The organism is Candidatus Omnitrophota bacterium (assembly GCA_041650805.1).
Lineage (GTDB): Bacteria > Omnitrophota > Gorgyraeia > 2-01-FULL-45-10 > 2-01-FULL-45-10 > JBAZKM01.
Map to the genome: position 1 here is coordinate 115,344 of JBAZKM010000005.1, position 56,525 is coordinate 171,868.

Consider the following 56,525-nt stretch of genomic DNA (forward strand, 5'->3'; position numbering starts at 1 on the left):
ATGGTCCCGGTATATAAGAGAGCATCTTTTCAGGACACCGCCGGATATGTTAGGCAGGACCGGAGCGGCCGCACCGGATGATCTGAATACAAAAAACGCCGCCGAAGAGATATCCTGGGTAACATTCCTCTTATCAGACCTTATCTATGCGCAGCTCAATGAGGACCGGATCTACGAAATAAGATATGATACCTCGCGGCTTACGCCTTCACAGGCGGACACGATAGAGACCTATATAGAATTGCTGAAACGCAGGGCTTCCAGGCCCGATAATATAAGATCAAGGCCTTTTTCGAGCGCGCAAGGCTCAGAAGAGTCGCTTATCGCGGTATACTGTTCGGGTGAAGATTTTAAAGGAGAAGGGCATGTAGACGTATCTATACCGGAAGGTGGGATAGACAAATATCTTTTAAAAATCACCGACATGATAAATATCGCCCTCGCATCAGCCAGCATACCGGACGACCTTTCGAGGGAAGATGTCGATATATACAGGCCTATATTAAGCTATATCAGCGACAGGCATAAGGCGATACTTGAGGAAGCGCTCGCTATCCCGGAAGATCCCGGAGATATACTGAAAGCGATAAGAAGGATAGTCCTTAAGCTGCCTGTCTCTATGCGCGCGGATCCGGACAGGATCGAAGAGTACAACAGGCTCACCAGAGAGGCCCTTACAGCGGCATAATCCCGGTAAATTCACCCGTCACTTGATTACAGACCTGTAAAGAAGTATAATATCGCAGATGTCAAAGACCGTCTCCGCAAAAGAGAAGTACATGATGAGGGCTGCAAGTATCAGCCTCTGGTTCAATGTCGCGCTCTTCATCTTTAAGCTCGCGGCGCTCATCGTAGTCCGTTCACTGGCCATCGCAACGGATTTCTCGATAACGGTGGTAGGGCTTACGGTCTCCATAATCCTTTATAATTCGCTGAAGTTATCGGTGAGGCCCGCCGACCTCCTGCATAATTACGGCTACGGGAAGGTCGAACACGTATGCGAGGCCATGGAGGGAATAGTCCTCATCGGGATAGCCGCCATCATGTCCTTCCAGGCGTTCGCGACGTTCTTCCATCCGAGCCACGTCACCTTTCCATGGATAGGATTTGCCTCAAGCTCGCTCAGCCTGACGCTGAATTTTGTAGGGGCCTTTTTCATATTCAAGCTGGCACGCAAGAGTTCATCTCCGGCAGTCAGGGCGGAAGGGGTCCACTATATGCTGGAGGGGTTCATATCGACGGCGATCGCGTGCGCTTTTATAGTCACCATACTGTTGACGACGGGCCCATATGCGCATATAGGGCCGTACATCGACCCTGCCGTTACCATACTCGTAGGCATCGCGATCTCGTTGCCCTCACTCAAGCTTACGAGGCAGGCCTTCGTGAATTTACTGGATGTCTCTATCGAGGAGCCGGGCAAGATGGAGGCCGTGGTGCGCCTCGCCCGGCACGCGGACCTATACTGCAATTTCAAAGACCTGAAGACGCGCACCGCGGGCCATAAGAAGTTCATAGAGGTGAAGATAATCCTGCCAAAGGACATGCCGTTTTCCATGGCCCACGATATCGTATCGAAGATCGAGAGCGATATCGCCTCCGGGGTCCCCGACAGCGAAGTTACGGTTACCATGGTGCCCTGCTCGAAAAACTGCGGGTTATTGCAGGACCACAAACCCTGCCCTTATATCGAAGGCGTCGTTTAAGGCCGGACTTGTCGAAAGGAAGATTTGACGCCCGGAAGAATATATGCTAAATTTATAGTATAATGAGAAATAAAAGGAGCCATCATATTTAAAAATAGAGTATTGATAATAGGGTACGGATCAGTCGCAAGGTGTGTTTTCCCCATCCTCCTCAAGCATATCTCCATCCCGTATAAGAATATCACGATAATAGATTTTGTCGACAAGAGAAGAGAGCTTTTACCCTGGATAAGGCGCGGCGTAAAGTATTTCCAGGAGAAGGTCACCCCGTTCAGTATAACCCGGATACTTTCAAAACATGTCTCTCCCGGCGGCATGATAATAGACCTGTCGTGGAATATCGACTGCGTCGAGATGCTCAACTGGTGCCAGGAGAACAAGGTCCTTTATATAAATACCTCGGTAGAGGAGTGGGACCCGTATGCCAATATCCACCAGAAGACGCCCTTTCAGAAGTCGCTCTATTACCGCCAGAAGGAGATACGTAAGATAGCGTCCCGATGGAAGAGGCCGGTGACTACGGCCGTGCTGGACCACGGCGCCAATCCGGGTCTCATATCCCATTTCACAAAGAAAGGTATAGCAGATATAGCGCAGCGGTCATTGCGCAATAATCATCTCCACAAGAGGATCAGGAGAAAGATAGCGCAGTGCCTTAAGGCAAAGATGTTCGGTTGCCTGGCGAGGGAGCTGAACATCAAGACCATACATATAAGCGAGCACGATACTCAGACCACTAACGTGCCGAAAAGGAATAATGAATTCGTAGGGACATGGAGCATCGAAGGCCTGAGGGAAGAGGGTGTATCGCCGGCGGAGATGGGATGGGGGAGCCACGAAAAAGATATCCCGTTATTTTCGACCTTCCCCCCCGAGCGGAGCAAAAACAAGATCTTCCTGTCCCAGATGGGGATGAATACATGGGTCCGTTCGTGGGTCCCCTCCGAAGAGATAGTGGGCATGGTGATACGGCACGCCGAAGCGATAAGCATATCAGACCAGCTCACCGTGAAGGAGAAGGGCAAGGTCGTCTATTGTCCCACGGTCCATTATGCTTACCTGCCGTGCAATGAGACGATAGTCTCCCTCCATGAGCTGAGATGCAGGAATTACGATATCCAGAAGGGCCTGAGGATCATGAACGACGAGATCGTCGACGGAAGCGACATACTCGGCGCCCTGATCATGGGCCACAGGTATAATTCATGGTGGACCGGGAGCGTGCTCAGCATCGAGGAGTCCCGGCGGCTTGTGCCTCATCAGAATGCGACTACGGTCCAGGTCGCTATCGGGGTGGTGTCGGCGGTCATGTGGATGCTGGAGAACCCTCAAAAAGGGCTCTGTATGCCGGATGACCTCCCGTACGAGCACATCCTCAATATAGCGCGCCCGTACCTCGGGCAATTCGTGTCGATGCCGTCCGACTGGACCCCGCTTAAAAATTACCAGGTATTCTTTAAAGAAAACCCCAAGATGTATCTGGACAGGAAGAATGTCTGGGCCTTTAAGAATTTCTTATTCCGCGATTAGGGCCGGAGATCGTGTATCGGCCCTGCCCGTCAGGGCAAAGAGAGACCCCAGGTCTTTTCACTTGGGGTTTGTCATTTTTGGCGGTATAATCTGAAGCTGGGGGGTAATTATCATGACTAAAAAGAAGAAGATACTGGTAGTGGATGACGAGGTCGATTTCGTCGACATGATAAAGATGCGGCTCGAGGCCAACGGATACGAGGTCGCTACAGCCAATAACGGTAAGGATGCCATAAGCATGGTTAAGAAGGACAGGCCCGACGCGGTACTCCTGGACATCATGATGCCGGAGATGGACGGCCTGAGCGTTCTAAAAGAGATACGGTCGGAAGACACGGGCCTGCCGGTCTTTATCATAACCGCGTTCTCAAACGAGACGCGTTTCAAGGCGGCCGGTAAATTGAACGCCTCCGGCTTCATAGTCAAGACGCGGGACCTGGCCGAAGAGATCAGGAACATGACCAGTGTCATAGAGATAGCCGATAAGGTCAAAGGTAAAAGTGGCTAGATCTTTTTTTGCGGCTGGATTTATATTATTAACGGTCTCTTTGATAATGCTTCCGATATGCGCCTACCCGGCCGAGCGGGCGGAAACGGAACGGCTTATAAGAGAGATCACCCCGCCCCTTCAACTCGTGGAAGACCGCGCAGAGAAGAAGGACGAATGGTATGTCGACTCTTTCTATGAGCCGAGCGATATAATCCAGGGGAATAGGACCGGCCACTGGAATGAGCTCGATACCACGTTCGGATATGTGCACGGGAACGTCCACGGCTACATGTCGGTATCTCAGCTGGAGCGGTTCGACTCAAAAGATTATACCGCGAACTTCGGTTCATATTTCAGCCTCAGGGACTCATATGTTCACATCGAGGCGGGTTTCGGATGGGATGTAGATTACATATATAAATTCCAGTCGATCGCGGAATACGGCCACAAGCTTTACAGCTCTCTCTTCTGGCAGATAGGATATAACTATCGCGCCTACGGGACAGACGATACCCACATGATCTATCCCGGGCTCATATATTATTTCGGCGACAGTTATATAAGCGCGGACTACGGCGCATCCTGCATGGAAGGCCACGATACGGCGAACTTTGGGACCGTAAAGGGCGACTTTGCCTTAACTGATTTCTTGCACTGGTACTGCGGGATCGCGTTTGGTGAAAGGCTATATGATATATACGGCCTCGAGGCGCACGATGAGTACGGGTATATCATGTTCACCGGGTTGAAGTTCACGGTCTACAAGGGGATACAGATAAAGGCCGGTTATTCCTACGGCACCGAGAAACCCAAATTCATAAAGCGGGCCATTAACTTCGCCGCATCGGTAAAATTTTAAATGTACGATTACCACGCGGATATCGTCTGGACCGTCAACGGCGCGCTGTTCGCGGCGCTGATATTGACAGGCGCAGCCATATTCCTCTCCGCGCTCATCAAAGACCGCCTCTGGGCCGCGCGCCGGAAGCGGCTCCTGGATATAAAGCATGATATCTATGAGATGGTGCTTTCCGGAAGGTCCGCTTCGCCCGTCTCGCCCCCGCCGTTCATATCGAAGGTCACGCCGCAGGAATTCATAGATGTGGAGACGAACAGGGCCAGGGACGCCGTTTTTTTCAACGATGCCGAGAAACAATTTTTAAAAAGCTGTTTCATGGCCCCGGAAGTCATCGCCAAGTTCGAGAGGATCGCCATGCGGCGCGGTAACCTCTGGCGCAGGATCGAAGCCATAATCTCTCTCGGCTATACCCGGACGCGACCGGCCGAGGATACCCTGGGCGGACTGCTGTACAGTAAAGACGCGTATGTGGCCTACTTTGCGATGATATCTCTCGGCCAGATAAAGACGGTCCGATCCGGGCGGATGCTCCTTGAGTTTTTGCGAAAAGGGACATCGAACGATAAGAAGATATTTTCCATCCTCGACGGTTTTCCCCCGCAGATAGCGGATGATATCGTCAGGCTGACCTATGACGGCGATCCGCGCGTCCGTTTCTGGGCCGCCAAATTATTATCCCGGTTTGACGCAAAAAAATATGCCGATACACTGGAAAGGCTTTCTCGTGACGGCACGGACGAGGTCCGGGCGGCTGCCTGTGAATCGCTTGGCAATGCCGGCCTGAGGGAGAGTGCCCGCGCGCTCATCGAGTCCCTTAAGGACCCCAGCTGGCTCGTTAAGAGGAATGCGGTAATGGCCCTGGAAAAGGTCATGGGCGGCGAAGCCGTACCCGAGGTCATAGGGCTTATCGACGACGCCTCGTGGTCTGTGAGCGGCGCTGTTAAGGATATAATGACAACCCATGTAGAGAGCGCCCTACCTTATATAGAAAAATTTCTCGCCGGAAAAGATGAGATAGCCATGAGATATTCCGTCCTTGCGCTCGAGGACTCCGGCTACCTGGCAAGATTATTACGCGATGCCGCCTCAGGCAAGGCCGGGCCCCGGGTTATGCATCTATTGGAAGGCATAATGAAGTCGGGGATGCATTCAGGCCTTGAGGCAGTCCTCGGCACTTTTGATATGGATACGCGCTCCGGGGCTATCAAGGTACTGTCCGGGATAGACGCCGGGCTTGCCGATCACATTGATAAGAAGATAAAAGGTCTTATCGGAGAGCCGTAATATATGTTCATGGCCGGGTTCATCTACGCCGTATTTCTTATATCGCTGGGGTATTTTCTCATCCTCACCGTCTATTACGCATTTCTGGTGCTGGTCGGTTCTCTTGAAGGGAAGAAGCGGGCATTCGAAAGCGAGGAGGAGGATTATTCGCTCCTCTATTTTTCCGCCGTCAGGGCACCGGTCACTTTTATCCTGCCGGCCCGCAACGAAGAGGAATGGATAGCCGACTCGGTGAAGTCGCTCCTCGGCCAGAACTATCCGGAATTCGAGATCATAATAGTGAACGACGGTTCCACCGACAGGACGCTCGAGATACTGAACGGCCTGCTTAAACTCAAGCCGTCAGATGCCATATATATAAAGCATTACCGCGACGGCCATGTCCGGGAGATATTGAAGAGCGAATCATATCCGAACGTTACCGTTATAGACAAGCATGCCGGTTTGAAGAAAGCGGGCGCCGCCAACGCCGGGCTCAACATGGCAAAATACAATTATGTATGTGTTATGGATTCCGACACCATACTCGAGCCGGATACCTTACTCAAGGTCATGGCGCATGTCGACAAGGACCCTGACAGGATAATAGGCATCGGCAGTTACTTCGGGCTCGTCAACGGTTTCAAGATAAAAGACGGCAGGATCGACGAACGCAGCTTTTCTTACAACCCGATAGTCGCCTGTCAGAATATTGAATATATCCGTTCATTCATCGGTAACCGGCTTGCCTGGAGCAGGTATAATTCCACACCGAACATCGCAGGCGGCTTTGGCATATGGCGGAAGGACATATTGTACGAGATAGGGGGATATTCCGCCGAATTCACCTGCGAGGACATAGAGCTGACTTTCCGGGCCCACGACTATGCGGCGAAGAACAGGGAAAAAGGTTATAAGATAGTGATGCTGCCGTATTACGTGGGGTGGACAGAAGGGCCGGCCAATATCGCCTCTCTCATCCTCCAGCGCAGCCGGTGGCAGAGGGTGACCAACGAGACGGTATGGAGATACAAATATATGCTCTTCAACCCGCGATACGGCGGTTTTGCTTTTATGGTAATGCCGTATTTTGTCTTTTATGAGGTGCTGGGCGTCTTTGCCGAAATATTCGGCACAGTGATGGTGGCCGCCGGGTGGGCGGCCGGCGTCCTGGATCTGAACGTCTTCCTGGCCTTCTTCTTCTTTATGCTCTTATCGCAGGCCTTTACCTCTCTCCTTTCCATACTGGCTTTTGTGGACGCCCAGCGCCTTTTTAGGATAAAATATATCGTCTATATGGTCGGGTTGACCTTTGTGGAGTTTTTCTGGTACAGGTGGATAATCTCGGCAGCCAAGCTGGTGGGGACATACGGGTTCTTCAGAAGAGTAAGATCATTTGACCAGTATGCGCGGTCGAAACAGCTGAAAGCCCCGGCAAATGTGCGGTGAAATGGACGCCATACAATAAGGAGCGCAGATGGATATATTACAGGCGATAATAATGGGGATAGCGGAAGGGATCACGGAGTTCCTTCCCATATCTTCGACCGGGCATCTCATACTGGCCTCGCGTCTTATGGAGATTCCCCAGACGGAATTCCTGAAGAGCTTTGAGATCGCCATCCAGCTCGGTGCGATACTGGCGGTCGTCTGCCTCTACTGGAGGCGCCTCCTGGCAGATATCGAAGTGATGAAGAGGGTCGTGGTGGCGTTCGTACCGACCGCGGTCATAGGATTGGCGCTTTATAAACTTATAAAGAGGTTCTTATTGGGTAATAGCGGCGTGGTCCTATGGGCTCTCTTCCTGGGCGGCATCTTCCTGATCATATTTGAATTGGTCCACAGGGAGAAGGAAGGGGATAAGGATGATATATCCTCGATATCATACGGGCAATCGTTCATTATCGGCATATTCCAGTCGATGGCTATGATACCGGGTGTCTCCCGTGCGGCGGCGACAATAATCGGCGGGCTTATGCTGGGTGTCAGGAGGAGGGCTATAGTCGAATTTTCGTTCCTACTGGCCGTTCCGACGATGCTTGCGGCAACGGCGCTGGACCTTTTAAAGAGCGCACCGTCATTTTCGGGCATGGAATTCGTCCTGCTGGGGACAGGGTTCGCGGTATCCTTTGCGGTGGCCCTTATGAGCATCAAGTTCCTCTTATTTTTCATAAAACGCCACAGCTTCATCTCTTTCGGCGTCTACAGGATCGTCCTGGCCCTCCTCTTCTGGTTCGTCATACCATAATGGGCCCCTCACGGGCGCGCTTCCTGTGCCGTAACCTGCGCATTGCTTAAGGACATCTTTTGTGGTAAAATCCAATCATATGGAGCGTTACGAACAATTCCCGCATACGGCGGACATCGGAGTGCGCGTCTACGGTAAAGACATGAAAGAGCTCTTCGAGAACGCCGCCTTCGCGATGTTCGATATAATAGCGGACCTTCAGGGCATCGATGCGCCCATCACCAAGAATTTCACTTTGGACGCCCCGGACCATGAACAGCTTCTGGTCGTCTGGCTCGACGAGCTTCTCTACAATTTTTATACGAAGTCGATCATATTTTCGCGATTTGAGGTCAAAGAACTGACAGACGGCTGCATAAAGGCCACGGCATCCGGACGGCCGGTCGGCGAGAACAGGAACCGCCTCAAGACAGAGATAAAGGCCGCGACATATCACGGCCTTAAGATAGAGAAGACGGACTCGGGGTATAAGGTCGAGATCGTATTTGACATATAAGGGCATCGGGATGAGCATGTGGCAGGGCGAACTGGAGAGGATCGACGCCTTCAGGTGGCGCATTCCCAAAGGCTACAAGGCCGGCATGCGCGTTGACGGCGTCATCTACGCCGACGAAGAGATGGTGAAGGATATACGCTCGGACCGTGCCCCGGAGCAGGTGGCTAACGTGGCCTTCCTCCCCGGTATCGTCAAACATTCGCTGGCGATGCCGGATATACACTGGGGCTACGGCTTTCCTATAGGCGGCGTCGCGGCTACGGATATCGACTCCGGCGGTGTGGTCTCGCCCGGGGGTGTCGGCTTCGACATCAACTGCGGCGTACGGCTTATAAAGACGAACTTAAAAGAGGGCGATGTCAGACCGAAGCTTAAGGACCTCGTCTATGCCCTGTACAACGATATCCCCGCGGGCGTAGGATCGAAGGGTGATATCAGGATAAGCGGCGCCGAAGAGCGGAAGCTTCTCGTCGACGGGGCAAGGTGGGTGGTCGATCACGGGTACGGGCGCCAGGAGGACCTGGAGTATACCGAGGACCACGGGGCGATAAAGGGCGCCGACCCCGACGCGGTATCCGCCCGCGCGTATGAACGCGGCAAGAACCAGTCCGGCACACTCGGCTCCGGCAACCACTTTATCGAAGTCCAGGCCATAGATGAGATATATGAAAAAGAGACCGCGGATATCTTCGGCCTTGAGGCAGGGCAGGTCACGATAATGATACACTCCGGATCCCGCGGCCTCGGATACCAGATATGCGACGAGTATTCGAAAGATATGATACAGTGCCTTTCTAAATACGGTATCAACGTCCCCGACAGGCAGCTGGCCTCGGCCCCTGTAAATTCCCCGGAGGGAAAGGCATACCTCGGCGCGATGAAGTGCGCCGCGAATTACGCGTGGGCCAACAGGCAATGCCTGATGCACCTTACAAGGTCGGCATTCGAGAAGGTATTCAACATGGGGCCGAAAGACCTGGGTATGGACCTCGTCTATGACGTCGCACACAATATAGCGAAGGTCGAAAGGCACACCGTAGACGGTAAGGAAAAGACGCTCTGTGTCCACAGGAAAGGGGCTACTAGGGCATTCCCGCCGGGACACCCGGAGCTCCCCGCAAGATACAGGAAGACGGGGCAGCCGGTGATAATCCCGGGGGACATGGGCAGGAATTCGTATCTCCTGACCGGGACCGAAGGGGCGAAAGAGACCTTCTACTCTACGTGCCACGGAGCGGGCCGGCTTATGTCGCGCTCGGCTGCGATCAGCGCATGCCGCGGCAGATCTATATCGCGCGAACTCGAAACAAAGGGTATAATGGTCATGTCGAGCTCCAGGGATACGCTTGCCGAAGAGGCGCCGGAGGCGTATAAGGATGTCAATGAAGTCGTAGGCGTGGTGGATGGCGCGGGAATATCTAAACGGGTATGCCGCATGCGTCCGCTCGGGGTCATAAAAGGATAGGGGTCTATATATGCTGGATATAAAATTCATAAGAGAGAATAGGGACGCGGTCAAGGAGGCCCTGAAGAACAGGAACCTCAGGATCGACGTGGATGAATTGCTGAGATCGGACGAAGAACGCAGGAAGGTCCTGGTAGAGGCCGAAGGGCTCAAGGCGGAGAGGAATAAGGCAAATGATGAAATAACGGCCCTAATGAAGGCAAAAAAGAACCCTAAAGAGATAATAGCTAAAATGAAGGGTGTTTCCCAAAAAATAGCAGAATTTGATAAAAAAGTGGAGGAAATAGACCAAAAAATAGCCAATTTTATATATACAATCCCAAATATACCCGATAAATCGGTGCCAATAGGTGGACCTGAAGCCAATAAGATAGTCCGTTCTTGGGGTAAAAACCCCGTTTTTGACTTCAATCCGCGAAATCACGTTGAGATCGCGGAGCTATTGGGTATAATAAGCTTCGGGACCGCCTCAAAGATCACCGCTTCGAATTTTGTCCTATTTATGGGTTTGGGCGCCCGGCTTGAGAGGGCCCTGATAAATTTCATGCTCGACCTCCATACAAAGAAACACGGATATAAGGAGGTCTTTCCTCCGTTCCTTGTCAACCGCAGGAGCATGACCGGCACCGGCCAGCTCCCGAAACTCGAAGAAGATATGTACCGCCTCAAGGATGACGACCTCTTCCTCATACCGACAGCGGAGGTGCCCGTTACCAATATCCACTCAAGCGAGGTACTTGACGAGGGCCGCCTTCCGATATGTTATACGGCATACACCGCCTGTTTCAGGCGCGAGGCCGGTTCCTACGGCAAGGAGACGAAAGGGCTCATAAGGGTCCACCAGTTCGATAAGGTCGAGCTTGTGAAGTTCGTAAAACCGGAGACCTCATTCGACGAACTGGAGAAGCTCTTAAAGGACGCCGAGGATGTCCTGCAGCTGCTGGAACTCCCCTACAGGGTTGTCCTGCTGGCCACCGGCGATATATCGTTCGCCGCCGCCAAGTGTTACGATATCGAGCTGTATGCCCCGGGGACCGATGCGTATCTGGAGGTATCGAGCTGTTCCTGCTTCACCGATTTCCAGGCGCGCCGCGCGAATATAAGGTTCAGCCCAAAGCTCAAGGCCCAAAGCTCAAAGCCCGTATACGTCCACACGCTGAACGGTTCCGGCGTTGCGCTTGCGCGGCTCGTGGTCGCGATACTGGAGAATTACCAGAATAAGGACGGGAGCGTAAGGATACCTAAGGCGCTCATCCCGTACATGGACGGACTCGAAGAGATAAGACCGTAAGATATGGTAAAGATCCTTATAAAATTCGTCATCGGGGTGCTTATAGTGCCGGCCGCCGTCGGTGTCACTATGGCGTTCTATAATAATATCCTGCTCATAAAAGAGCTTGCAAGGTCCCTGAACTATTTTTTATACGGGATATCGGCATACGTCGTACTCCACATATTGTTCTATAAGCCCACCTATCTCTATGTGCTGGGCCACGAGGCCGTTCATGCCGGAGTGGCGTGGCTTTTCGGGGGGAAGATAAAGTCGTTCAAGGTATCCGATGAAGGGGGAAGCGTAACTACGGATAAATCGAATATCATAATAGAGCTCAGCCCCTACTTCGTCCCCGTATACGCCATCCTCTTCACGGTGGTATATTTCCTGATAGTTTCATCGTATAATATCAACGGCTCGACGTTCGTCTTCCTGATAGGGTTTGCGCTGGCTTTCCATATAGTGCTGACGATAGAGGTCATGAAGATACGCCAGCCCGATATAATAAAATCCGGATATTTCTTCTCCATAGTGCTCGTTTATATACTGAATGTAATAGTGATATCGGTCATATTCAGTATGGTATTTCCGTCATTCGGCATAAAGAAATTTTTTCTGGACACCTGGGTCGTTTCGAAGTATATATATGCTGCGGTCGTGAAACAGCTGTTCTTTTAGGGTTTTACGGAGGAGTGGCAGAGCGGTTGAATGCGGCGGTCTTGAAAACCGTTGTCCACGTAAGTGGACCGTGGGTTCGAATCCTACCTCCTCCGCCATTCTTCTTCGCTCGAGAATTTTCATTCTCGAGCTTCGAAGGAATTGGCGAAGAAGAATGGTTTCGTGGTAGGTCCTACGAAGCACTGGGTAGTGATCAAGTTGATTGCGAAGTAGACCTACCTCCTCCGCCAGTGTTGCGAAGTAAACTACAGAGAGGAGTGTTGTGATGGGAATTTACAAGGATTGGTGCGGATTCAGCAAGAGGAAGACCAGCGTAACGGAACAGAAGAAGATCAAGCGGAAGATGGTACAGGTTATGGTCAGAAATCTTAAGGCCGCAGGTAAGCCGGTCGACCGGGAGGCGATCAATAAAGAAGTCTTCGATAAGGTCCGGAGGAAACATCAATCCCAGCGGAAGAGGCATAAATAAGATCGGCAGAAGCGGTTGATCACAACGGAAAAGGAGGGGGTTATGGTAAAAAAGTTACTGTTCCTGGTCCTGTTAGGTTCGATAATGATGGGGCAGTCCGCCGGAGCTGAGGAGACGAAGCCCGTTCAGCTGGCGGTGTTCGCTCCTGTCCAGCTCGTCCCGGAGGAAGATTCCGTCGGAGGTCTCCGCCTCAGCCTGTTTTACACCGTCAATAAAGACGTCACCGGTCTGAGTATCGTTTGGCTCGGTCTCAACAGGGCTACCGGGGATGTCCGGGGCGTAGAGCTGGGCCTAGGGAACTGGGCCGAGGGTTCTGCCTACGGCGGACAGTTCGGTATCGTCAACCATGCGGGCCCGCGCTTTGTCGGCCTGCAATACGGCATGGCGAATATCACCGAAGGAGACCTTACCGGTCTGCAGTGGGGCCTTGTTAACTGGACGGAGGGTTTTATGCACGGTGTACAGGCCGGCCTTCTGAACGTCTCCAAGGGCGGGTCCGCCGGGATAGACCTGGGCATAGTGAATTACAACGCGGGGTCGTTCCGCGGTTTCCAGGGAGGGTTCGTCAATTACGCCGAAGAGATGCACGGGTTCCAGCTCGGGCTCGTTAACTACACGAGATCACTGGACGGTCTTCAGATAGGTCTCGGTAACTACAACGGCAATAAAGAGCCGATGGAGTTCATGGTCCTTGTAAATTGGGCTTTTTGAGCCAACGCGGAGGATGGTATGAATAAAATATATATCCCGTTGATCGCCGCTGCATTGATCTTCATCGCCTCTTATGCCTACTGCGAGGAGAGCGGCCCGCCCGACAGCGACTACGGCAGATACCGGCTCCAGGAGATCAAGGTCGGCAACGAGATGGTGCCGTTCCTTATCGATACCGCTACCGGTAAGATATGGATGTACCAGTCCGATATCAGCACGAAGAAGAGGTTTGTGGGGATGAGCGTCGAAGGGATAGCGTACAGCGGTGACGAGAAGGACCAGGAACGCCTCAATAAACAGATAGAGCAATGGCATTTCAATAACTTCATAGATAAGGCCACCAAGGGAGTGAGAGAGAAGATATTCAGCGACTTCAGTTACGACCCCGACGTCGAGAAGGCCGAGAGGATATATTATAAACTGAAGAACAAAAAATGATCTTCTCTCCCGGCGGATAAGAATGGCATTCCATAAAGCCCCTAGGAGGAAGAGATTTCTCCCTTTCTATAAACCCGCCCTGGGTAAAGACGAAGAAAAAGAGATCATCGCGGTGCTGCGCTCGGGATGGCTCGGGAGAGGCCCGCGCACCGAAGAGTTCGAGGACGCCTTCAGGCGGTACGTCAGGAGCCGCCATGCGGTGGGTGTCAACTCCTGTACGGCAGGACTCCACCTTTCACTCGCCGCCCTCGGGATCGGAGAAGGTGATGAGGTCATCACGACACCGATGACCTTCCCGGCGACCGCGAACGCGATAATACACCAGGGCGCTACGCCCGTATTCGCAGATGTGGAAAAGGACACTTTTAATATCGACCCGGAGCGCATAGAGCCGACGATAACCAAAAGGACGAAGGCGGTGATAGTGGTCCATTTTGCCGGCCATCCGTGTGAAATGGATAAGATAACGGCCATAGCTAGGAGGCGCGGCCTATTTGTGATAGAAGACGCGTCACATGCGCTCGGTTCCAGCTATCGCGGCAAAAAGATCGGCAGCATGGGCGACCTCGCGTGTTTCAGTTTTTATGCGACAAAGAATATAACCACCGGCGAAGGCGGGATGGTTACTACAGATGACGGGCAGCTGGCCGCGAAGATAAGGTTATTGAGCAGGCACGGTATAAGTATGGACGCGGGGGAAAGGAAGACGAAGAGGGGATATGAGCACTGGGAGGCCATTCTACCCGGCTATAAATATAATATGTGCGACCTTCAGGCGGCCTTAGGTCTGGCCCAGCTCCGGAAGATAAAAAAGTTGCTCGCCCTCCGGAAAAAGTATTTCCGGATTTACAATGAAATGTTAAGCACGGTCCCGGAGATCATTACGCCTGTCACGAGAGAAGGGGTGGAGCATTCTCACCACCTTTATGCGGTAATAACGAGATCCGAAGACCTCTCGATAGGCCGCGACGGCATATTGAATATCCTCTTCAGGAGAAAGATAGGCGCAGGGGTCCATTACCGCGCTTTGCACCTGCAGCGTCTTTACAGAGACCGGTATAAATTCAGCCGGAACGCCTTTCCGGTAGCCGAATATATCTCAGATAGGACGCTGTCGCTTCCCCTTTATCCGGCAATGACGGAAGATGACGTCTCCTGCGTAGCCGAAAATATAAAAGAGATCATCGGTATCCACCGGAAAAGGGGTTCCCGCCCGGGGACACATGAAAATAGAGCATCTTGACAAAAAAGACATATCCGTTATAGAGCCGCTTCTGCTCAACTATCCTTTTAACGACTACCGGCGCTACCGGTCATTCAAAAAGGAATGGAGGGACAGGTGCTTTGCGGACCGGATTCGGCGCATGGCGGCGGAAGACGCGGTCCGCACGCTGGTCGCCTTTGACAGAGGAAAGGCGGTGGGCATCGTCTCTCTGGCAGGACTGCCGCTTGATTCGGAATGTTTCGGCTTCAAGATGGCGAAGATAGGATGCCTGATCGCCATCGGTGACCGCGACTCCGAGTTCAGGATCAAAGACGGTCTCATATCCGGCCTCAGCGGTGTATGCGAAGACGAAGGCATATGCCACATCTCCTGCAGGGTCGATACGTCGGATTTTTCGACTATACATGTGCTGGAAAAGAACAAATTTTACATAACGGACACTCTCGTTACATATATCTTTGACAAAAAGAGGGACCGTTTTCCGGCCCTGAAAACACTTTACAGCATAAGGCCCTGCGAAGAGAAGGATATTGAAACCCTGGAAAGATTGATCGAGAATAGTTTTCTGGATACCAGATATTATCAGGATAAGCATCTGTCCGAAGAAGGTGCCCATAAACTGTACAAAAAATGGGTCAGAAATAATTATGCCGACAAGGAACGGTGCGGTACCCTTGTGGCGGAATCGGGCAAAAGAATAGTGGGTTTCGGGACGGGGAGAAAGAATGAAGAACTGGAGAAACTCTGCGGGATAAAGATATTCGGGAGCGCGCTTTCCGCGGTCGTCCCTTCGGCGAAAGGGGCGTATCTCGCCCTGATCCAGAGATCGATCGAAAACAGCGTCATATCCCAATGGTATGACATATTTGAGTTCGATACCCAGATAAATAATTATGAGCCGGTAAGAATATGGCAAAAACTCGGTCTCTCTCCCGTCAGGTCAAGACATACGTTCCACAAATGGCGCAAAGAGGCATGAAGCACAGGTATATCATTATACTTGTTTTGCTGGGGGTCTCCTTCAGCATATATGCTTATTATCCGCAGCCCGCTTCGTCCCGTCTTCCGGTGAGCCCGGACGAGGCCCGTCATCTCATAAGCGCTTTAAAGTGTTGCTCCATCCTGAGGACCCCTTCCGCGGACATCCTGGAACGGATCGTGGATTCGAGTGACAATTATCCGCCGCTCTTCCCGCTCACCGGGGCCGTATTGCATGCATTCCTGGGCCTGTCGAAACGCGTAGCCGTATCCGCGAATATCCCGTATATCTTCATAATGCTATTTTCCGTCTATTTTACAGGCAAAAAGATGCGGGACGCGAAGACGGGACTCCTGGCCGCTTTTATCATGACGGCCTTTCCCATGACCCTTGCCATGTCGAGATATTTTATGCTGGAATTTTCTCTTACTGCCATGGTCTCTATGAGCGTCTGTTTACTTGTCTATTCCGATCTTTTTGACCGGAGGGCGTTCTCGCTTTTATTAGGGGTATCACTCGGCCTCGGGATGCTCACCAAACAGACGTTCGCGATCTTTGCCGCAGGGCCGGCCCTTGCAGTATTGTTATCAAAAAAAAAGAAGAACGTCCGGAACGTGATCCATACGCTGGTGATCTCAGCGGTCGTATCCTCACCGGTTTACATTCCCCACATCCATAGGGCCATGAGCCGGTTTTGGGAGGCGGGCCTGAGCATGAATACGATAGCATTCCCATGGAACTCGGCGGAGGGCCTGTTTTTTTATTTAAGAAGCATAATTTACCAGGTCTCCCCATTTTTATTTTTTGTATTTTTAGCGGCCCTGCCGTTTTTTGCAGTTAAAGGGAGGTACCGAGGCGTAATGGCGGCATGGATCCTGTTCCCGTATGTCATCCTCACCCTGATAGAGACCAAGTGGACCCATTACATGATGCCGGCCTTGCCGGCACTGGCGCTCGTAACGGCATCCGGCATAGCGGCCATACCCTCAAAAGCGTTCCGGTACTTTCTGGTCTGCGCGGTGTGCGCGGGGGGTATATTCCAGTTTTTCTATATCGACAGGGTAGGATACGGAAGCACAGAAAAGATATTAGACCGCATACCGGTTAGCCATCCCATCATGGCCCAGAATATGTGGAAATACATAGGGGATGATCCGGATAATGTTTATGTGAGGATGGGGGAGGCGATAGAAAAGGATTTTGTGCCTTACCTGGAGAAGATGTTTCTTGAAAAGAAGGAGTTATCTCTCGGGGTGATAGACCCTCAACCCCCTATCTATAACCTTGTGTGTTATCTTTTATTAAAGGGCGGCATGGTCCCGGAGGCCGGGATAACCGCATTGTCTGCGGACCCGGAGGACTTCTTCTGGGCCGCCCCGGGATTCGACGCCCTTGTGATAAATTACAGCGGTAAGGTGTGGCCGGGTAAAGAAGGCCTGGATGAGATATTCAGGAGACAGAGACTCGACCGGACAAAAGGGATAGGCGCCAACGACTCAAAGGTATATATGCACGTCCTGCGGTCTCTCAGGGCGTCATTCGAAACGAAGAAGACGGTGCGTATAGAGAACCCGGACTCGCCTTTCTCTTATATATACTTATTGACCAGGCGCGAGAGCCCGGAAGGGGCTCCGCGGGACGGTACGTACGACGGGGCCATGACCCTGCTTGCGGAAAGGTGGGGTCCCGACAACGGATCTCTGAGTGTGTTTCTCTTTAACGGGAGAATGAAGGTCTATTATAATAATATTGAGCTGACCTCTTCCGGCGGCGCATACAGCATGCTGGAAGCGGCCGGACGGTATTATGTGTCGACGCAGGCGGCCTGGCAGGCGCCGATCATAAGTGATAAAAAGATATCGGCAAGGTGCGCGTGGCCGGGTATTGATTTTATCGAAACCTGGGAGATCGAACTTTTGCCGGATGAGGGCGAGGTGCTATGGACGGTGCGCGTAGAAGGGGCTGATGATCCGCCGGTCAAAAGGTGGCACGTAGTCATCCCTTTATCGATAAGATACGACAGATGGTTCAGCGCAGATGAAGAGGGAGGATTTGAATATAAAGGAGGGCAGGAGGATGCCCTGCTGCGGGTCTCTGCCAGCGGCTGTATCGGCGCAAAGATGTCGGCCGGCAAAGACCTGCCGGCCATCCTGGCATATGGGAAAAAAGGCGATACCAACAGCGTTTCGGCGATAAATTACAGCAATTGGGTCAAGAATATCTGTTTTTACGGCACCCCTGCCGCCGGAGATACGCAGGCCCCGCGCGGATCCTTCAATATATTTACCGGGGAGATAATGATCGCCGATGAAGAGAGCATAGAAGGCCGCCTGATCGAGGCTAAGGCCGTTATGGAAGAGAGGAGAAGAGGCCTTACGATACGCAGGGATGGCATTGAGCTCTCCTTCGACCAGGGCCAGGGGAGGATATTTTACAGCGGTAAAGAGGTGACGAGCGGGTTCGGGTTATATACTTCTATCTTCCTGAACGGCGCCTGGCAGGATTCCCAAAAGGCCGTGTGGGATATCAGGAGGACCGGCGAGTATAAGCTGGCAGGCCGCGGCGAATGGATTGACGCTCCCATTTCGCAGGATTGGGAGATAGAGTTGTTGCCGGGCCGCGCCATCGGCTGGAAGGTCGGTATGGAGTTGAGCGAAGAGGCGGATATAGAGCGTGAAGAGGCAAATATCATGTTATCGCCGGGGTATAAGGAATGGAGAGCCGGGGATAAGAGGCGCGGGAGATTTTCCGATCTCTTCAGGAGAAGAGGGGAGGAGTGGGAGTCCTTTTATAAAGGTGATCCGCCGGGGCATAAGATAACTGCCGTAAGGCCCGGCAGCGCCGGCCATCCTCTTCCTGCTGTCACTTTAGATTATTCTTCCGGGCAGGGCGGCAGTTTCGGCGCCATCCATAATACGGACGAGGTGTTCGGGGCCAGGACATTGGGGTGCCACAGGGACGTGAAGGGAAAGACGCCGCCCGGGAGATATGAATATTTCAGCGGCAGGATAGAGCTTGGCGCCGATTGAACCGTCCCGGGTATATATAACAATTCTTGAGATAAATATAGGGAAATTTGGTATAATACGTTAGCTGCTTTGCCGGAGAGATGGCTGAGTGGTTGAAAGCGCACGCCTCGAAAGCGTGTTACCCCTTGCGGGGTACCTGGGTTCGAATCCCAGTCTCTCCGCCAGTTTTGAAAACCTTTGGTTCCGACGCCGCCACAGATTTTCAAGCGTTTAGGCGAGGGACATAAAACGGAGGATGCGGGAGTGATTTTGCCTGCCGTATACTATTGCAAAATCAAAAAAAGGAGAAGTATGAAAAAGCGTTCTAAAGATAAGGGCCTTTCGGAGCCGCCGCGCATCGATCCCGACATGGCAGGTTTGATCAACAGGGTATTACAGCAACTGGTCGTCCTCGACAGGAAGATAGATACCCTGATCAGCAGGTCTTCACAGGGCCAGGGCGAGACGAAGCCTTTCCCGAAACCTTTCCAGCAACCCGGCCAGACGTACGGCCACGGCGAAAGAAGGCAGGATAATAATTACAGGGAAAGGGTGATGCATAAGGCGATCTGCGCCGACTGTAAAAAAGAATGTGAAGTCCCTTTCAGGCCCAGCGGCGAACGCCCGGTATATTGCAAGGAATGTTTTTCGAAGCGTAAGGCCGGCGGCCCGTTCAAAGGGAGGCCCGACGTCAGGCCCTCGGGGCCGGCCGTTCCGCAAGCGGCACATTTCGATAAACCGCATGGTGCTGCAAAGAGGAGGCCCGCCGAGAAGAAGAGGCCGGCCGCCAGGCGGCGGAAGGCGCGGTAGGATATTCCGGAGAAGAGGTCAGCATAAAAAGGAGGATATATGGTCAGGACTTTTGTAGCCGCAGCAGTCGTATCAGCAGCGCTCTTTTGTACCGCCTTGCCGGCGTCCGCCGCCACGGCGGAGTTCCAGGATTTTCTTAAGGAGAACCCGACAGTTAAGATATGTGTCGAGATAAAGAACTCCTCGGGTGACGAGAAGGTCGACGCGAATATGCTGAAGAAACTGATCGAAGAAGCGTTCGCATCGCGAAAATCTCATAATTTCATAGTGGTCCCTGCGGCCTCCGAGGCCGACCTTATCCTGAGAGGCGACGTGACGGAATACGTGTGGACGGAAAACGACCCCATAGACCAGGTATGGGGGGCAGGGGCCGCGGCGATGGATGCGGCGATGGTCGAGGACTATGCCCGTATACACGTACAGTCGGAGCTCATCTCGACGAAACACAACAGGGTCCTGTGGAGTGACAGGGTAAAGGCGACCCAGACGCAGAAGTCGATGCCCAAAGAGGCCAGCTACGAGATCGTATATCAACGGTTCGTAAAGGCGATAATGATCGAGATATTCAGGAAACGCACTACGGACAGGATATAAAACGCGTGAAGAAAAAATATCTGGTCTTGATGGCAGCCCTCTTGTCGGTCACCCTGACGTCCTCCGGGTTTGCCTTCCGTATGAGGCGTCCGGAATACCGCCTGAAGACCGGCATCCCGCTCGTACCCATCAAGGAGCTTAAAGGCGCATCCGCCCAGGGCTCGATATCGCCGTACGGCGCCGGGAATTATGTCAGGCGCCTAAAGGCCGGAGGCCTTGACCGTTTTTACGAGGTCCATGTGCCGCGCAGTTATTCCAGGGACCGCGCCACGCCGGTCGTCCTCGTCTTCCACGGCGGCGGGGGGAACCCCACCGCGATCAGGTGGCAGACGGATATGGACCGGGTCGCCGACAGGAATGACTTCATAGTCGTATATCCGGCGGGCACGGGCCTTCTCAAGAAGTTCGCCCTGACCTTCAACGCTTCGGGGTGCTGCGGTTGGGCCTGGCAGAACAATGTGGATGATGTTGCGTTCGTTCGGGCCCTGCTCGATGACGTCTCGACCTTTTTCAATGTCGACCCTAAGCGCGTCTTCGCGACCGGCTATTCTAACGGCTCGCAGCTCACATATCTCATCGCCTGTAAGCTCTCGGACCGCATCGCCGCCATAGCGCCCAACGCCGCGCCGATGACGCTGCGGAACGACCGCACGCCCGGCAGGCCGGTCTCTGTCATGCATTTCCACGGCCTGAAGGACCGCAATGTGCCTTTCGGGGGAGGGAAGGGCGCCCAGGACGTTGCAACGACCCAGTATGACCACATGCCGGTGCAGGAGTGCATAGATTTCTGGGTCTCCAATAACGGGTGCCCGGCCGCGCCGGCCAAAGAATGGCGTAAAGGGCGGGCCACCTTCACGGAATACGGCCCGGGCAGGGAGGGGACAGAGGTGGTGTTGGTCAAGATTGAAGACGGGGGGCACAGCTGGCCGGGCGGGGATTATTCCAGCGAAAAGGAAGAGACGACGCTCGGGCCCATAAACAGGGATATAAACGCGTCGGAACTGATGTGGCAATTTTTCGAGAAGCACCCGATGCGATGAGCGGAGGGAGGGAAGGAGATCATGCCGCGTAAGATGCCGTTCTTGAAAGTGGACGGGCGCTGTATAGTCGATGAGTCGGGGAAGCCGGTCATCCTGAAGGGCGTAGCCCTCGGCGGGTGGCTCATGATGGAAGGGTATATGTTATGCGGCAGGGGTATACCCGAAAGGGCATTCAAGAGGGAACTGGCCAGGGCGCTTGGCAAAGAGGCGATGGAGGATTTCACCCGCTCATTCAGGGATATCTTCGTCCGCGAAGATGATATAAGCGCCATAAAGAGCTGGGGCGCGAACTGCATCAGGGTCCCGTTCAATTACAGGGTCGTTGAGTTCGAGGACAGGGCATACAGCCTGGACGAAGAAGGGCTCCGTTACCTCGACAGGGTGGTGGAGTGGTGCGGGGAGAATTCCATATACTGCATACTTGATATGCACGCCGCCCCCGGCGCCCAGAACCCCGATTGGCACGCCGACCCGGGTGATAAGCCGGAGTTCTTCACCAGCGATATCAATAAGGACCGCTACTACCGGCTCTGGCACTTCCTGGCAGACCGCTATAAGGACGAGAGCGCCGTGGCCGGATACGACGTATTGAACGAGCCGGTCGTCGGCTTTCACGAAGAGCACCTCGTAAAGGACGTCTACGAGAAGGTGACGAAGGAGATAAGGGACGCGGACAGGAGGCATATCATATTCCTCGAGGGGAATTTCTGGGGGCAGCGGATCGGTTTTTTAGGAAGGCCGAAAGACGCGAATACCGCGTACAGCATCCATGCCTACCCGCCTCCCGAATATACATTCAACTGGGAGACGGACCTGCAATATCCGGGGCGCGTCCATAAGCTCATGTGGAATAAGGGTAAGTTCGAATTCCTGGCCAAACAGTACGCGGACTTCATCGAAGACGCCTGTGTCCCGCTGTATGTGGGAGAGTTCGGCATCAACTGGCGCGGCGGATCTTTCGGCGAACTGGACTGGTTGAAAGATATCCTCGATGTCTTCAGGAAATACAAGCTGCACTGGACGTACTGGACATATAAGACGGTCGCGAATCCCGTATTCCCGGACGGTATCTACCGGTATACGCAGAACCCTGACTGGGTCAATCGCAAGGGGCCGGTGACCGGCTGGGAGAACTTCTATTCTCTCTGGTGCAGGGAGAAGGGCAGGATAATGTCATCCTGGCATACGGAGAACTTCGCGCTTAACAATAAGTTACTGTCGGTCTTAAAAGATTATTTTTAAAGTTTTCAGCGGAAAGGTGCCGGAGCGGTTGAACGGGCACGCCTGGAGAGCGTGTGACCGCCAAAAGCGGTCCCAGGGTTCGAATCCCTGCCTTTCCGCCATATTAAGCGGCGAATCCAAGGTGTGTTATATGGCATCGGTAGGGGATTCGAAGCCAATTTTGGTAAGGAGCGGTCTCTATGGCAAGAATATTCAGAATAATATCTCTCTTTACGGTGCTCTTCCTTGCGCCGGCGTCTCTCCTCGAGGCCTGCACCAGTATCAGGGTGAAGACGGCTGACGGATACGTCTTTTATGCGCGGACCATGGAGGGCGAGGTATCGTTCAGGTCCAACGTCTGTATCATACCTAAAGGGACCGCCTACCAGGGAACGCTCCCGGACGGCTCCCAGAATGGCCTTCTATGGACGGCCAAGTACGGGATCGTCGGGATGAACACATTTGGCCTGCCCGTGATAAGCGACGGCATGAACGAGGCGGGCCTGGCCGCAGGGAACCTGCTCTTTCCCGGGTTTGTCCAATACCAGGCGTTCGACCCGGCGAAGTCGGCAGAGACGATAGCGCAGTATGAAGTCGTGACATGGATATTGTCGAACTTCGCCACGGTCGATGAGGTGAAGGAAGCGGTAAAGGACATCCGTATATGCTCCGGGCCCGAGGCTAAGACCGGCACGCTGGAACTCCATTATGCGGTGCATGACGCCGCCGGCGGATCCATAGTTATAGAGCATGTGAAGGGCGAGCTCAGGGTGTATGATAATCCGCTGGGCGTCATGACCAACTCCCCGCCGTTCGATTGGCACATGATAAATTTAAGGAACTATGTCAATATCTCAGCGACGAACGTGCGCCCGTTCACGATCGCCGGGCTGAAGGAATCGGGGCTCGGACAGGGGACCGGCATGCTGGGCCTGCCCGGGGACTACACGCCGCCCTCCCGCTTCGTCCGTATGGTCGCGCTCGTCCATTCGGCCCTGCCGGTTGACGGCCCCGACGCCGGGTTGAACCAGGCGATGACGATAATCAACAACGTCGATATCCCCGTCGGCTCCGTCCGCGACCCGGGCGGTAAAGAAGTCGCCTACGACCGTACCCAGTGGGTGGTAGTCTCTGACCTGGGCAGGAAGAGGTTCTATTTTCATACGTATGCCAATAAGGACTGGCGGATGGTGGACCTTGCGGCAGCGCTCGCTAAGGCCAAAGGCATCATGACGATACAGTTGGAGGTGCCGCCCAAATACTCGGACGTGACATCCGATGCCAGGGATTATGGCGCTATCCCGCCGGATTATTTCCCGGCAGGCAAGCCTTAACGTTATCCGCGGGGCCGGCGGACCCACATAACGGCTGAACAGGAGAAATGCATTATGGACCAATTATTGAAGACGATAATCGAAGCCGCGGGTATATCCGGTTATGAGAAAGAGATCGCGGACATCATGTACAAAGAGCTTAAGAAGTCGTGCGATGAGGTGAAGCTGGATAACTTCGGCAACGTCATCGCCAAGAAGGGGAAAGGCAGGAAGAAGATCATGATCGCCGCGCACATGGACGAGATCGGCCTCATGGTGAAGCATATAACGAAGGAGGGGTATCTCCACTTCATCAAAGTCGGCGGCATCGATGACAGGGTCCTCCCGGCCCAGAGGGTCGTGATAAAGTCAAAAAAAGGCGATCGTCTCGGTATCATAGGGACGAAGCCGCCCCATCTGCTCAAGGAAGAAGAGAAGAAGAGCGCGATGAAATACGAAGAGATGTTCATAGATATCGGCTGTAAGAGCAGGGAAGAGGCAAAGAAGACGGTCGAGGTGGGCGACATCGCGGTCTTCGAGCCGAATTCCGGCGTCCTGAACGGCAAACTCTATTACGGGAAGGCGATAGACGACAGGATCGGATGCTATGCGCTCATCAAGATAATGGAGAAGCTAAAGGTGGATGCCGAGATATATGCGGTGGCCACCGGCCAGGAAGAGGTAGGTTTGAAGGGCGCGCGCACCGCTGCATTCAACGTGAGCCCGGACTACGCCATCGTCATAGATACGACCATGACCGGCGATACGCCCCAGATAACCGAGCGCGAATCTTCGATGAAACTGGGCGAAGGCGTCGCGATCACGATCATAGAAGCGTCGGGGAGAGGCGTGATAGTCAACGAAAAGATGAAAGACCTCCTGACGGATACAGCCGGGAAGAATAAGATCAAGTACCAGGTCGGTATCACCGAAGGCGGCATGACAGACGGCGCGATCATCTACATGAACAAAGAAGGGGTGCCGACGGGCGTATTGAGCATACCCACGCGTTATATCCATTCACCTACAGGCGTCTTCAATATCGATGATGTGGACGCCGCCGCAAAGTTGGCCATAAAGGCGATAGAACGCCTGGCCGGGTCCCCCTCGTGATCTACTTGACAAATCTTCGGTCGTAGTGTATTATTGGCATATGCCAATAATAGAGGATATCAGCCATGCCAAGACCGTGCAGGTGCAGGCGTATACGTTGTAAGCCGGATGCCGATTATTTTAAACCTCGGGGCATCCCATTGGATGCGCTGGAAGAGGTGAATCTCACTCTTGATGAATTGGAGGCGATGAGACTTGCCGATCTCGCGGGGTTATATCAGGAGGATGCCGCCAGGAAGATGAACATATCCAGGCAGACGTTCGGCAATATTATCAATTCTGCGCATAAAAAAATCGCCGATGTCTTGCTTAACGCCAAGGCGCTGAAAATAGAAGGCGGGATCGTTGAAAGGGTGGGTTGAATGGATCCTGTGATAAAGCAAGACCGTGATAGATTAAGATCATTCAAGAAATACGGTTATGATATACCAAAGGCCAGGAGTTACGTTATTGCGAAAGCCGGGCTTAACAAATGCGGCAGCATGCTAGAGGTCGGCACAGGCCGCGGTCATATGGCGGTGGCATTAGCACAAAAGGGTTTTAAGCTCATTTCCATTGACCTGGATAGAAAGGCCAGTGAAGCCGCAAAGATACATCTCAAAGCGATCAAGCGCGGCAAATCCGTGATCCTGAAGATAATGGATGCAGAAAGGCTGCGATATGACGATAATCATTTCGACCAGGTGATCTCCGTTAATTTTATTCATCATGCCAGGGACCCTATAAAGTGTATAAAAGAGATGATAAGGGTTACCCGGAAGAGACTTGTCATAGCCGATATAAATAAGAGAGGAGAGCGGATCATGGAGAAGGTGCACAGATCGGACGGCCATAGCCATGCGCCCTCCAAAATATCACAGGAAGGAACGGAGGCATTATTGAAGAACGCGGGTATGAAAGTTGTTGTTCACAGAGATATCTGCCAGACCGTTTTAGTAGCTACGAAAGGAGTGTCAAGATGAGAATTTGTGTACCGACAGAGGATAAAGAGGGGCTGGATGGCAAAGTTCACGGCCATTTCGGAAGCGCTAAATATTTTACCATTTACGATACCGAGAAGAAGACGCTGAACGTTATCGATAATACGAATGCTCACCATTCTCACGGCACATGCCATCCCATCGGAGTTTTGGGGACCGCTTCGATAGATGCGGTCGTCTGCCAGGGGATGGGCGCGAGGGCCGTCCAGAAGCTGAATGAATCCAATATCAAGGCATATCAGGCGTCCGGAGATACGGTGGCTGATGTAGTCAAAAAATACGAGCGCAAGGAATTGGCGGAGATAACCCCCCAGAACGCCTGCGCGCAGCATGGTTGTCATTGACCGATCGAACCGGCCCTTCCCACCGAAAGGCGTCATCGTGGCAAAGAAAAGACCAGAGATACAACCCGGAACCATCAGAATAACGGCCTCCCGCCTGAAGGTCTGCGAAAGGACGAAGACGTCTTGGAAGAGGTCTTCAAGGATCTTTCCCGAAGCAATGCTTGTGATAAAATTATTCAGGAAAAACAAGCGGTTCCCTTATCTTGTAGACAAAAATGATCCGCGGTTCCTTAAAGGCCAGCTGGCGCCTGACGGGATGTGCCGGGGTGCCAGGATCGACATACTGCCGAACGGTAAAAAATTGAGCAAGGCATTTTCGCTTTTTGCGCCCAATTTGATGATACACGATGAGAATACGCAGCACCATTGGGATGTGATATATAAAAATCCCGGCGGCACCTATTCCTACCTTTACACCCGGGGGAAGGTGGAAAGGTTCAGGAAGAAAAAATACCACATCGTCAAAGAGTTCGAAAAATATTACCCGATGATCAAAGCCAACGCGTATGAAGCGTTATATGACGAAGACGACCATTTTGCCGTGCCGATGTATACGCTTTTAAAGACATATATGAGGGTGGGCAACCAGATATATTACGCCTTGCGGCGCCACAAGGGGTTGACGACCATGAAGAAAAGCGACATCGAGATCAAGGGCGCGAAGGTCTCTTTTAATTACATAGGAAAGGGCGGCGTGCCGACAAGCATCACGGAGACGTTCCCGAGGACTTATATAGACCGCCTTAAAGGTCTTTTGAGGCGTACCGGTAAGTCATCGTTTGTATTTGTCAACGGTAATACGGGGCGTCCCATAAATGAAGAGCATTTCAGGACGGCATTTAAGAGATATTGCGGCCGGGAATTCTATCCCCATATAGTAAGGAGTTTTTACGCTACCAACAGGGTAAAAAAATTCCTGGCCAGACGCAAGGCGGTCAAGAAAGAGGATGTGCACGATCTATTCTATTCCATCGCCGAAAAATTGGGCCATAAGCGTTTCATCAAAAAGGACCGCTCCTGGAGAGAGGACTACAGGGTGACGATAAATCACTATGTCCAGCCGGAGGTCCTGGAAAAGGTGAGGCGCGCTTCGAAGGTGATATAAGATTGAGGTGCTTATGAAAGGGTCCTATACCTGTCTTCGGGGGATCTTCGGACCAGCTCAGGATCGTCGTCATTTCTGATAAAAAGACCTTTTTTGGAAAACTCCCGCCACAGATCGGATATTTCGGTCATCACTCCGGTAATCTCCTTGACCGATCTCCTCCCGGAGACAGGACCGCCGAGATAACCGTCCCGAAACCTTATCTGTTAGATAGAAAAAAGACGGCTATCTTTATATTGCTTTAACAAGGTTATATGATATAATCTTCTCCGTTATGTCTATATATAAAAATGGCCATAGCGTCTTATTTAAGGCTATGGCTTCAGCTATCGTCTTCCTCTTTTTGATCAGCGACCTCTCCTGGGCCGTTCCGAATGCCCTCTCGCCGCTCGTCGGCAATCCCGATACTTATGCCGGTTTGGAGCAGGAGATGCAGAGAAGGTATGACCTGCATAATGATAAGTCGATAGACCCGTTCATCAGATCTCATATCGACAGCATATACTCACTCACAGGAACTATCGACCCGGATCATGACTTCGCGGCAGAGAGGAAAGCCGCCAGAAGAGCTCTAGAGGAAGCCCTGGCGAAGAGCGGCGCCGAAGATCTGCTGGATAGGTTAGAGAGCAAGATAAAAGTATTTAATAAAGCGACGGGCAAAATAGAGACCGGGGCCCGGATCCAGCTTCTTCTCCTGAAGAACGGTGAAAGGTTCCCCGTCTTCGAAGGGGAAGAGGCGAGGGGACATGCCTCAAATAAATATCTGACCGTATTCGTAAGAGAAGGCGAACTATCGGACATCCCGTCCATAGTAGGCAGGATATTCCACGAGATAAGGGCGAGATCCCACAGGCCCGACCAGGAGCTGAGAGAGTTTGAAAGGATCAACCGGGATATAGAGCTGGAAGTAAAGAAGAACGGGTTGATCTCAGACCCCGTGCTAAGGAAAGAATTTGCACGCCTCGACTTCCCCGAAGACATCGATATCATCCACAGAGATTATATGACGGCCGGCGGAGATGAGAGCAGGAAGATCGCCGGCCCATCCCGGCAAGTGCGGGATCCGGCCCTGTTGATCCGGCATCCTTCACTGGTCCGCCCCGGAGAGAAGATAACTATCCGGGTGACGGATCCCGGCCCATCATCCGAAGTACCGGTCTTACATGCCATGCTGGACGGTTGGACCGCCATTTTGAGTAAAGAAGTGCTGGGGGACCTCTCTCCGGAACAGGTAGAGAAGGCGTCCTGGAACAGAGACGGCAGCGTGGATATCCCGCTTATACGCGCGGCGGATGGTTCAGGCTATGAAATCTCGTTACGCGCTCCTCTGTCCGGCAGGATCGATTTTGTCATTTTACGGGACGGTAAGGGCATTTCGGGACACGATCACGCCATCCATGTAACTTCCGCCCCGGCGGTCCAGGCCTTTTCGACGACCGCAGAGGCCCTGGATTGGCTTGAGAAGTACGCGGGAGATGCCGTTACGGATGTCATCAGGCCTTATATGGGAGGACGCAATTCGGAACTCTTGCGGCCGGCCAGGGATGTGGCGCGCTGGATGAGGACCAGCAATTATATGGGCCTGTCATATCCTGCCATGGTCAGCTGGAGGAACGGGCCTGATTCTACAACGGCGTGCGGCCTCCTGATCAGCGAAACGGTCCAGAACGCATATTCTGCATTTTCCGGAGAGAGCGGGCTGGTGTATCACAGCACCAATATCAAAAGCGCCCTTTCTATCATCCGGCATGGTTTTTACGGCATCCCAGGCATGTCGACTTTTGATATCGATCCCCGGGGCAATGTATTTCCTTCCGGTGTAGGCGTGAAGCTCGCAATGCGGGTGCCGGACCGGCGCCTTGCCTTCAGCGTATCCAGGGAATGGCTGCATCCCCGCTTTACGACCGAAGGGACCGGGGCAAGACTTCCGGAAGAGCTGCGGGTCTCATGGTTCAGCCAACCTACCGCGGAAAACAGCATGGAGCGGCAGATGGAGGTGGCAGAGCGGTCAGGGTTTTTAACGCATATCCCCGTCACTATCGATGTCGAAGAGACACTGCGCATTAACGCAATACAGGTGAAACAGAAAAAATTGGATCGGGCCGATTACGCATCGCTGGTCAAGACCCTGAAGCCCGGGACGGCAGCTGCCCTTGCCGGCAGGGCGCCCGCAGCCGGATGGTGGTCGGAAAAGGTACGGGGCGGCATACTTTGCCCGCTCTTCTCAGGCAGGCGGCAGGGTGACCAGGGGATAGGCGACCTGAAATGGCTTGACGACTTTATCGATTTTATGGCAAACCAGAACGCCGATATGCTGGTGCTGCTCCCGACAACGCAGATAAACCCGGGCGAATCATGCCCGTATGTCAGCATAAGCCTATTTGCCAATAATGCCATAGGCTACCTGCCTCTCGATGAAATGATACCTGCCCGGAAGCTTAAGGGTTATATCAAGGCGTTCCTGGAAGAGAACAGGGAATTCACCAGGGAGAGGATAGATTCCGCGCGATCCGCGGATAAGATAGATTACGCGCTCGTCATGCCGCTTAAGGAATATTGCCTGCGCCGGGAGTTCGAAGAGATATATCCGGGCATCGCCCGGGGAGACGACCGGGGATTCAACGCTTACGCAGAGGAGAATAGGGACTGGCTGGAAAATTATGCGATCTTCCATTCATTATTGAAACATAACGGCGGGAAGCCGTGGTGGGAATGGGATAGTAAATATAAGGATAGGGATGCCGAAACACTTAAGACATATGTCCGGAAGAACAGGAAAGAGGTGCTCTTCTACCAGTATCTCCAGTGGCTCTATTACTCGCGCTGGCAGAAGTCCCGTGCGCATGCCCGCGAAAAGGGGAAGTTTATCATAGGCGATGTGCCGATATATCCTGCGCCTAACAGCGCGGACCTGTGGGCTAACCAGGATATCTTCGATATGACCAAGAACGCGGGCGCGCCTCCCGAGCCGATAGGCCCCGAGGGACAGAACTGGGGGACGCACCCGTATAGATGGGATGAACAATATGACAGGGTGCTGAAATTCTGGGAAGTGCGCATCAGGTATATGGCGCAATTCTATGACGGCCTGAGAGTGGACCACCTGCTCGGCCTCTGTTCGGAATGGCTTATCGACATCGGCCGGCACGCCACCACGGGCCAATTTTATCCCGCCTCTCCGGAGGAAGGCGCTGCCAGGGGTGAAAAGATCCTGCGTCACCTGGCAAGAGCGGCCGAAGAGGAGAATACGCTCCTCATCGGAGAGGATATAGGCGACCGGCCCGAGATCATAAGAGATATGCTCGACGGCCTCTCACTGGAGCTGTCGAACCTGTATCTGTATAATCCCGTCGGCTGGCGGCAGAAACATATGGCAGCCCGCCCCCATGTCATGGTCGTGGAGGCGACGCACGATACGGAGGGTACGTTCGCGGAGCGCTATTCCGAATTCAGCGATACGGACCGCGCCCAGGTAAGCGACTTTTTGAATGCGCATGGTGTCCGGGCCATTTCCGAAACCCCGGACGGTATCCAGGAACAGGTCCTCGAGGCGATGAGGGAGGAAGGATTTTATTGCTTTACGCTGCAGACATTATTGGGTAAAAGGGATGCGCGGGTAAATAAGCCGGGCACCGTGGGGCCGCATAATTGGACATGGCGCTCGCCGGAAGTGGAGTCGCTTTTAAAGTTAAAGGACCTCGGTTATTTTTCTGAGGCACAGAAGAGAGGAGATAAGCCGGCCACGCCCGGGACGGCCACCGGCGCCGTTATGGTGCCGGGAGAGTTCACCCCTGATATCAGGAACGCCTTGACCATGCGGGATACAGTGATCCCGGAACGGGAGAAGGCAGACCACGGCACCTACTACACCGTGCGCTATAATAAGACGAAGATACCCCAGGGTTCTCCTGCCGAAGCGCTGCTCAAGGTATATGTCGAAGAGTTCTTATCCATAGCCATGCCCGGCGAGGACAGGTTTAAGTTGATAGGTTCGGATAGAGAGGACCTGGGCATCATATGGGTGGAATGCTATAAAGATCCGGGAAGAGACCGTAAGATAGGGGAAGGCCACGTGGATATCGGTGAAGATATAGACGGCAGGGTATTGAGGATACCCGGCATGATGAATATGGCCATCGTCGCTTCCCACATACCCATAGGCACATCTCCCGACGAGATCATGAGCGAATACGACGATATCCTCTCGTTCATCAGGATGCAGTACAGGGAGATGACGGGAGGTACTCTTACGGACGATAAAATACTGGAGTGGATATCGAAAGATCCGGGTAAGGGCCTCAGTATAACGTTACCGCACGCAGGGCATATACCCACGGAAGAGCGTCAGGAATATTACGAACGCGTCACCGTCCAATTACAACAGGCCGCGTAACACTCCAGGGCATATATGGCCCTCGTGACGCCGGCGGCCTGTATAACGAAGGAGAACACCCATGAGGCGACCGATACCTTTAAAACTCGCATACCGGCTGATAGGACCGGGTCCCGTGATCCTGGTGAGCTCGCTCTTCAATAAGAGGCCTGCCATCACGCCGATCGCCTGGCATATGCCCGTATCGGATGACCCGCCCATCATCGCCCTTGAGATATGGGAGGGCCATTTCCTGTACAAGGCGATACTCCAGACGGGTGATTTCGTCATAAATATACCCTCGAGCAGGATGGCCGGGACCGTATGCAAGCTCGGCAGTATCTCCGGATCCAGGGCGGATAAGTTCAAAAAGTTCCGCCTGGTGAAAGAGGCGTCAAATGAAGTGAAGTCCCCCAGGCTGGCATCTGCTATAGGCATCATAGAATGCAGGCTGCGAAGGGAAAAGCGTCTCCTCGATAAGTATAATGTAGTGCTCGGCGACGCGGTCTACGCGGAGGCAGAGAAGGGGGCCTTTTCCGACAGGTGGCTTCCGGAAAAGGCAGGGCCGCGTATCATGCACCATCTCGGCGGTAAGATATTCTATGAGCCGGCCCGCCGCGCATTCTGAAGCCGTCCCGGAAGCGCCCCCTCCCGATACAGGTCCCCGCCGTCGGCATTTAACACATTGACATCCTTATGCCGCGGCGGTATCATCTATCAACGGATCAAACTTAAAAAAGGAGGATATATGGTCAGGACTTTCGTAGCCGTAGCAGCAACGTTATCCGCGTTATTTTATGCCGTGTCACCGGCGATGGGGGCCCCGGCGGATTTCCAGGATTTTCTGGACGGCAACCCGTCGGTGAAGGTCTATGTCGAGATCAAAAATTCCTCGGGCGACGAGAAGGTCGATGCGAATATGCTGAAGAAGCTCCTCGAGGAGGCGTTCGCCGCGCGGAAATCGCATAGTTTCACAGCGGTCCCTACGGCAGGCGAGGCCGATCTCATCCTTAGAGGAGATATCACGGAATATGTATGGATGGAGAGCGACCCGGTCGACCAGGTATGGGGGCTGGATTCGGCCGCGATAGATGCGGCTATCGTCGAGAACTATGCCCGCATATATGTGAAGTCAGAGCTCGTCTCGGTCAAAAATAACAAGGTCCTATGGAGCGACAAGGTGATGGGTACGATGACCCAGAAGGTGATGCCGAAGGAGACGAGTTACGATATACTATATCCGAGGTTTGTGAAATCGATCATGACCGAACTCTTCAAGAAGCGTACCACAGGCAGATTGTAAACCCTCCGGGACGATGATAGCGGTAAAGAACATATCCAAACGATACGGCACCCGGGTGCTCTTCTCGGACGTCAGTTTTGATGTCCTGGCCGGTGAAAAGATAGGCCTCGTCGGCCGCAATGGACACGGCAAGACCACACTCTTCAGGATCATAACCGGAGAGGAAGGGGCTGACCGCGGCAAGGTCTTCATGCCCAATAATTACTCCATAGGGTATCTCGGGCAGCACCTCGAATTCACCAAACCTACCGTACGGGAAGAAGGCTGCATTGGGTTGGGCCCGGAAGATACAGGCGCCGAATGGAAGGTGGAGAAGATACTCTCCGGGCTCGGTTTCAGCGAGGAGGACTTTGACCGGAACCCTTCGGAATTTTCCGGCGGGTTCCAGATGCGTATCGCTCTTGCCAAGGTCCTCGTCTCCGGCCCGAACATGCTCCTTCTCGATGAGCCCACGAACTTCCTCGATATCGTCTCGATACGGTGGCTTGAGAAGTTCCTGCGGTCGTGGAAAGGCGAACTGATCGTGATAAGCCACGATAGGGACCTTATCGACAGTGTGACGACGCATATCGTGGGCATACACCGCGGTATGGTGAGGAAGATCAAAGGGCCGACCGGGAAATATTACGCCCAGCTCCATGCGGACGAGAGGCTGCACGAGAAGAGGCGCGTACAGGATGAGAAGAAACGCGAGCAGATGATGGAGTATGTGAACACGTTCCGCTCGAAGGCAAGCCACGCCAAAGGGGTGCAATCGACCATCAAGAAGCTCGAGCGGATGGATAAGCTGGAGAAACTCGAAGAGATAGAGACGCTGTCGTTCTCGTTCAATTATGAGCCGTTCCGTGCCGGCCAGATCATGGATGTGAACTACCTCACCTTTTCATATAGCGGCAACGAGCCGTACCTTATAAAGGACCTGAGCTTTACCGTTAACAGGCATGATAAGATCTGTATCGTAGGCAAGAACGGCAAAGGGAAGACGACGTTATTAAAGCTGCTCTCGAGCCGGCTCAAGCCCGTGAGCGGCAGCGTCAAGACGCATATGGCGGCCCTTCCGGCCTATTATGAACAGGCCAATACGGCAGACCTTAACGGCGAGCTTACCGTAGAGGAGGAGATCGCCCAGGGCAGGGCCTTCATCGGCAAATCGCGTGTGCGCGGGATATGCGGCGCAATGATGTTCTCAGGAGACGATGCCGAGAAGAAGATCAAAGTCCTTTCCGGCGGCGAGCGCAGCCGTGTCCTCCTGGGGAAGCTTCTCGTGGCGCCTTCCAATATCCTTTTCCTGGACGAGCCGATGCACCATCTTGACATCGAATCCTGCCAGGCGATGACGGATGCCGTAAAGGATTTCGACGGCGCGGCGCTCGTGGTGGCGCACGACGAACATTTCCTGAACGCGGTGGCGACGAAGCTGATCGTTTTTAAGAACGACAGGGTCTTCCTGTACCCGGGCACTTACCGGGAGTTCCTTGATAGCATCGGGTGGGAAGGGGATGACGATAATAAACCTGCAGTGGAACCGCACCCGCCCGCCCCCGCCGTACCGCAAACGGCCCCTGTGGTCCCGCCGGAGAGCACCCCGGTCAGCGCGGTAAAATCGCGTGACAGCAAAACGGCAAGAAAGGCCCGCGCGGAGTTTAATGCGATGAGATCGAGGGTCCTGAAGCCCCTCGAAACCAGGATCAAGGTCCTGGAGGACGAGATAATCTCTTCGGAGGCGAAGATGGCGTCAGTGAACAGGGAGCTTATGACGGCCCCGGCAAAAGGCGGCCTCGGGGCTATCCGGAGAAGCGAGCTTTCGAGAGAGCTCAAAGGGCTGGCGGAGAAGGTGGATTCCTGTTACGCCCGGCTCGATGCGGCAATGAAAGAGTATGACACCGAGAAGCGGAAATACGGCGAAGGATAAGAGAGGGTTTATCCTGTCCGTTGTGCGGCCGCTGCCAGGTAATCGATATTGGCGCGCTCCAGAGGTATCTCTTTAAGGGTCGCTACGGCAAGGACCTTAAGCACCGTATCTTTGAGACGTTCGTCTGATATGCCCGCGGCCCGCCCTCGCAGGTAAGAGTTGAACGGCGTCTCCGGTGCAGGCACCATCCGGCCATCCTCCCGAGCATCGTACTCCGCCCTCGCCTTGTTTATGAACGAGAACGCGTCTTTCAGGTATCCGGCAGGCGTCCTCTTTACCTCGGCAAATAGACGGTTCCCCCGCTGATATTGTGACAATCTCTTCAGGGCAGGTTTTGCGTCGTACCCGTCATGCCCGGAGTATGACCATATTATTGCCAGGTCATAACCGGCCTTTTCAAAGGTGAACAGATTTTCTATCAGAGGATCGAAGGGGCCTATTTCTTCCATGCCGGTGAGCCGGCCTTCCTGTCCCGTACCCAGCGCCTTCCAGAGCTCTTCGACCGGCAGGTCCATGGGCCATAGAGAGGGGTTATTTATATTATATGACTCGAGGCTTTCCCAGTAGTGCGTCATCAATATATCTATGCCGCCGCTTACGGGCGTCCAGTACATGAGGTCTCTGTACCAGCACCTGAACCCGGCAGATACGGGCACGGACGGGCCCATTGCATCCTTCAGCAGATATAACCCCTCTCCCACAAAATTTACAAGGGCCGGGAAATCCTCTTTAGTAGCCAGGACATTCGCGTTCTCGGGTTCGTTCATTATCTCCACGAGCGCTATGTACCTGTAAAACCGTCTGTCTTCGCTCATTCTCTTCATTATCTTCCAGATCAGCGCGTGGGCCTTGACCTTCACGGCCGGATCGGTCACTATTTCAGGGTGTTCTCCCACGGCATATTTGTGGCCCGGTCCCTCTTTCACAGCGCCGTCACCCAGCATAAAATCATAAAGGGAGATTATGGCCATCACCCTTTTGCCCGTATCCTTTTCGACCTGTTCCAATATATCCAGGAGCGCCAGGAAATCCGCGAAGACATGTTTTTCCAGTCCCGGCATCCTGCCGTCAGCATCTTTGCCGAATATCCTGTCCTCATTCTTTCTCAGGAACCGGGCCAGCTCTTCAACATCCATCCGTGACGCCTCCGACAAAAGCTTTTCAGCCCCCGGCTCAAAGCCGGTTATATCCTTCCCTCCGTAACCCCACCTGAAGACGCCGTCGAGATGGCCCAGCAGGAAGACCCTTGTCAGGTTTAAGTCATTGGAGGCGAAGACCCTGAAGTCTTCCAGGACTTTCTGTCTGGTGATGGCGCTTGAAATACCGAGATGCATGGGGTCGCCGGCTTTCATGCCCACCGCCGGATATACCTGGGGGACCTCAAGGATATCTTTAGAGACATTTATGGCCGGGAACGGATAGTTGATGCCCAAAAGGTATCCCCCGGCGTCTCTGATGATCTTCGTGATCTGCCATCCGTTCTGATCCCTCCTGAACCGTGAGTAATCTATGACGGCGAGCTTCTTTACGGGCCTGTGTTCCCTGGGCCTTATCAGAAAATTGAAGATAGATACTTTTATGTCCCGCGGTTCCGCGTAGACATGCGGCCCCTCAAAATTGATTATGAGCGTCTTTACGCGGGTGGGGTCGAAGCCGCCGGTCGTGATCCCTTTCGGCATCGGGTTTGTAACGGATACATCCAGGTACGCGAGATTAGGCACCCCCTCGGAGAGGCTTATATTCGGGCCAAAGATGAAGTTGCCGTTGATATCCTGAAGCCCTATCCTGGCCCGGTAGGGTTTTTGCCAGTATTCCATAATGTTATTATCGACGGCCGGGCTCATAAGTACCTCGATGTGCAGGTTATCCATATTGACCGGCCCGTTTTCAAGATCCCTTATCAGCTCAACGCGGTAGTATCTGTTCTTCTTCCAGTCAAGGCCTCCCTGTATCCTGAATGCGGCGTCAAGCTGGTACAGGTCTTTACCCAGGCCTTTCACGGTTACGCCGCCATCTCCCGTGATGCCGTCTTCCTTTATATCGATATTCGTGTAACCGCCCAGTCCCTGTATGTCCCTCACCCGCCACCCGGTGTCAAAAGGTATCAATATACCGCTTGCCACGCGTATCGGCCCTATGACCACCGGCATCATATACGAAGTAAGGGGGGCGCCGAGCTTAAGGGTGAGGGTGATAGTGCTCTCTCTCAAGAGGTCTTCCATATCGGCATCGAGAGGTATGGACAGGATAGGCACCGCCACGTGTATATTTCCCCCGGTGTCGCACGAATCGAGGGTCCGGGCGAATGTGTCTTCTTTGCCGTTTTTGTATCTCAGGGTCAGGTCCAGGCTCCCGTCCTTATTCCGCAGCTCTTCCGGTATCGATACGGAGAAATTTATGACCGCGTTTTGCGGCTGGCAGGAGAGCGGGCGCATATCCCCTCCGGCCGGAGAGGATCGATCGAATCGAAGCGTTATCAGACCGGGGGACTCTTTTATGACGGAGCTGCCGGGCTCGACCTCCTGCAGGAAGACGTTTTTGACGGTATGGCCGTCCTTCATGAACTGCCATGCGATGGCGCCCGGATCAAGCGCTATACCTTCTATCCTTAAATTGGTGAAGCTGAAGGCCATATTGGAATTTGTCTTCTCGCCCTCCATCATATAATGTTCCACGCAGAATAGCACGGTCTCCTCCGGGGAGAAGACCGCCCCGGACCTCGTCTTCACAGGCCTTTCGGGGACTTTTAGCGAGATCTCATATCTTCCTTCGCCGCCGACGGTTATCCATTCGTTATCTCCGGAATACTCCGCCCATTCCCCGTTCTTCTCGGATTTCAGGCAGACGCGGAGCCTGCTGGGCCTCGTATCATTGGGGCTCATCGACCCCTTTGGTATCCGCACATCCACGTATATGGTCTTGCCCGGCAGGCGTCTTCTCAGGTCTTCATACGGTATGCCGGAATAGTATTTCAGGTTGAGCGCGCCGCCATACCCTATCTTTTTATCTCTTTGGAGCGTCAGAGGAGAGACGGCGCCGGTATGGACAGAATATACGTGTGAGTCGACATGCCCGACGGAGACGGCCGGCCCGTCTCCCGCGTCTTCCCACGCTCCTTTAAGGATGATGTCCTGGTAGCAATCCCTGTCATTGAACGTCCCGTCCGTATCCGCCCGCGAAAAGACGGCGACAATAGAGAGGATAGCGGAGACGACGACCGTATGTACACCCCTGCGTATATTTATAGCCATATTTGAAAGTATACTATTACATCCGCAGGAGGTAAAGCGGTTTTTTAGATCCCGGGTTTGTGGTATAATCATATCGGTATACAGGCGGTAATGCTGTCTAACTATGGATAGGAGGGTATATGAATAAACCCGGCTTGCTCAAAGCTGTGAACACGGCGCTCTTCCTGTCGGCCCTTGTACAGGCGTCCACAGGCCTCGTCTTCCTCCTGCATATAAAGACCCCTTATATAAAGGAGCTCTTCGAGGTCCACGAATATAACGGGGCGCTTCTAGTGCTGCTCATATGCGCCCACATAACGCTCAACTGGGGATGGATAAAGGCGAACTTTACCCGTACCGGTAAATAATTTTTTTAAAAAAAGATTGACAAAAATATCTATATATCGTATTATTGCGATAATACGATTAAGGAGTTTATCTTAGATGACCGATTATACGAAGGAGAGCGGGATCCTCAAGGCATTGGCCCATCCGATAAGGCTGCGTATGGTGGAAGGGCTGCTTGGCAAAGAGTGCAGCGTGAAGAGGATGGTCACCGCCCTGGATATGCCGCAATCCACGGTATCGCAGCATCTCGGCATATTGAGATCCCGCGGCATCGTTACGGTAAGGAAAGAGGGCGTCACTACCTGCTACCGTGTGGTCGATCCGAGGATAAGGGGGCTTATGAAGATAATAGGAAGGGGCGCGGGAAGGGCCGCGGCCGTTCTCATCTTTTTACTCGCGATCTGCGCCTCCGGCACGGTCCAGGCCGCGGAAGAGCCCGGCGCGGCGCCCTTGACGCTTACATTCGATCACTTCTGCCGGAGAGTTCTCGAGCACTATCCGAAGCTTAAGGAGCAGGGGGCATCGGTCGAGGTGGCGATCGCGCAAAAGTTCCGGGCCCTCGCCGGTTATATGCCCCGTATCCAGGCCATGGCGTCGATGACCGCCGGTAATGACCAGGTCTACGTATTCGGCACCCTTCTGCGCCAGAGGGCCTTCGCCCAGTCGGACTTCGCGCTCTCCCAGCTGAACGATCCCGATCCGCGGACCAACTATAATATAGGCCTGCACGGGGAGATGCCGCTATTCGACGCGCTGCAGACGGCGTATAAGGTCAAGTCCGCGAAATATATGGTCATGTCGGCCAGGTACGACGAGTTCTTCTCGAGATCAGAGGCCATACTGATCGCCACGGACGCTTACCTCCATGCCATCGCGACCAGGGACCTCCTGGGCATAGTGGAAGAGGAGTGCAAAAATTCCGCGGAGGATATAAAGCAGGCCGAAGAGTTGAAACAGAAGGGGATGGTGCTGGGGGCGGATTTTTATGCCGCGAAGGTCACCCTGGGGAACCTCAACAGCATAAAGAACGATCTCGAAGGGCAGATGTTGAGGGATTCGGCCCTCCTTAATATACTGATGGGAGATGACCCGCTCGGGCCCGTCATCATATCAGAAAGCCTGCCGGGCGGCAAGGAGACCCGTTCCGCATTGAAAGATTGGCTGGCCGAAGCGGCCAGGTCTCGCCCCGACCTTAAGTCGATAGACGAGGCGATACGCGCCGGGGAGGCGGATCATCTCCGTGAGCGCCTGAGCGCACTGCCGAAGGTAAGCGCTTTCGGGGACCTCAATGAGAATACGCACGATTTCGAGACAGGCGGCGGCAGCTTCGCCGTGGGTCTTAAAGGGAGCATCGATATATTCGAGCCGGACTATTTTGCAAGGGTGAAGTCCGCCAGGGGATCACTGAGGAAAATGGAGCACGAAAGGGGAGTCGTAAAAGACGCCATAACTAAAGAGGTGACCGACGAATACACCCGTTTTGAGTCCTTTAAAGCGAACATTCCCGTCCTCCTGGAGATGAAGAGCGACTCGGGCGAGGCATTGAAGCTTACCCTGCCGTTATATCGCGAGGGCCGGAAGTCGATCGCGGACCTGCTCGGCATGAGGAGGTCATACGTGGAGACGAACCGGCATTATTACGGCCTGGTCGCAGGATCGAGGACCTCCTGGGCGAGCCTGCTCTTCCTGTCGGGACAACTGGACGAGTCGAGGGCTTCGCAGATCGTCAAAGGCGGAGAGTGACATAATGGCCGAACACCATTCCCATTTCATAAGCAGGACGGTCGACTATTTTGCGCGATCCAAGATAACTCCCCTCATCATAGGTTTTTCCATACTGGTAGGCCTCTTTTCCGTATTGAATATCCCCCGAGAGGAAGAGCCGCAGATATCCGTGCCCATGTTCGACATATTCGTCTCATACCCCGGCGCCACCGCCGAGGAGATGGAGCGGAGGATCGTCACCCTGGGCGAGCGGAAGCTCTGGGAGATACCCGGCGTAGAGTATATATATTCCACTTCGGAGACGGACGGCGCCATCATCATAGTGCGTTTCAGGGTGGGTGAGGACGCGGAGGAGAGCCTCATCAAGTTGTATACAAAGGTCTATTCGAACCTCGACTTCCTGCCCAAAGGGGCCAGCCAGCCGCTCATCAAGGTACGGTCGATCGACGATGTCCCCGTCCTCGGCCTGACGTTCTACGGCCCCCCCGATCCGGTCGCTCTCCGCAGGACGGTCGCAAAGGTACGGGATGCCATCAATGCGATACCCGATGTCTCCGAGACGCACCTGACAGGAGGCAGGAGGAGACAATTCCAGATATTCATAGACGAAGAGAAGCTGAAAGAGAGGATACTTAACCCGAACGAGATAATAGACCTCATCCAGAAGGCCAACGTGAAGCTCAATGCCGGTCACCTGGAGAGCGTGCCGGAATATATGAACGTCGAGGCCGATGCGTTCTTCAGGTCCAGGGAAGACCTGGAGAACCTGGTCGTCGGGGTGAGCGCGGGCGGCGTCGTCTACCTGAAAGATATAGCCAGGGTCGTGGACGGGCCCGACGAGACGGAGACGGACGTCAGGATCAACTTCGTGCCGCACGGCCATCAGGCCGCGAAAGGGCCTTTCGGCGCCGTCACGCTGTCGGTCTCCAAACGCAAGGGCGCTAACGCCTCGCGGCTCTGCAAGAAGGTGATCAGGGCCCTGGACGGCATGAAGGGCACCGTGATCCCGGACGGCGTCTCGTATACCATTACGCGCGACTACGGCAAGACGGCCGATGACAAATCCAACGAGCTCTTGTTCCATATGGCGCTGGCGGTCTTCGGCGTCAGCATCCTCATCGCCCTGTCGCTGGGGTGGAGGGAGTCGGGGGTGGTAGCCATCGCGATACCCATGACGCTGTCGTTGACGCTCGCGTCGTTCTACCTTCTCGGATTCACGCTCAACAGGATCACGCTCTTCGCGCTGATATTTTCGATAGGTATACTGGTCGACGACCCGATCGTCGACGTGGAGAATATAGTGCGCCACCTGCGCATGCCGAAGAATAAAGGCCGCCCGATCCTGGACGTCACCGTCGAGGCGGTCAACGAGGTAAGGAGCCCGCTCATACTGGCCACGCTCACCGTGATGGCGGCAATACTGCCTATGGCATTCGTGAGGGGATTGATGGGGCCGTACATGAGGCCGATACCCATAGGGTCGAGCGCCGCCATGTTCTTCTCCATGGTAGTCGCGTTCGTCGCGACGCCCTGGGCCGCTTATAAGATACTGGGCGGCGCGCATCTCAAAGGGAAGCTGAAAGGCCACGGCGAGAGCGAAGACGAAGGGATGCTGACGAGGTTCTACCGCTGGTATATGCGCCCCCTGATCTACGATGAAAAGGTGCGCGTAAAGTTCTTAAAGATACTGGGGATACTGCTGCTCTTATCGGTGATGCTGGTCCCTCTGGGGCTTGTGAAGGTAAAGATGCTGCCGTTTGACAATAAGGACGAGTTCCAGGTGGTCCTCAATCTGCCGGAAGGGACGTCGATAGAAAAGACGGTCTCCGCCATAGAAGAGCTCACCCGGTACCTCGTTACGGTCCCGGAGGTGAAGGATATAGAATCGTATGTCGGGACGAGCGCCCCGTATAATTTCAACGGCCTTGTCCGCCACTACTTCCTCCGCTCCAAACCTTACCAGGCGGACCTGCAGGTGAACCTGGTCGATAAGCACCACCGCAAGCGCCAGAGCCACGACATAGCCAAGTTCGTACGCCCGATGGTCCACGAGATCGCCGGCAGGTACGGCGGCCATGTCCAGGTGGCTGAAGTGCCTCCCGGGCCGCCGGTCCTTTCGACGCTGGTCCTCGAGATATACGGGCCGACGCTCGAAGGGCAGGCCGCCCTGGCCGGCAGGATCGAGGAGATATTCAAAGGCAATAAGGGCGTTACCGACGTCGATACGTATGTACAGGCCCAGGAGAAACTGCTGCGCCTGCGCGTCGACACGCAGAAGGCCACGCTTAACGGCATACCCGTCCAGGCGATCGCCCAGACGATAGCGCTGGCAGCCGGCGGAAAAGACGTCGACCTGGCGCACCTGCCTGGCGAATATGAGCCCGTCGATATCATACTCAGGCTGCCGAAGGAGAAGCGCGGCATGCTCGACTCCATACTAAATATAACGCTCCTTTCGCGCTACGGCCTGCAGATACCCGTCAGGGAGCTCGTCACGGTCGCCGATCGGCTCAAGGACAGGGCGATCCACCATAAGAACCTGATGAGGGTCTCGTATGTCCTCGGGGATGTATCGGGAAAGTTCGAAAGCCCCGTCTATGTGATAATGGGGTTATCGGGCGATATCAATAAGCTGCCGCTGGGCGAGATCACCGGCACGGGACAGAAGCGTATGGGGCAGCATTTCACGGAACAGCCGGGGTCCGCCGAATCATGGGCGGTCAAGTGGGATGGGGAGTGGCAGATCACATATGAAGTATTCCGCGACCTGGGACTCGCCTTCGCGGCGGTCCTGATCCTGATATATGTCCTTGTCGTAGGATGGTTCCAGTCGTTCAAGACGCCGTGGATCATCATGCTGCCGATCCCGCTCACGCTGGTCGGCATCCTGCCGGCGCACTGGATGACCGGCACATTCTTTACGGCAACATCGATGATAGGGATGATAGCAGGCGCCGGCATAGTCGTTCGGAATTCGATAATACTCGTGGATTTCATACAGCTCCGCCTGGCGGAGGGCATGTCGCTGGAAGAGGCGGTCGTTGACGCGGGCGCGAAACGTTTCCGTCCCATGCTCCTTACCGCATCGGCCGTGGTCGTGGGCGCTTCCGTGATACTCTTCGATCCTATATTCCAGGGGCTTGCGTTATCGTTGATGGCCGGCGAGGTCGCGTCTACCGTCCTTTCGAGGACCGCGGTGCCGGTCATATATTATATGGCGATGAAGAAGAGGTCTTAAGAAGAGGAGGCGATATGGAAAGGATACTGAGAGGGATAGCGGGGTCATTTATACTGATCAGCCTCGTCCTGGCATACTATCTCAGCCCGCTATGGCTGTGGTTCACGGCGTTCGTCGGGTTGAACCTGCTCCAGTCCGCTTTTACGAACTGGTGCCCCATGATGTCGATCCTAAGGAAGGCAGGCATCAATTAAAACGATAGCAGCACGCTGTCTGGTATATCTGGCCGTTCTCCTCCTGGCCGCGGGAGCCCCTGCGGACGAGGAGTCCATAGCGAAGATATCCCCCGCAAGCCCGGTCATATCGCTTTATGACCCTTTCATAGCAAAGATAAAGATCAACGGCTATTTCGAAGATCCGCATGACGCCCGGCAGGTGGAGGTCAACGCGCACTTCACCTCCCCCGACGGCAGAGAATCCGTAATGCCCGCTTTCTTCACCGGTAAAAATAACAGATGGGAGGTAAGGTATACCCCCGCGGCGGCAGGGAAGCATTCCTATTACGTAGAGCTTAAGACAGGCCTCCTCTCCCAGAGGTCCGCGACCGGTTCTTTTATGGTAGAGAAGAGCACCGGCGACGGATTTTTGAGAAGGAGCGCGAACAATTACCGTTATCTCGTCTTCGATTCCGGCAAGCCGTTCTTCGGCCTGGGCCATAACGTCTGCTGGACGTCGGACAACACCGCCGCGACGTTCAGAAGTTATTTCTCGAAACTGGCGAAGAGCGGATGCAATATAACAAGGGTATGGCTCAATAACGGGTGGACGCTCAAGATAGAGTTCGGCAAACTGGGCGACTATGACATGGCCCAGAGCGCCGAATTTGACCTCATACTCGAGGAGGCCCGGGAGAACGGCCTCTACCTCATATTGACGCTCGATTCCTACAGTTCGCTCATGGATGAAAAGGGGAGCTGGGGCGAAGAGGCCTGGAGGAGCAACGTCTACAATAAGAAGAACGGCGGCCCTTGCGAAAAGCCGTGGGACTTCTTCACCGAGGCCGAGGCGAAGAGGCTTTATAAGAAACGGCTCAGGTATATAATCTCGCGGTGGAGCTATTCGCCGAACATATTCATCTTCGAGCTCTGGAACGAGCTGGATGCGCCGAAAGAGTGGGTGGTCGAGATGACGGATTATATAAGGTCGATCAACCCTCACGGGCAGTTCGTGACGACGAGTTTAGGATACCCCTGGGCGAACAATTTTGACGAGACGTCGATATGGTCATTAAAAGAGGTCGATATCACGGAGCGCCATATCTACGGCAATATGGCGGCGGATATCATCGGGTACATCATCTCGACGAATAAGGTCCTCTCCGAAAAGTACCGGAAACCGATGCTCGTAGAAGAATTCGGCATGGATTGCGGCAAGAACGACACGGAGTGCGATCCGGGAGGGGAGGGCGTCGCGCTCCATAGCGGCATCTGGGCCGCCGCGTTATCCGGTTCTTTCGCGGGCACCATGGGCTGGTGGTGGGATACGTATATGTGCAGGCGCGACCTCTACTTCAACTACCGGTCGCTCGGCGATTTCATCAAAGGTGTTGACTGGGATTCGTCGAACGTCTCCTTTGCGAAGACGTCGCCTGTAATGAAGAAGGTCTCCCCGGACGAAGAGACCGTTTACTCGGACGTATCCGTTTCGGCGAAAGAGATATGGGGTGATATGAGTTACGGGGAATTCACCGTGGAGGCCTCGGGCGACCTCTCAGGCGGCGTGCTGAACCATTACCTCCAGGGGAGCGCGAAGGCCGGTATCAGGATAGAGCCCGTCTTCCATGTGGACTATCCGGCCGACGGGGAATTTCACGTATATGTAGGCACGGTCTCGAATGAGGCGCGTCTCGTCATAACGCTCGACGGCTCGGAAGCCCTCGCAAAAGATTTTCCTACAGGGCCGGGCGAAGGGCCGTGGCAAAAGAGCTTCTTCAGGAAAGATGAAAAGGTCTACCAGGGTTACTACGGCACGACCGAAAAGATAAAGGTCCCGAAGGGAAGCCATACCATAAAGGTATCCAATGCGGGTAAGGACTGGCTCGGCATGAAACGCGTGGTCTTTACCAACTACAGGGCGAGCGACATAGCGGATGCGAGGGTCGCCGGTATGACCGTGGGAGAAGATATGCTCTTCTGGGTACAGAATAAGGGATATAACTGGTATGACGTATGCCAGAAGAAGGCCGACCCCCCGTTTATAAAGGGCGCCTATTTTTCCGTGTCGGGCATAGAAGACGGTGAATATGATGTGAGGTGGTGGGACACATTCAGGGGCGGGACCGTTTCGACCGTACGGGCAAAGGCCTCAGGCGGAATGCTCAGGCTGGAGATCCCCGATTTTTCCAGAGACATCGCCGCGAGGATCAGAAGGTCCCCGGGCCCCGGATAGAGCCGCCCATCAGAACCTGTACTGGACCCCGGCGCTGTATATGTTCCTCTTATATTTGTATATCCCGATGGTGGCGGCGTCATCTACGAATATGTGCTGAAGCTGGATATCGAGACCTTTGAAGACCTCTATCGCCACCATATTGGATATCGTCAGGATATCGTCACTGCGATGTTTCTCATATATGGTGTTCCCCTTCACAAAGTCCTGCCGGAAATAGTCGCCGACTATGCTCCACCTTATCTTCTTTGAGAGGGGAGTGGTCGCGCCGACGGTGAACCGGTTCCCGCAGTATGTCCAGTTGCTGCCCTTGGCGCGTTCGTAATTCAGCGCGTAGCGCACCTGCACGAACCCGTCCCGCTTTTTGGTGAAGAAATAGAACCATCCCAGGGACCCAAGGTACTCATTGGCGTCCCTCGAATCGTTATCATATGTGACCGGCCATTTGTAGTATTTCCTGTTATGCTGGAAGGCAAGCTGGACCATATTGTCCCTGCCGAGCATCACATTGTTCACATTGCTCAATCCCAGCAGGTCCAGGTAATGTTTATCGTTTATCCTGACGTAGTTGTAATGGACCGGGAAACCCACCATAATCTCATCTATGAAGAAGGCGGGATAGAGCGACAGGTCGGCGCTCAGTGTGTCGTAAAACCCGAGGTCGAACTGTTTTGCATAATAGAAAGAACCCCCGCCCTTCACATTAAAATAATCCGACGGCCTGAAATTATATTCCCCCTGGCAGGTATAGACATTTCGCCAGTCGCCCTGGTTGTCTATGTCCGACGCGAGCGAATCATCGCCCGGTTTCAATATGACGTTGTCGTCGTATTGGAGCGCCGTCCCGACGTTCCCGCGGAAGGGCCTCTCGGCGTCCTCTTTTCTCGTGATGGCCTCAACGTACTCATTTGCGAAAGCGGCCATATCGGTCGCCGGGTCCTTTATGACGATCTGGCGGAACATCTCCTTGGCATCGGCCAGTTTTTTCGTCTCCATATAGGCGATGCCCTTATAGTAGGTTGCGGTCCTGGCCAGCGAGCCGTCCAGTTCCGCCGCCCGGTCGAGAGACGCGACCGCCTTATCGATATCCTTCTTCTCCCTCAATAAGACGAGCCCTTTCAGGAGGGCGACCTGGGCAGGCGCCACGGACCCTTTCTCGGCCCTGTCGATCCATCTCTTCGCCTCATCCGTCTCATTGCATTGATAAAGGACGTCTATAAGCTCGGGGATGGCGTTATCGATCGGGGGCCGGAGTTTGGCCGCAGCTTCGAGGTTGGCTCGCGCCTCTTCAAAATCCTGGAGTTTTTTGTATGTCAATCCCAGGTAGTAGGCAACGGCAGACGAGCCCTCATCCTCTTCTCTCATATCTTTCAGCAATATGAGGGCCTCTTCGAAATTCTCGTGCTGGTAGAGCGATATCGCCCTGTCCATCTTCTCTTTATCCTGGGCCCATGCTTCGGAGGGGATGCAGGAGGGACCGTAGATAGCGAAGACTGCGGTAAAGAGTAAAAAAATAGCCGATATGCTGTTTCTGCTCATTTCCTTATGTGGATATTTGTACCAAGATTATCATATAATCACAGGCAAGTCAAACGGCATAACCGGTTGACAAATAAACGATAGTGTTGTAACTTATTTATCGGCGGCCACACCAGACAGAAAGGAAAAATATGCTCTCATTCATCAATATCCCGGCAAAGGTAATAGGCATCCTGGAGGCGAACATATCCCCCCGCGAGATAGCCGCAGGCGTGTGCCTCGCCGTCTTCCTGGGGTTCGTCCCGCTGAACGGGCCTATGGCGCTCCTCCTTGCCGTCTTCTTCTTCGTCTTCAGGATAAACCGCGTCGCCACTCTCCTGACCCTCCCGTTATTCAAGACCCTGTATATTTTAGGGGCAAGCCGGCTTACCGATGCGGCTGGGACCGCCATCCTGGAGAAGGCGCAATGGCTCGACGGTTTTTTCAGGTGGCTTACCCATCTGCCGGTGATAGCGTATCTCGATCTGAATAATACGCTCATAGCCGGGGGGCTCGCGGTATCGCTGGCGTTCTCTATACCGGCTTATTTTGTCTCCAAAAAGGCAAGCGCCGTCCTGATATCCGCATATTCCGCGCGGATGAAAGATTCGGCGTTCGCGAAGTGGGCGTCCGGCATAAAGATGGCGGGCCTGATGGGCCCGGACGCGGCCGCCACATTGAAGAACGTCCAGGTCCGGGTAAAACAGACATTGATAGGGAAGATCAGGCGGGCGATGTCGAAGCCCGGGAAGCCGAAGAGCGCCTTCCTTAAACGCATTAACGTTGCCGGCATTGCGGTCATCATAACTCTGCTTGCCGCCTTCCACCTGGGTGTGGGATTTTTTATAAGCCCCGCCCTAAGTTCGTTCATCGTGGATAACCTGAACAGATATACCCCCGCCAGGATAACGGTAGATAAAGTGAATATCTGGCCGTTGACCTTATCCTTCTCGCTGAAAGGCATGAAAGTATTCGACCCCGAAAAGGAAGGGATGCGCATAGCAAAGGCGGACCTCGCCGTTATAAGGGTGAGCCCGCTTGCCCTCCTTTCCAGGAGGATGGTATTCTCCGATATAAGTATGACCGGCGCCGAGATCGATGTGGAGGGGACGGCGGACGGCAGTTTCAATATAAGCCGCCTGGCCGTTCCGAAAAGCGGGGCCGCGAAGACCGGGGCCGACTTTGAATGGCGCGCGCTCATGCAGAAGAAGGACTGGTTCGGCAAGATCTATGGATCCGTAAGAAAGCGTTTCTCTAAAAAGGGCCAGGAGAAGATAAAGGAAGACCGCAAGAAGGCGAGGGAGGTGACCGTGACCACGGAAGCGCTCCCCAAAGGCAAGCTCGTAAAATTCAGGACGGCGAAGGACCTCTATCTTTTTGAGATAAGACGGCTCGATATAAGGGGTGCGCGTATAAACGTGAAAGCGAACGGCCGGACGGCGGAACTGGATAAGGCCGATATACGCATGACCCGTCTCGCCTATGATCCCGAGAACGGTATGGCTTTGGACTTACTTGATATGAGAGGGGTCATAAAGAGAGGCGGTGTTCCCGCAGGCGGGTTCGATATCTTCTTTTCAAAAAATTTTAACAGAGATGTCCCCACGGCCGTCTTCAGGGTCGAATTGAAAGACGTGGATATGACCGCCGTTAGTTTCATATACGAGGACTCGCTGCCCGTGCGCGTGGAGAAGGGTATCATAACGCTTGGGTCCAGGACGTCCGTCACCGGTGACGCGATCGCTTCGCGTAATGAGATCCATCTGAGGGACCACTCCGTCTCGCCGAAGCCGGGGGGCAGTCCAACGATGGGCCTGATACCGATATCGGCCGTGTGCGATGCGGTGAACCACGTAAACCCGCTGACGCTCAAATTCGACATAGGGGGGACCGTCGAAAGGCCGGAATTCGGCTCCTTCCAGGAATCGCTGATGGCCCTGATAAAGCCGTACATCACGGACTTCCAGGAGAAGATAAAGAACGAAGGCCTCAGGATGCTGGATAACCTGCTCAAGAAAAAAGGTGACGGGCAGTAAAACCGGTTCGTTATGAGATTCATTATATCTATATTGATATGGGTCGTAGGCGCTGTCATTACGGCCGCCGCATTTATCGCGAGCCTGGCGCTCTCTATAGCCCCATTTCCGCTCCCGAACAGGAGGAAGCTGGTCCACGCACAGTGTTTCTGGTGGGCGGATGCCCTGGTGGCGTTGAACCCGTTCTGGTCTCTCAGCGTAGAGGGGCTGGAAAATATCGACCATGATAAGACATATGTGATAGTCGCCAACCACCAGAGCCTTGCCGACATCATCATAGTATATAAGACGCATATGTATTTCAAGTGGGTGGCCAAGAAGAGCCTTTTGAGGGTGCCTTTCATAGGGGGACTGCTCTGGGTCAATGATCATATCCTGCTCTCCAGGGGGGACTTCGGCAGTATAAAGGAGGTCTATAGAGAGGCCTCCGAGCGGCTCAGGGCCGGTATATCCGTCTTATTTTTCCCGGAAGGGACGCGCAGCGGCACGGACGAGATGAGCGAATTCCTGAACGGGGCTTTTAAGCTGGCCATAAAGGAGTCCAAGCCGGTCCTCCCCGTCTTCATAGGCGGCACCAGGGAAGCGATCCCGAAAGGCGGCTGGGTCTTTAAGACGAAGGTATCGGCGCGCCTGGTAGTATTCCCTCCCATCGATATATCCGGCTACAAGACCGCCGACTACGCCGTCCTGAGAGACCTGGTGCGCGATAAATTAAAAAAGGCCGCTTTGCAGTAATCCGCAAGACGGCCTGTCACAAGGTCCGCATTAAAAAGATCAATCATCCGGAGCGACCCATGTACCGGACGCTGTCCCATCGAAAGTGTGCAGGCTGCCGTTATAAGTGCCGGATGCGGTGCCTGTGGCATCCCTGTCCAGCCCCCCGCCGTCTATGTAGCCGGTGACCGTCCCCGTCCAGGTGCCGCCGCTCCACGAGCCGGGCGGTTGTATGGTAACGGTATCATCGGTCGCAGTGTTCGTGCAGTGTATATGCCAGTCATTGGTGGGGAGGAGGTCGAAGCTTCCGCTTATCGCGGCAGTCCATGTCTTATCGGCCTCAAGGTACATCTCTACAGTGACTGCGGCAGTGCTCTGGAATTCGGCGCTGGAGCGTGACTTATCGAGCGTCGTTATCGTGTCATAAGGGGAGTAGGTGACAGGCGTATTGACGACTTCGTCGAACGTGGGCCTGTTATCGGTAGTCGCCATGATGTCGCCCATTGACGCCGTTGATGTCGTCTCTACGGCCTCCGCGAATTTAGCGCCCTCACCGGCGACGAGCGTGGTGCCGGCTTCCGCAGCAGTCGTGTCGGAAGGGTTCGAATAACCGTCCGCCATAGCGCCGGCGCCATACGACTGGTCCAGGTCCGTCTTCTGTTCGGTCGACGTGAAGACGGGGGCCGATATGGCCCCGGATGCGTCGACAATAGAATTCTGGCCCGGCTCTACCGTCATCGTCTGTCCCGAGACCGCGCTTGTGATGAACCCGCCGCCGCCCTCGTAAAATGCCTGCGTGCCGGCCGGCTGTATATCGAGATACATCACCGTGCCCCTGGCGCCGCAGGTGGCCGTAGGCGTCTTGACCTGGAATGTCGACTTTTTGCCCAGTTTCTCTATGACGGCTTTTATCTTCCCGTTCTTCGATTCGAAAGTATTTTCAAACTCCCCGGTCGCGGGGTCGTATTGCAGTTTTATGATGGCCAGTTCGGTGTTCGATTGGATGATTATCAGGTTGCCGTTACTCAGGCGGACCTCCGCCCTCCCGCCTTCGCCGGCCTGGAGTTTATCTCCCTCGTATACCACCTCGTTGACCTTCGCCATGCGGAAATCCTCGGACCCTTTTTTATAGATGCGAACCTCGCCCGCCATGTCCGTTATCGAAGCCGTCATCATGGAGGCGCCTTTATAGGAGACCCACTTCTTCGTAAGCGCCGGTTCCACGATCTTCTTATTCAATGCCATCTCGGCGTCGAGAGACGGCCTCGGCTCCTGCGGCGCGTCCTTGAAGACGACCATGGACGAATTGCCTTTTCCGACATCGACTTTCGTCTCCGGGAGCGCCTGGTTCAGGAGAGAGATGAGGCCTTCTTTTACGAGCACGCCGGTCCTGCCGGCCTGATAAGAGACGAATATATCCGAACCTTTGACCCTTCCCAGGGCATTGGGCGTGGCGATGAGGAATGTATCCGGGCGGCCCGTCTTCGATACAACCGCTTCTATGGTCCCGCGCGTGAGGCTCAGCCGGGCGAGCTCTCTCTTGTCATTTGCGCCTATCAGATATTCGTCCACGATGACGCAGCTGTTCGGCGCAAGCTTGATGACGCTATTGTCGCGGAATGTGACTTTGACCTTGGAGTAGCTCTTGGTCCTGATGCGGTCTTTCAGAGAGACCGTGTCGTTCTCTTTCAAAAAGACCGCCTCCGCCGCCCCTGGGCGCAATATATCCGCAGCCCCCTCTACCGAGGTCACCGTCCCGATCCCGGGCTCCGCCTGCGGATACGATATTCCGGAGGAAGCGAAGAATACGGATAGCGCCAGCGATAAGATATGTCTCTTATTCATTTTCTGCTATGGCCAGTTTTGACATCACGACAAGTTCAAGGTATAGAAAGTCGAACGGTTTCAGGACATAACCGTACGCGCCCAGCTCTATGGCCTTCTGGACCTTCCCGTCATCCTGGTCGGAAGTGACCATGACCACTCCCAGTTTAGGGTTTATACCCAGAAGCCCCTTCAGCGTCTCGAGGCCGTCTATCCCGGTCATATTCATGTCCAGGAGGGCCATCGAAAATTTTTCTCCCCCGGCGATCCTGAGGGCCTCCTCGCCGCTTCCGGCCTCCAGCGTCCTGTAACCCTTGGTCTGAAAAAAGCTCTTCAACATATTACGGATGCCCGTTTCGTCATCGACGATAAGTACCGACTTCTCTCTCTTTCCGGAAGGGCCCGGGGCCATACGCGTCTGGGCATTGAGTATCCTCCCGAGCTGCTCTACGAGCTGGGGGATCTCGGTCTTCTTGCTCAGGGCCTCGTTCGCCCCGGCCTCCCGCACCTCTTTTTCTATCTGGGGAGTGAGGATGCCGGAATATATCACAACAGGCATCTTCTTCTGGAACTCCCGTATCTTTTTCAGGACGGAGATGCCGGATTCTCCGGCCAGCTCGATGTCCAGCAGGACGAGGTCGAGCGGTTCCTTGAAGATAATATCGAGCGCCTGATCGGCGCTGGGTACGGTTATCGCTTCGTACCCGTTAAGCTTCAGCGCCTTCTGAAGCAGCTCCCTTATATATATCTCATCATCCACTACAAGTATCTTTGCCATGGCCGCTCCTGATCACTTTGAAGGAAAGTATACGGATACCGTTACGGGTTTCGAGCTGAGCAATTTTCCTTTGGACGCAGGGCGTCCGAATTCGGAGAAGGGGACGCCGAGGGCCGTTATATGGCCGCGCAGGGTCTCTAATTCCGCAGTCGATATGGAGAATATGATGATATCTTCCGATTCGTGATCGACCGACCCGCTCTTTCCGTGTATCATATCGGATATCTCCGACCTTTGACCGGGTGTGACGGGCCCTACGTGCCAGTGGAGCACGTCCGACGCCTCCCTTTCGATATATACGGATACGGGCAATTGCCCCTTCGAAGGGATGGATGTGTCCTTTGTGAAGTCGGTGAAATACGAAGCGCCGGAGAACGATTGTATCCGTGAGGCCGCCGTCTCGATGGCCGGTCCTGTGCCCGTCAGGAGGATATGGTCATTGGCGCGGTAATTCGGCGTGATATCCGCGGTATTCAACGCGTCGGATAACCGCTGTTCGCGTTCGGAGTCCCGCCGCCTCTTCTCTTCGGATGCCTGCCGCGCGCTGAGCTCTATCGAACTCACCTCTTCTTCGAGGCTCCTTATGGAGCCCTCTAACGCCGATCTCTCTTTAATCCTCTGCTGTAATTCAAGGTTCGCGGCGTTTCTCGCTTCCTCTATCTCCGTCTTTGTCTTCTCGGTATAGGACTTTCCCAGTTCCACACGGCTTTTTTCCTGCAAAACCTTTATATCACCTTCCAGCGTCCGCAGTTCGTCGGCCTTTTTTCGTACCTCGGCCTCTTTCTTATCTTTCTCCCCGTAATCCACCGTTGTCTCGCCGCCCTGTTTCGAGACGATAAAGTGCCAGTGAAGAGGCGCCGGTTTGACGCTTACCGCCGCCTGCGGCCCGGGATCGGCAGGGGCCGGGCCTTCATCCTTAGACAGCTCTTCTTCGAGAAGCGTCTTTTCCGCTTTCGTCCCCTCGGTGTCTTTTTTAACATTCACACCCAACCCGGTGGCTATGTTCTGTAGCTCATCCAGCAGGGCCTTGCCCTCGCTGTCGCCGCCTGACCTGATCGTCTCTTTCTTTATTATAACTGCGTCATCGCTCCCGGGGCCCCTGCGGCCTTTGAAATGGTTCACCCCGATAAGGAAGGCCGCTATGGAGATGACCAGGACGGCTGCGACGACGATCAATTTTTTCGGTCTGCCCCGTTTCGGCGCGGAGGGTATCCTTTCCATATGGTCCAGGTTGAATAGGACGGTGGAGCTGAAATCGGAAGGGACCCTGACGTTCCCCAATTCCCACAACTGGTTTGAGACCGAACCGATGGCGCCCACATAGTTCCTGCACTTTGCGCAGTCCTTGATATGCGAGACGAATACCTGGTATTCGTCTTCCGCGAGCAGGTCTTCAAGGAACGGTTTGAGCCGTTTCTTGATGTCCGCGCAGGTTATCAGAAGATCATCCCCCATGTCTCAAGACCTCGTCTAATTTGTTCCTGAGCTGTACGCGCGCCTGGGTCGTCCGGATCCTGGCTTCTTTCTCGGGGACTTCGAGTATAGCGGAGATCTCTTTATATGAGAGGTGTGCCTGGTCGCGCAGGAGGAGAGGCGCCTTCGTATCGAGATCGAGCCCCAGGAGCGCCTTCTTCATGAGCCGGAGCGGCTCTCTCTTCGGCCGGGGCAGGTCCGCGAAGTCGGCATCGTCAAAGAAAGGTATCGCTTTGGTATCCCGGCTCCTCTCTATGACGCTCCTGACTGCCCTTACCATGAGCGTTGACTCGTCCTCAAGCGGCGACGCCGTCTGGAGCGCCTCGGCGAACCCTGCCGCGGCAACGTCATAGGCCTTGTTACGGTCGCCCCCGACCAGATATAAGGTCAGCGCGAATATCTTCTGCTGGCAGGACTCTATCGCCAGTTTCATGCTGTTCTTGTCCAGCTGATACTCCATCTTAACCCGTGCCTCCCTTTAACGGAAGGGTGAATATGAAAGTGCTGCCCTTGCCCGGTTCGCTCTCGACCCATATCTTCCCGCCGTGCGCCTCGACCGTCATCTTGCAGAAGGTGAGCCCGAGCCCCCGCCCCGCCTTCGCCTTCGCGGTCTCCACCTGGACGAATTTGTTGAATATCTTATCGAGGTACTCCTTCGGTATGCCGTCCCCGGTATCCCTGACCTGTATGCGGAACTTCTTTTCGCTCTTATCAAAAGAGGCCTTTATGGTTATCGAGCCCTTCGGGGGGGTGTATTTAAGGGAGTTATTGACCAGGTTGGCGATGACCCGTTTTATCAGTTCCCTGTCCGCCGACAGCGCCGGCAGCTCCCCGGGGATCTCCATCGATATGGTCTTATTATCGAAACGGGCGAGGATCTGGAGTTGTTCCATCACCTCTCTGGCTATATCGGTAAGGTTGAAATCCTCGTATCTTAATTTTATCTTTCCTTCTTCCATCTTGTTTATATCGAGCAGGTTTCCCGTCATCCTCTTCAATTCCTGTCCCGCGGCGAGCGCTATCTCCAGGCCGTCCTTCTGGTCCTGGGCGAGCTTATCCCAGGATTGCATCTTCAACAGCTGCATGAAGCCCGTTATGTTGGTGAGGGGGTTATTAAGGTCGTGGACTATCATGTGGGTGAGGCTGTCTTTCAACCCCTCAAGCTCTTTCAATTTCTTATAATTCTCCTCGATCGTCTTTTTGGTCCGGGCCAGGTCGTCCTGTATCTCTTTGCGTTCAACGGTCTTGCTCAACCGGTCTGCGATGGCGCCTATGAGACGCCTCTCCTCCTGGAGGAAAGGGCCCTCATCCATCGGAGGTTTCTCTTCAAGCAGGTATGCCTCGATGACGCCCGCTTTCGTCCCGAATATCGTGATATCGGCGGATTGCCCCCACTTCGTCATCTTAAAATCGTCCGTCTTGAATTCTCTCCCCCTGAATATTATCCTTGCGCAGGTTATCCCGGGGTATTGCCAGGAAGGGGGGATAAGGCGGACGGTCCCGTTGAATATATCATCCAGTGAGTTGGCGTATTTTGAGACGAGCTCGGCAATGCCGTAGAGGCAATTGAGCTCTTTTATGGCAAGCCCGACGTTGTTGAGCAGTGACTCTTTCTCTTCTTCCGCCTTCTTGCGTTTTGAGGCCTCTTCCGCGAGGCGTTCCTTATCGTTCATCCCGCATCCCTTTCGTAAATTCGCGTAAAACGCGCGCACTTTTATATTATAGTATACACTAAAAATCCCAAACTTCAAAAACAAGTGCGATATTTTACGCATAATTTTTCGTCTTCTCACATCAGGCGTTTACTTTTGTGCCCGCCTTCCGCTTGTCGTTCGTTCGGATTAGGCATCCTCACTCACTGTGGTGAAATTTTGATGGCCGATGAACCTGGTTACCATCAATCAATTGTCCAGTTTCCTCGGCCTTTCTATATCGCCCCAATGTATCAAAATTTCACGACAGTCGCTCCAGGCGGGGCACTAAAAGTTCCGCCTGCGCCGAGAGACGAAAAATTTCGCCGTGTCTGCCGCACGAAGGGTACTGTGAACGGCCATTAGAATTTTTTCGGCAATACCTGCTATCTCTTATCGGTGCACAAGGATTTACGTCGAGCGAATGCAGGAACTGACCGAGGCAAGAGATGAAAGGATATAGGCACCCGCACAGAGGGGATTTATCAAGTAACGGGTTATTGACACAAAGGCCGAGGGAATTCCTGCAAATTCGCGAGACGTAAACCGCAGCCTTCAAGGCTATAGGCAGGCTGTAGGCACCAATTTTGCTATGCAAAATTGGTAGTGCACGGCGA

Annotated in this window: 46 protein-coding genes and 3 tRNA genes (1 of these 49 only partly in view); 42 read left to right on the top strand and 7 right to left on the bottom strand. The window is 53.9% G+C overall.

Going from position 1 to position 56,525, the window contains the following annotated elements:
* The 35 genes from WC515_04955 to WC515_05125 form a co-directional block, all read left to right on the top strand.
* Window positions 1-688, top strand: the 3' portion of a protein-coding gene (locus WC515_04955) for an HAD-IIIC family phosphatase (GenBank protein ID MFA5146702.1). The gene continues 3,782 nt to the left of window position 1, outside the view; 688 of the gene's 4,470 nt are visible here — the last part of the coding sequence; the start codon falls outside the window, past its left edge; the stop codon is at window positions 686-688.
* A 58-nt stretch (window positions 689-746) separates the two neighbouring features.
* Complete coding sequence (locus tag WC515_04960) at window positions 747-1,706, top strand: cation diffusion facilitator family transporter (GenBank protein MFA5146703.1); 960 nt, start codon at window positions 747-749, stop codon at window positions 1,704-1,706.
* A 102-nt stretch (window positions 1,707-1,808) separates the two neighbouring features.
* A complete protein-coding gene (locus WC515_04965; protein MFA5146704.1) occupies window positions 1,809-3,236 on the top strand; it encodes a saccharopine dehydrogenase C-terminal domain-containing protein in 1,428 nt (475 codons plus the stop codon).
* 112 nt (window positions 3,237-3,348) lie between these two features.
* Window positions 3,349-3,744 (top strand): response regulator, encoded by a 396-nt coding sequence (locus tag WC515_04970; GenBank protein ID MFA5146705.1) that lies wholly within the window; start codon window positions 3,349-3,351, stop codon window positions 3,742-3,744.
* A 46-nt stretch (window positions 3,745-3,790) separates the two neighbouring features.
* Window positions 3,791-4,585 carry a YaiO family outer membrane beta-barrel protein gene (locus WC515_04975; GenBank protein ID MFA5146706.1) on the top strand — a complete coding sequence of 265 codons (795 nt, stop codon included), beginning with the start codon at window positions 3,791-3,793 and terminating at the stop codon, window positions 4,583-4,585.
* Window positions 4,586-5,869, top strand: coding sequence for a HEAT repeat domain-containing protein (locus WC515_04980; GenBank protein MFA5146707.1), 1,284 nt, complete (start codon window positions 4,586-4,588; stop codon window positions 5,867-5,869).
* 3 nt (window positions 5,870-5,872) lie between these two features.
* Entirely contained in the window at window positions 5,873-7,297 is a 1,425-nt protein-coding gene (locus WC515_04985; protein MFA5146708.1) for a glycosyltransferase, read from the top strand.
* A gap of 28 nt (window positions 7,298-7,325) precedes the next feature.
* Complete coding sequence (locus tag WC515_04990; protein MFA5146709.1) at window positions 7,326-8,096, top strand: undecaprenyl-diphosphate phosphatase; 771 nt, start codon at window positions 7,326-7,328, stop codon at window positions 8,094-8,096.
* 61 nt (window positions 8,097-8,157) lie between these two features.
* Complete coding sequence (locus WC515_04995; GenBank protein ID MFA5146710.1) at window positions 8,158-8,592, top strand: archease; 435 nt, start codon at window positions 8,158-8,160, stop codon at window positions 8,590-8,592.
* 10 nt (window positions 8,593-8,602) lie between these two features.
* Window positions 8,603-10,057, top strand: a complete 1,455-nt coding sequence (locus WC515_05000) for an RtcB family protein (protein ID MFA5146711.1) — start codon at window positions 8,603-8,605, stop codon at window positions 10,055-10,057.
* A 10-nt stretch (window positions 10,058-10,067) separates the two neighbouring features.
* Window positions 10,068-11,348: a serine--tRNA ligase gene (gene serS / locus WC515_05005; protein ID MFA5146712.1), complete on the top strand. Its 1,281-nt coding sequence runs from the start codon at window positions 10,068-10,070 to the stop codon at window positions 11,346-11,348.
* A 3-nt stretch (window positions 11,349-11,351) separates the two neighbouring features.
* Entirely contained in the window at window positions 11,352-12,008 is a 657-nt protein-coding gene (locus WC515_05010) for a hypothetical protein (protein MFA5146713.1), read from the top strand.
* 8 nt (window positions 12,009-12,016) lie between these two features.
* A tRNA-Ser gene (locus WC515_05015) sits at window positions 12,017-12,106 on the top strand.
* A 167-nt stretch (window positions 12,107-12,273) separates the two neighbouring features.
* The gene (locus tag WC515_05020) at window positions 12,274-12,477 is read left to right on the top strand and encodes a hypothetical protein (protein MFA5146714.1); all 204 of its coding nucleotides are present in this window, start codon (window positions 12,274-12,276) and stop codon (window positions 12,475-12,477) included.
* 42 nt (window positions 12,478-12,519) lie between these two features.
* Window positions 12,520-13,188, top strand: coding sequence for a hypothetical protein (locus WC515_05025; protein ID MFA5146715.1), 669 nt, complete (start codon window positions 12,520-12,522; stop codon window positions 13,186-13,188).
* Between the two features lie 18 nt (window positions 13,189-13,206).
* Window positions 13,207-13,626 carry a hypothetical protein gene (locus WC515_05030; protein ID MFA5146716.1) on the top strand — a complete coding sequence of 140 codons (420 nt, stop codon included), beginning with the start codon at window positions 13,207-13,209 and terminating at the stop codon, window positions 13,624-13,626.
* Between the two features lie 22 nt (window positions 13,627-13,648).
* Entirely contained in the window at window positions 13,649-14,869 is a 1,221-nt protein-coding gene (locus WC515_05035; GenBank protein ID MFA5146717.1) for a DegT/DnrJ/EryC1/StrS aminotransferase family protein, read from the top strand.
* The gene (locus tag WC515_05040; GenBank protein ID MFA5146718.1) at window positions 14,850-15,830 is read left to right on the top strand and encodes a hypothetical protein; all 981 of its coding nucleotides are present in this window, start codon (window positions 14,850-14,852) and stop codon (window positions 15,828-15,830) included. The genes WC515_05035 and WC515_05040 overlap by 20 nt, the downstream gene beginning before the upstream one ends.
* The gene (locus WC515_05045; protein MFA5146719.1) at window positions 15,827-18,859 is read left to right on the top strand and encodes a glycosyltransferase family 39 protein; all 3,033 of its coding nucleotides are present in this window, start codon (window positions 15,827-15,829) and stop codon (window positions 18,857-18,859) included. The genes WC515_05040 and WC515_05045 overlap by 4 nt, the downstream gene beginning before the upstream one ends.
* Before the next feature lie 74 nt (window positions 18,860-18,933).
* Window positions 18,934-19,023: transfer RNA gene (locus WC515_05050), tRNA-Ser, on the top strand.
* Window positions 19,024-19,150: 127 nt separating this feature from the next.
* The gene (locus tag WC515_05055; protein ID MFA5146720.1) at window positions 19,151-19,648 is read left to right on the top strand and encodes a CxxC-x17-CxxC domain-containing protein; all 498 of its coding nucleotides are present in this window, start codon (window positions 19,151-19,153) and stop codon (window positions 19,646-19,648) included.
* Window positions 19,649-19,687: 39 nt separating this feature from the next.
* Window positions 19,688-20,242 (top strand): hypothetical protein, encoded by a 555-nt coding sequence (locus WC515_05060; GenBank protein MFA5146721.1) that lies wholly within the window; start codon window positions 19,688-19,690, stop codon window positions 20,240-20,242.
* A gap of 5 nt (window positions 20,243-20,247) precedes the next feature.
* Window positions 20,248-21,282: a PHB depolymerase family esterase gene (locus WC515_05065; GenBank protein MFA5146722.1), complete on the top strand. Its 1,035-nt coding sequence runs from the start codon at window positions 20,248-20,250 to the stop codon at window positions 21,280-21,282.
* Between the two features lie 21 nt (window positions 21,283-21,303).
* Window positions 21,304-22,524: a glycoside hydrolase family 5 protein gene (locus WC515_05070; GenBank protein ID MFA5146723.1), complete on the top strand. Its 1,221-nt coding sequence runs from the start codon at window positions 21,304-21,306 to the stop codon at window positions 22,522-22,524.
* A gap of 10 nt (window positions 22,525-22,534) precedes the next feature.
* Window positions 22,535-22,625, top strand: a tRNA-Ser gene (locus WC515_05075).
* A 78-nt stretch (window positions 22,626-22,703) separates the two neighbouring features.
* Window positions 22,704-23,837 carry a choloylglycine hydrolase family protein gene (locus tag WC515_05080; GenBank protein ID MFA5146724.1) on the top strand — a complete coding sequence of 378 codons (1,134 nt, stop codon included), beginning with the start codon at window positions 22,704-22,706 and terminating at the stop codon, window positions 23,835-23,837.
* A gap of 54 nt (window positions 23,838-23,891) precedes the next feature.
* On the top strand, window positions 23,892-24,929 hold the full coding sequence (locus WC515_05085; protein ID MFA5146725.1) for a M42 family metallopeptidase: 1,038 nt from the start codon (window positions 23,892-23,894) through the stop codon (window positions 24,927-24,929).
* 65 nt (window positions 24,930-24,994) lie between these two features.
* On the top strand, window positions 24,995-25,291 hold the full coding sequence (locus WC515_05090; protein MFA5146726.1) for a DUF134 domain-containing protein: 297 nt from the start codon (window positions 24,995-24,997) through the stop codon (window positions 25,289-25,291).
* The gene (locus tag WC515_05095; GenBank protein MFA5146727.1) at window positions 25,292-25,891 is read left to right on the top strand and encodes a class I SAM-dependent methyltransferase; all 600 of its coding nucleotides are present in this window, start codon (window positions 25,292-25,294) and stop codon (window positions 25,889-25,891) included. It abuts the gene before it with no gap.
* Window positions 25,888-26,253: a NifB/NifX family molybdenum-iron cluster-binding protein gene (locus WC515_05100; protein MFA5146728.1), complete on the top strand. Its 366-nt coding sequence runs from the start codon at window positions 25,888-25,890 to the stop codon at window positions 26,251-26,253. Before WC515_05095 ends, WC515_05100 begins: the two co-directional genes overlap by 4 nt.
* Before the next feature lie 37 nt (window positions 26,254-26,290).
* Window positions 26,291-27,358: a hypothetical protein gene (locus WC515_05105; protein ID MFA5146729.1), complete on the top strand. Its 1,068-nt coding sequence runs from the start codon at window positions 26,291-26,293 to the stop codon at window positions 27,356-27,358.
* A gap of 316 nt (window positions 27,359-27,674) precedes the next feature.
* Window positions 27,675-31,751, top strand: a complete 4,077-nt coding sequence (locus WC515_05110) for a 4-alpha-glucanotransferase (GenBank protein ID MFA5146730.1) — start codon at window positions 27,675-27,677, stop codon at window positions 31,749-31,751.
* Between the two features lie 61 nt (window positions 31,752-31,812).
* The gene (locus tag WC515_05115) at window positions 31,813-32,358 is read left to right on the top strand and encodes a flavin reductase family protein (protein MFA5146731.1); all 546 of its coding nucleotides are present in this window, start codon (window positions 31,813-31,815) and stop codon (window positions 32,356-32,358) included.
* A gap of 120 nt (window positions 32,359-32,478) precedes the next feature.
* Window positions 32,479-33,033, top strand: coding sequence for a hypothetical protein (locus tag WC515_05120; protein MFA5146732.1), 555 nt, complete (start codon window positions 32,479-32,481; stop codon window positions 33,031-33,033).
* 13 nt (window positions 33,034-33,046) lie between these two features.
* On the top strand, window positions 33,047-34,945 hold the full coding sequence (locus WC515_05125; protein MFA5146733.1) for an ABC-F family ATP-binding cassette domain-containing protein: 1,899 nt from the start codon (window positions 33,047-33,049) through the stop codon (window positions 34,943-34,945).
* An 8-nt stretch (window positions 34,946-34,953) separates the two neighbouring features.
* On the opposite strand, the gene WC515_05130 is transcribed toward WC515_05125, so the two are convergent.
* The gene (locus WC515_05130) at window positions 34,954-38,196 is read right to left on the bottom strand and encodes a hypothetical protein (GenBank protein ID MFA5146734.1); all 3,243 of its coding nucleotides are present in this window, start codon (window positions 38,194-38,196) and stop codon (window positions 34,954-34,956) included.
* Between the two features lie 119 nt (window positions 38,197-38,315).
* Here WC515_05130 and WC515_05135 point away from each other — a divergent pair, with 119 nt between their 5' ends.
* The 5 genes from WC515_05135 (at window position 38,316) to WC515_05155 (ending at window position 45,874) form a co-directional block, all read left to right on the top strand.
* On the top strand, window positions 38,316-38,543 hold the full coding sequence (locus WC515_05135; GenBank protein ID MFA5146735.1) for a hypothetical protein: 228 nt from the start codon (window positions 38,316-38,318) through the stop codon (window positions 38,541-38,543).
* Between the two features lie 76 nt (window positions 38,544-38,619).
* Entirely contained in the window at window positions 38,620-40,266 is a 1,647-nt protein-coding gene (locus WC515_05140; GenBank protein ID MFA5146736.1) for a metalloregulator ArsR/SmtB family transcription factor, read from the top strand.
* A 4-nt stretch (window positions 40,267-40,270) separates the two neighbouring features.
* Window positions 40,271-43,486, top strand: a complete 3,216-nt coding sequence (locus WC515_05145) for an efflux RND transporter permease subunit (protein ID MFA5146737.1) — start codon at window positions 40,271-40,273, stop codon at window positions 43,484-43,486.
* Window positions 43,487-43,500: 14 nt separating this feature from the next.
* Window positions 43,501-43,680 carry a DUF2892 domain-containing protein gene (locus tag WC515_05150; protein MFA5146738.1) on the top strand — a complete coding sequence of 60 codons (180 nt, stop codon included), beginning with the start codon at window positions 43,501-43,503 and terminating at the stop codon, window positions 43,678-43,680.
* A gap of 142 nt (window positions 43,681-43,822) precedes the next feature.
* Complete coding sequence (locus tag WC515_05155) at window positions 43,823-45,874, top strand: DUF5060 domain-containing protein (protein MFA5146739.1); 2,052 nt, start codon at window positions 43,823-43,825, stop codon at window positions 45,872-45,874.
* A 9-nt stretch (window positions 45,875-45,883) separates the two neighbouring features.
* Here WC515_05155 and WC515_05160 read toward each other — a convergent pair whose 3' ends face one another.
* Complete coding sequence (locus WC515_05160) at window positions 45,884-47,413, bottom strand: tetratricopeptide repeat protein (protein ID MFA5146740.1); 1,530 nt, start codon at window positions 47,411-47,413, stop codon at window positions 45,884-45,886.
* A gap of 131 nt (window positions 47,414-47,544) precedes the next feature.
* Between WC515_05160 and WC515_05165 the strand changes: the two genes are divergently transcribed.
* Together WC515_05165 and WC515_05170 are read left to right on the top strand one after the other, a co-directional pair.
* Entirely contained in the window at window positions 47,545-49,428 is a 1,884-nt protein-coding gene (locus WC515_05165) for a DUF2062 domain-containing protein (protein ID MFA5146741.1), read from the top strand.
* A 12-nt stretch (window positions 49,429-49,440) separates the two neighbouring features.
* Entirely contained in the window at window positions 49,441-50,163 is a 723-nt protein-coding gene (locus WC515_05170; protein MFA5146742.1) for a lysophospholipid acyltransferase family protein, read from the top strand.
* 39 nt (window positions 50,164-50,202) lie between these two features.
* Here WC515_05170 and WC515_05175 read toward each other — a convergent pair whose 3' ends face one another.
* The 5 genes from WC515_05175 to WC515_05195 are packed head-to-tail and all read right to left on the bottom strand — an operon-like array spanning window position 50,203 to window position 55,890.
* Window positions 50,203-51,987 carry a FecR family protein gene (locus WC515_05175; protein ID MFA5146743.1) on the bottom strand — a complete coding sequence of 595 codons (1,785 nt, stop codon included), beginning with the start codon at window positions 51,985-51,987 and terminating at the stop codon, window positions 50,203-50,205.
* Window positions 51,980-52,744, bottom strand: coding sequence for a response regulator (locus tag WC515_05180; protein ID MFA5146744.1), 765 nt, complete (start codon window positions 52,742-52,744; stop codon window positions 51,980-51,982). The genes WC515_05175 and WC515_05180 overlap by 8 nt, the downstream gene beginning before the upstream one ends.
* 12 nt (window positions 52,745-52,756) lie before the next feature.
* Window positions 52,757-54,199 carry a hypothetical protein gene (locus WC515_05185; GenBank protein MFA5146745.1) on the bottom strand — a complete coding sequence of 481 codons (1,443 nt, stop codon included), beginning with the start codon at window positions 54,197-54,199 and terminating at the stop codon, window positions 52,757-52,759.
* Window positions 54,189-54,677: a sigma factor-like helix-turn-helix DNA-binding protein gene (locus tag WC515_05190; GenBank protein ID MFA5146746.1), complete on the bottom strand. Its 489-nt coding sequence runs from the start codon at window positions 54,675-54,677 to the stop codon at window positions 54,189-54,191. Before WC515_05190 ends, WC515_05185 begins: the two co-directional genes overlap by 11 nt.
* Window position 54,678: 1 nt before the next feature.
* Entirely contained in the window at window positions 54,679-55,890 is a 1,212-nt protein-coding gene (locus WC515_05195; GenBank protein ID MFA5146747.1) for a HAMP domain-containing sensor histidine kinase, read from the bottom strand.
* Between the last annotated feature and the right edge of the window lie 635 nt (window positions 55,891-56,525).

Coding starts and splice junctions, on each gene's coding strand:
- WC515_04960 (MFA5146703.1), top strand. CDS start 747: ATGTCAAAGACCGTCTCCGCAAAAGAGAAGTACATGATGAGGGCTGCA.
- WC515_04970 (MFA5146705.1), top strand. CDS start 3,349: ATGACTAAAAAGAAGAAGATACTGGTAGTGGATGACGAGGTCGATTTC.
- WC515_04975 (MFA5146706.1), top strand. CDS start 3,791: ATGCTTCCGATATGCGCCTACCCGGCCGAGCGGGCGGAAACGGAACGG.
- WC515_04980 (MFA5146707.1), top strand. CDS start 4,586: ATGTACGATTACCACGCGGATATCGTCTGGACCGTCAACGGCGCGCTG.
- WC515_04985 (MFA5146708.1), top strand. CDS start 5,873: ATGTTCATGGCCGGGTTCATCTACGCCGTATTTCTTATATCGCTGGGG.
- WC515_04990 (MFA5146709.1), top strand. CDS start 7,326: ATGGATATATTACAGGCGATAATAATGGGGATAGCGGAAGGGATCACG.
- WC515_05000 (MFA5146711.1), top strand. CDS start 8,603: ATGAGCATGTGGCAGGGCGAACTGGAGAGGATCGACGCCTTCAGGTGG.
- serS (MFA5146712.1), top strand. CDS start 10,068: ATGCTGGATATAAAATTCATAAGAGAGAATAGGGACGCGGTCAAGGAG.
- WC515_05010 (MFA5146713.1), top strand. CDS start 11,352: ATGGTAAAGATCCTTATAAAATTCGTCATCGGGGTGCTTATAGTGCCG.
- WC515_05020 (MFA5146714.1), top strand. CDS start 12,274: ATGGGAATTTACAAGGATTGGTGCGGATTCAGCAAGAGGAAGACCAGC.
- WC515_05025 (MFA5146715.1), top strand. CDS start 12,520: ATGGTAAAAAAGTTACTGTTCCTGGTCCTGTTAGGTTCGATAATGATG.
- WC515_05030 (MFA5146716.1), top strand. CDS start 13,207: ATGAATAAAATATATATCCCGTTGATCGCCGCTGCATTGATCTTCATC.
- WC515_05035 (MFA5146717.1), top strand. CDS start 13,649: ATGGCATTCCATAAAGCCCCTAGGAGGAAGAGATTTCTCCCTTTCTAT.
- WC515_05040 (MFA5146718.1), top strand. CDS start 14,850: ATGAAAATAGAGCATCTTGACAAAAAAGACATATCCGTTATAGAGCCG.
- WC515_05045 (MFA5146719.1), top strand. CDS start 15,827: ATGAAGCACAGGTATATCATTATACTTGTTTTGCTGGGGGTCTCCTTC.
- WC515_05055 (MFA5146720.1), top strand. CDS start 19,151: ATGAAAAAGCGTTCTAAAGATAAGGGCCTTTCGGAGCCGCCGCGCATC.
- WC515_05060 (MFA5146721.1), top strand. CDS start 19,688: ATGGTCAGGACTTTTGTAGCCGCAGCAGTCGTATCAGCAGCGCTCTTT.
- WC515_05070 (MFA5146723.1), top strand. CDS start 21,304: ATGCCGCGTAAGATGCCGTTCTTGAAAGTGGACGGGCGCTGTATAGTC.
- WC515_05080 (MFA5146724.1), top strand. CDS start 22,704: ATGGCAAGAATATTCAGAATAATATCTCTCTTTACGGTGCTCTTCCTT.
- WC515_05085 (MFA5146725.1), top strand. CDS start 23,892: ATGGACCAATTATTGAAGACGATAATCGAAGCCGCGGGTATATCCGGT.
- WC515_05090 (MFA5146726.1), top strand. CDS start 24,995: ATGCCAAGACCGTGCAGGTGCAGGCGTATACGTTGTAAGCCGGATGCC.
- WC515_05095 (MFA5146727.1), top strand. CDS start 25,292: ATGGATCCTGTGATAAAGCAAGACCGTGATAGATTAAGATCATTCAAG.
- WC515_05100 (MFA5146728.1), top strand. CDS start 25,888: ATGAGAATTTGTGTACCGACAGAGGATAAAGAGGGGCTGGATGGCAAA.
- WC515_05110 (MFA5146730.1), top strand. CDS start 27,675: ATGGCTTCAGCTATCGTCTTCCTCTTTTTGATCAGCGACCTCTCCTGG.
- WC515_05115 (MFA5146731.1), top strand. CDS start 31,813: ATGAGGCGACCGATACCTTTAAAACTCGCATACCGGCTGATAGGACCG.
- WC515_05120 (MFA5146732.1), top strand. CDS start 32,479: ATGGTCAGGACTTTCGTAGCCGTAGCAGCAACGTTATCCGCGTTATTT.
- WC515_05125 (MFA5146733.1), top strand. CDS start 33,047: ATGATAGCGGTAAAGAACATATCCAAACGATACGGCACCCGGGTGCTC.
- WC515_05130 (MFA5146734.1), bottom strand. CDS start 38,196: ATGGCTATAAATATACGCAGGGGTGTACATACGGTCGTCGTCTCCGCT.
- WC515_05135 (MFA5146735.1), top strand. CDS start 38,316: ATGAATAAACCCGGCTTGCTCAAAGCTGTGAACACGGCGCTCTTCCTG.
- WC515_05140 (MFA5146736.1), top strand. CDS start 38,620: ATGACCGATTATACGAAGGAGAGCGGGATCCTCAAGGCATTGGCCCAT.
- WC515_05145 (MFA5146737.1), top strand. CDS start 40,271: ATGGCCGAACACCATTCCCATTTCATAAGCAGGACGGTCGACTATTTT.
- WC515_05150 (MFA5146738.1), top strand. CDS start 43,501: ATGGAAAGGATACTGAGAGGGATAGCGGGGTCATTTATACTGATCAGC.
- WC515_05160 (MFA5146740.1), bottom strand. CDS start 47,413: ATGAGCAGAAACAGCATATCGGCTATTTTTTTACTCTTTACCGCAGTC.
- WC515_05165 (MFA5146741.1), top strand. CDS start 47,545: ATGCTCTCATTCATCAATATCCCGGCAAAGGTAATAGGCATCCTGGAG.
- WC515_05170 (MFA5146742.1), top strand. CDS start 49,441: ATGAGATTCATTATATCTATATTGATATGGGTCGTAGGCGCTGTCATT.
- WC515_05175 (MFA5146743.1), bottom strand. CDS start 51,987: ATGAATAAGAGACATATCTTATCGCTGGCGCTATCCGTATTCTTCGCT.
- WC515_05180 (MFA5146744.1), bottom strand. CDS start 52,744: ATGGCAAAGATACTTGTAGTGGATGATGAGATATATATAAGGGAGCTG.
- WC515_05185 (MFA5146745.1), bottom strand. CDS start 54,199: ATGGGGGATGATCTTCTGATAACCTGCGCGGACATCAAGAAACGGCTC.
- WC515_05190 (MFA5146746.1), bottom strand. CDS start 54,677: ATGGAGTATCAGCTGGACAAGAACAGCATGAAACTGGCGATAGAGTCC.
- WC515_05195 (MFA5146747.1), bottom strand. CDS start 55,890: ATGAACGATAAGGAACGCCTCGCGGAAGAGGCCTCAAAACGCAAGAAG.